We start from the raw sequence: 57671 nt of genomic DNA, 5'->3' as shown, positions 1-57671 counted from the left end.
CGAGGAAGTAGCGCGGCCCCACCAGCCACAGCGGCCGGCCGGTGTAACCGGCGGCGAGCCTGTCGGGGTCGCCGAGCTCGGTCAGCACGGCGTGCTCGGCGGCCTCGCGCGAGTCGCCGGACGCGAGGCGGGCGTCGATCTGGTCTTCGATCGAGGCGCGCAGTTCAGCGGCGAGGTCTTCGCGCTGCCGTTCGGGGACGGTGCGCATCGCGGCGTCCACGTAGCGGTCGGTCAGAGTGGCGTTCATGTCAGTCCTCCTGCGGAAGGGCGTCGATCGCGGCGGCGATCGCGCGGAAGTCGTTCGCGAGAGCGGCGGCGAGGCGTTGACCTGCCGGACTCGTGCGGTAGAACTTGCGGGGGCGGGCCTCGTCGGTGTTCCACTCGCTGGTGAGGTGGCCCTGCTTCTCGAGGCGACGCAACAGTGGGTACAGCGTGTTGGCGTCGGTGTCGAACCCGCGGCCCTGCAGGTCTTCGAGCAGCCCGTAGCCGTAGCCCGGCTGCCGCAGAAGCCGCAGGCACGCGAGCACGACGGTTCCGCGCCGCAGCTCTTGCAGGTGCGTCTCGAGTGCTTCGGTCTCGCTCATGCACCACACTTTACTGTGCCTCACACAGCATCGTCAAGCACACATTGATAGATGACGGATGCCGCGCCCCATCGCCCCGCGCCCGGGCATCGCGCCCCTCTCCGCCGCCGGTCGTTCCCTTTCGGCGACTCGCCACAAGCGCGGCGAGCGGGACGGACGAGGCGCGAGGCGGCAGGATGGAGCCGTGACCCTGCCCCCGCTCGACGACCTCCTCGCAACGGCCCGCGTGGTCGCGCTGCCGATGGCGGCGCGGTTCCGCGGCATCGACGTGCGCGAGGCGCTGCTGCTGGAAGGCCCCGAGGGGTGGAGCGAGTTCTCCCCGTTCGCCGAGTACGACGACGCCGAAGCGGCGACCTGGCTCGCCGCCGCGATCGACTGGGGGTGGACGGCGCAGCCCGCGCCCGTGCGCGAGTTCGTACCGGTCAACGCCACGGTGCCGGCCGTGGCCGCAGCATCCGTTCCCGAGCTGCTCACCCGCTTCGACGGATGCCGCACCGCGAAGGTGAAGGTCGCCGAGCCCGGCCAGCGGCTCGCAGACGACGTCGCGCGGGTGCGCGCCGTGCGCGAGGCGATGGGCCCCGAGGGCCGCGTGCGCATCGACGCGAACGGCGGGTGGAACCTCGACGAGGCCGAGCACGCGCTCCACGCGCTGGCGGAGTACGACCTCGAGTACGCCGAGCAGCCGTGCGCGACGGTCGACGAGCTGGCGCAGCTGCGCCGGCGCATCGCGTACATGGGCATCCCGATCGCCGCCGACGAGAGTGTGCGCAAGGCGGCCGATCCGCTCGCGGTGGCCCGCGCGGGCGCCGCCGACCTCGTCGTGGTCAAGGCTCAGCCCCTGGGCGGGGTGCGCCGGGCTCTGGGCATCGTCGCCGACGCGGGTCTTCCCGCGGTCGTCTCTAGCGCGCTCGACACCTCGATCGGGCTCGCGATGGGCGTCGCCCTCGCCGCCGCGCTCCCCGAGCTGCCGTACGACTGCGGGCTGGGCACGTCATCGCTGTTCCAGACCGATGCCGCAACCCCGCCGCTCACGCCGCAGGGCGGCGTGCTCCCGGTCGGCCGCGTCGCCCCCGACCCGGCGCGGCTCGACGAGCTGGCGGCATCCGCCGACCGACGCAAATGGTGGACGAACCGCCTCGCGCGGTGCCACGCGGTGCTGGCGGCATCCGGCTGACCCCCGCCGCGCTCAGGCCCCGGGCTCCTCGATGAGCAGCTGGGCCACGCGCGCGAGCTCGTCGCTCGTGCGGCGGGACATCGCCTCGTGGTCGAGCCCGGCCATCACCGCGCGCACCGACGAGCTCTCCCATACGGTGAGCATGAGCCGGGCGACCTGGTCGGCGGGCAGGCGGAAGCGCAACGACTTCGCGGAGCCGATGTCGGTGATGATCTCGGCGACGCTGCGCCGCATCTCGGCGTCCTGCGCGAGATAGGCCGCGGCCAGCACGGGGTCGCGCAGCGCGCGGATGCGGATCTCGCTCATGAGCAGGATCCCGAGCCGGTCGTCGGCCGAGACATCGAGCACGTCCTGCACGATCGCGAAGGCGTTCGCGGGCGCGATCGAGACGGTGCCCTCGAGCTCGGCGATCCGCGCACGCACCGCCTCGACGCGGTCGCGTGCGACCTGGGCGGCCAGCTCGAGGAACAGCTCGTCCTTGCTCTCGAAGTTCGAGTAGAAGGCGCCGCGCGTGAAGCCCGCCCGCTCGCAGATGGCTTCGACGGATGCCGCGTCCAGTCCGACCTCGGCGAAGACCAGGGCGGCCGCGTCGAGCAGCCTGCGCCGCGTGCTCTCACGGCGGCGACTCAGCGGAGTGCCGTCCGCGATGCGCGTGTTGGTCATCGGGCCTCCTCCTCGCCATTTTCACACGGACTCCACAGCTTGCGGCGCAGCCGATTCACTACGATACACTCATGTATCCGATACAGCGCTGTATCCATTCATCCTGATCAACCGAGCACGGAGGCGCTGTTGTCCACCCTTCTCTTCGCCCTCGGCCGCTGGGCCTACCGCCGCCCCTGGCGGGTGCTCGTGGCGTGGGTGCTCCTGCTCGGCCTCGCCGGCGGCGGCGCCGCCCTGTTCATGAAGGGCACCGACAACGCCTTCTCGATCCCCGGCACCGAGGCGCAGGAGGGCATCGCGCTGCTGGATCGCACCTTCCCCGAGGCGGGCGGCGCGAGCGCGCAGCTGGTGCTGGTCGCCCCCGACGGCGCCGAAGTGTCGGACGAACCCTACGCATCGGCGATCGCCGACACCGTGGCCCGCTTCGGCGATCTCGAGGGCGTGCTCGCCGTCACCGACCCGTTCGACGAGATCGTGTCGGGCATGGTCTCACAAGACGGTCAGGCCGCGATCATCCGCCTGCAGTTCGACGGCCAGTCGATCGACGTCCCCGACGAGACGAAGAACGCCCTGCAGGACGTCGCCGCCGACCTTCGGGCAGACCTCCCCGACAACGCGCAGGTCGCCCTCGGCGGCGAGATGTTCGCCACGTCGATCCCGGCCCTGTCGATCACCGAGGCCGTCGGCGTCCTCATCGCGCTGTTCGTGCTGATCGTCACGTTCCGCTCGCTGTCGGTCGCGTTCTTTCCCCTGATCAGCGCCCTGATCGGGGTCGGGCTCGCGATCGCGCTCATCTACGTGTCGACCGCCTTCGCCGCCGTGTCGTCGACGACTCCGATGCTCGCCATCATGCTGGGGCTCGCAGTCGGCATCGACTACGCCCTGTTCATCGTCGCCCGGCATCAGGACCAGGTGCGGGCGGGCGTCCCGCCCGAGGAGTCCGCCGCCCGCGCGACCGGCACCGCCGGCTCGGCGGTCGTGTTCGCCGGGGTCACCGTGCTCATCGCCCTCATCGGCCTGTCGTTCGCGAACATCCCGTTCCTGACCACGATGGGCATCGCCGCCGCGGTCGCCGTCGCCATCGCCGTGGTCGTCGCGATCACGCTCACCCCCGCGCTGCTCGGCTTCGCGAAGGGCCGCGTGGCCGGCTGGGGCCACCGTGCGCTGCGGGCGGGCGTCGGCCGCCGCGCACGCGGTGGCGGGAAGGCGAGCGCCGACGAGACGCCTGCGGCCGAGGAGCAGATTCCGGATGCCGCACCCCCCGTCGCGACAGCGATCCAGGGCCACGCCGCCGCGAAGCGCCCCAACCGGTGGGTGATGCTCGTGACGCGGCATCCGATCGTCACGACCATCGCCGTCGTGGTGACCCTCGGAGTGCTCGCGGTGCCGGCCGCGAGCCTGTCGCTGGCGCTGCCGAACGCGGGCGTGCAGCCGACCTCGAGCGAGGCGCGACAGGCGTACGACCTGACCGCCGAGCACTTCGGAGCCGGCTTCAACGGGCCGCTCATCATGACCGGCACGATCGTCACCTCGACGGATCCGCTCGGGCTCATGGACGATCTCGCCGCCGAGGTCGAGCAGGTGCCGGGCGTGAAGGAGGTCGCCCTGGCGACCCCGAACCGCACCGCCGACACCGGCCTCATCCAGATCGTACCCGAGACCGCTCCCGACGACCCGGCCACAGCTCAGCTCGTGCGAGACCTGCGCGAACTCGCCACAGGTCTGAAGGACCAGTACGGCGTCGACCTCAAGGTCACCGGCTTCACCGCCGTGGGCATCGACATCTCGGACCGGCTCGGCGCCGCGCTGCTGCCGTTCGGCATCTTCGTGGTGGGCCTGTCGCTCGTGCTGCTGATGATCGTGTTCCGCTCGATCTGGGTGCCCATCAAGGCCGCCCTCGGCTACCTGCTGTCGGTGCTGGCCGCGTTCGGCGTCGTCGCGGCGGTGTTCGAGTGGGGCTGGTTCGCCGACGCCCTGCACGTCACACGCACCGGCCCGATCATCTCGTTCATGCCGATCATCCTGATGGGAGTGCTGTTCGGCCTCGCGATGGACTACGAGGTGTTCCTGGTGTCGCGCATGCGCGAGGACTTCGTGCACGCCCGCCGCGACAACGGCGGCACGGCCGACAAGGCGCTCGCCGTCGGCGCCGTGCGGTCGGGGTTCACTGCATCGGCCCGCGTCGTGACCGCCGCCGCGGTCATCATGTTCGCGGTGTTCGCGGCGTTCGTGCCCGAGGGAGACTCCTCGATCAAGCCGATCGCGCTGGGCCTTGCCGTCGGCATCGCGGTCGACGCGTTCCTGGTGCGCATGACGCTCGTGCCGGCGGTGATGACCCTGCTGGGCGAGAAGGCCTGGTGGATGCCCCGCTGGCTCGACCGCGTCCTCCCCCACTTCGACATCGAGGGCGAGGCCGTCGAGCGCGAGCGGTCGCTGCGCGACTGGCCCGAGCCCGACACGACCGCCGCCGTGGTCGCCGAAGACCTCGGCGTGACGGTGGAGGACGTGGCGCTGTTTCGCGGCGCGACGCTGCGCGTCGAGCCCGGCGAGTCTCTCGTGGTGACCTCGGCCGACGCCCGCGCGCGCACGGCGCTCCTGCTCACCGTCGCCGGACGCCTCGCACCGACCGAGGGGCGCCTACGGGTCGCCGGACACCTGCTGCCCGGCCGTGCCCTGTGGGTGCGCGCCCATGTGGGCGTTGCCTCGCTGACCGACGCGAGCGACCCGGTGGCCGAACTGCGGCGCGCGGTCCGCGGCGGCACGCGGCTGGTCGTGATCGACGGCGCCGACGCCATCGCGGCAGGACCCGAGCGCGACCGCGCCGCCGCCGTGCTGCGCGACGCCGCCCCGATCACCGTGGTCGCCGCCGCGGCGGATCCTGCGATCGGGCAGGCACTGCTCATCGAGGCGCGGCGCTCCACCGCGCACATCCACGACCTCGACCGATCCTCTTCGACACTGAACCCCGGGGTGAACGCATGAACCTCCCGATCGAACGGGCCCGCACCAAGCGCCCGGTGACCTGGCTGACGCTCCTCGGAGTGCTGCTGCTGCCCGTGGTCATCGGAGGCGTCCTGGTCGCCGCCCTCCACAACCCGACCGAGCGGCTCGACAGCCTGACCGCTGCGATCGTGAACGACGACGACCCGGTCACGATCGACGGGCAGTACGTGCCCCTCGGCCGCCAGCTCACCGCGGGGCTGGTCGAAGGCTCCGACGAGGTCGAGTCCAACCTCACGTGGACGATCTCGAATCCCGATGACGCGGCCTCCGGCCTCGCCGACGGAACGTACGCCGCCGTCGTGACGATCCCGCCCGACTTCTCCGCCGCGGCGACCTCGACCCGGCCGGGCGAGACGCCCGAGCAGGCGACGATCGCGGTCGAGACCGCTCCGGACTCGCTCATCGTCGACGACGCCATCACCGCACAGGTCACGCAGGCGGCGGCATCCCTCATGGGTCAGCAGCTGTCGTCGCTCTACCTCGAGAACGTGTTCCTCGGCTTCACGACCCTCGGCGACCAGCTCGGAACCGCCGCCGACGGCGCCCACCAGCTCGCCAGCGGCGCTCGACTGTCGGCGACCGGGGCATCGACCCTCGCCGACGGCGCGCGTCAGCTGTCTTCGGGTGCCGGCGAGCTGTCGTCGGGAATGTCGACGTGGGCGTCCGGCGCGGATTCGGCCGCATCCGGTCTCGGCTCGTGGGCCTTAGGTGCCCGCGACCTCGCGGGCAACACGGGCACCCTGGCGACGAATCTCTCGCAGATCGCGGGCGGGCTCTCGCAGGCGCCCCAGATCCCGCAGAGCGGCATCGACGCCGCAAAGCAGCTCGCTGCGGCCGCGCCGCAGCTGAAGCAGATGGTGACGGATGCCTCGGCCGCCCTCGACCAGCTCGCGGCCGACTGCACGGCCGCGGGCGGATCGACGCAGTTCTGCGGGCGAATCGCCGCCGCCGCGGACACGTCTTCGCAGGTGACGCCGGCGGTGACCGATCTTCTCGACCAGGCGCCGACGATCGCCGGAGCGATCGAGGGACTCGGCCAGCTGCCGCAGCTCGTCGGCGGCATCCAGGCGATCTCGGGCGGAATGACCCAGGTCGCCGGCGGCATGAACGCGCTCGCCGACGGCGCCGACCAGGCCGCCTCGGGCGCCTCGCAGCTCGCCTCGGGCGCCTCGCAGCTCGCCGACGGGGCCGCACAGCTCGCCTCGGGCGCCTCCGCGGCCGCCGACGGCGCCGGGCAGCTGTCATCCGGTGTCTCGCAGCTCGCCGACGGCACGACGACGCTCGCCGACGGACTGACGACGGCGTCCGCCGCGCTGCCGTCGTACACCGATTCCGAGGCGTCCTCGCTCGCCGAGGTCGTGGCCGCCCCGGTGGCCGCGGCCGGTGTCGGAACGTCGCTGTTCGGGGCATCGGCGATCCCGCTCCTGTCCACGCTCGCGCTGTGGTTCGGCGGCCTCGCGACGTTCGTCGCATTGCAGGCGGTGTCGCGCCGCGCGCTGACCTCGCGGGCGCCGTCGGCGCTCCTCGCGCTGCGCGCGCTCGCCCCGGCGGCCGGTCTCGGCGCCCTGCAGGGCCTGCTCGTGGCCGGCGTCGTGCAATTCGCCGCGTCGTACGCGTGGGGCCAGTGGTCGGTGTTCGCCGCGATCTGCGTGGTGGCCGGCATCGCCTTCGCCGCCGTGAATCAGGCGCTCGTGGCGGTCTTCGGCGGCGCGGGGCGCTGGATCTCGGCCCTCGTCGGCGTGCTCGCCGTCGCGACCGGTGTCGTGTCGACCGTGCCCGGGGTGCTCTCGGGGATCGCGTCGCTCATGCCGACCGCCCCGGCCTACAACGCGATGCTCGGCGCGCTCTCGGCCGCCGGCGGGGTGGGCGCGGGCATCGTCGGGCTCGTCATCTGGTCGCTCCTGGCCTTCGGCGCGACCCTCATCGCGGTCGCGCGCCAGCGCACGACCTCGGCGCGGGCGCTGCTGGCGACCTCGCCGGCCTAGGGTTCGGCCAGTCGGTCACCTCGCGAGATGAGGAGATCGAGCCAAACGAGGACGGATGCCGCGGCATCCGTCCTCGTTTCGCGATTCACCCTCGATCGGGTGCAGCGCGGATGGCGACCGTGGCCGAGGTTCACGATGCCGCGGCGTCTCCACGGGACTCGGGGTCGGTGATCGCCTCGACCTCGCGCTCCCACGCGTCGCGGGCGAGGCGGTACCAGATGTAGAACGCGAAGCCGGCGAACACGGCCCACTCGATCGCGTAGAAGATGTTGAGCCAGTTCACGCTCGACCCCTCGGCGGGCGGCGGCGACACGATGTCATCGAGCGGTCCCTGGGCGACCTCGGACGCCAGGTACGGCCGGTACACGTCGAGCCCGTCGATGTCGTGCCAGTGCGCGAGAAGCGCGGGGGGCGACATGCGGGTCATCGTCTGCGGGTCGGCCCCGCGGGGCGGAACCGCAGGCCCTTCGTCCGAGATGAGTCGCCCGGTCACCGCGATCGGCGATGAACTGCCGGCGGATGCCTCGTGCTCGAGCTGTGCCGCCGCGGCGAGCGCGTCAGCCTCGGTCACCGCCCAGCCGATCGCGACGGCGATCGAGGTCGGGGCGGCGGTCTCGGCGATGCGCAGCTGGCCGGTCACCCAGTAGCCCTCCGCGCCGTCGTTGAAGCGCGAGGTCACGATGAGGAAGTCACCCGGCACCCACGTGCCGGTCGCCGTCACCCGCTGGCCGACGAGCGGCTCCGGGAGGTAGTCCCCCGGCTGCGCCACCTCGGCGATCGGCTGGACGACCTCGGTCGCGCCGGGCGGGGTCGGGTCGGTGTCGATCGCTCGCCCGAGCTGCCACTGCCCGAGCCACGCGAAGACAGCCGCCACGACCAGGCACAGCCCCAGCATCGCGAGCCAGCGCGGCCGGACCATCACCTCGCGAAGCGTCGGGGGGAACACCTCGGGCTCGGCGTCCGGCGACGCCTGCCCCGCCGGGTCGGTCATCCCGCGCTGTAGGGCGCGACGACGACCTCGACGCGCTGGAACTCCTTCAGGTCGGAGTATCCGGTGGTCGCCATGGACTTCTTCAGCGCCCCGATCAGGTTCGCGGTGCCGTCGGCGACGGGCGCCGGGCCGAACAGCACGGATTCGAGGCTCGCGACCTGGTCGACGTGGACGCGGTGACCGCGGGGCAGCTTCGCGTGGTGCGACTCCGGGCCCCAGTGGAAGCCTCGGCCCGGGGCATCCGTCGCCCGCGCCAGCGCGACACCGAGCATGACCGCGTCGGCGCCCATCGCCAGCGCCTTCACGATGTCGCCCGACGTGCCCACGCCGCCGTCGGCGATGACGTGCACGTAGCGCCCGCCCGACTCATCGAGGTAGTCGCGCCGGGCACCCGCGACGTCGGCGACCGCGGTCGCCATGGGGGCGTGGATGCCGAGCGTCGCGCGCGTGGTCGAGGCCGCGCCGCCGCCGAAACCGACCAGAACCCCCGCCGCGCCGGTGCGCATGAGGTGCAGGGCAGCGGTGTAGGTCGAGGCGCCCCCGACGATGACCGGCACGTCGAGGTCGTAGATGAACTTCTTGAGGTTCAGCGGCTGCTCGACGCTCGAGACGTGCTCGGCCGACACCGTCGTGCCGCGGATCACGAACAGGTCGACGCCGGCGGCGACCACCGTCTCGTACAGCTCCTGCGTGCGCTGAGGCGTGAGAGCACCGGCGACGGTGACCCCGGCCGCACGGATCTCGGCCAGCCGGTCGCGCACGAGCTCGGGCTTGATCGGCTCGGAGTACAGCTGCTGCATGCGACGCGTCGCCTCGCCCTCGCCGAGCGATGCGATCTCGGCCAGCAGCGGGTCGGGGTCGTCGTAGCGGGTCCACAGGCCCTCGAGGTCGAGCACGCCGAGCCCGCCGAGCTGCCCGAGCTTGACCGCGGTGGCGGGGCTGACGACCGAGTCCATCGGTGCGCCCACGACCGGGATGCCGAACTGGAACGCGTCGATCGACCAGGCGGTCGAGACGTCCTCGGGGTTGCGGGTGCGCCGCGAGGGCACGACCGCGATGTCGTCGAACGTGTACGCGCGGCGAGCGCGCTTGGCGCGGCCGAGCTCGATCTCCATGGTCACCCTGCCAGCCTACCCGCGCGTGTTCCCGGCGCATCCACCCGCCCGCGGGGCGAGCCCGATCACGCGGTCTCGCGCGCGACTGCGTCCGCCGCGCGCTGGTTCGCGATCGCCTGCGCATCGTCGGCACTCGGCGCGGCCGGTTCGCCGAGGCTGAGCATCAGCCGGTTCGCCCACGCGAAGAACGCCGTCGCCAGCGTGTCAGACGCCTTCCGGCTGTCGGCGGGCTGACAGGTCGCGGCGTCCGTCTGGGTGCGTCAGCGCGCCCGCGCCACCCGCTTCTCGTCCCACACCGGCTCGGCCGACTCGTGGACCGCGCCGTCGGCGCCGAACACGAGGAACCGGTCGAACGATCGCGCGAACCACCGGTCATGCGTCACCGCGAGCACCGTGCCGTCGAAGCGCGCGATGGCGACGACCGCGCGGCGTCCGGTGCGGGCGCCGCGCAGGCGCAGGTCGAGGTCCTGTGCGGGCGGGCGCTCCTCGGGCGGGCCTGCCTCTTCGAACCATCGCAGGCGCGTCTGGGCCGCGCGGTAGCGTGAGGCGAAGCCGTCGTTCGCGGCGGCCTTGATCTTGAGGTCGGCGACGAGCACCTTGTGCTTCGCGTGCTGCTCGTCCCAGCGGCGGCGGAGTTCGTCGAGGCGCGCCATGCGGTCCTCGCGCGCGCGGTGGTAGGTGGCGAAGCCGCCGCCGTGCACCCATGCCGTGCTGCCGGCGCCGCCGACTTCGAGCGTGACGATGCGATCGGCCGCGCGCGAGCAGCTCACGGTCGTGCGAGACCAGCAGCACCGTCTTCGGGGTCTCACGCAGCCGCGCCTCGAGCCACCGCTTGCCCGGCACGTCGAGGTAGTTGTCGGGCTCGTCCAGCAGCAGCACCTCGTCGGGTCCGCGCAGCAGCGCCTCAAGCGCGAGCCGCTTCTGCTCCCCGCCGGAAAGGGTCGTGAGCTCGCGGAACTGCGCGCGAGAACGGGAGGCCGAGGGCCGCGGTGGTGCAGGCATCCCACACCGTCTCGTGCTCGTACCCGCCGCCCTCGGCGTAGTCTGCGAGCGCACCGGCGTAGCGCAGCTGGGTGTCGACGTCGTCGCGATCGATGATCGCCGCCTCCGCGGCGGCGAGCTCGACGGCGGCGAGCCGCACGCGTTCGGGCGCGACCGAGATGATCAGGTCGTGGACGGTCTGGCCGGAGGTGCCGTGGCCGACGAACGTCCATGACGCCGAGCCCGCCGCCGATCGCGACCGCGCCCGCGTGCGGCTGCTCCTCGCCGCGGACGATGCGCAGCAAGGTCGTCTTTCCGGCGCCGTTCGCCCCGATGAGCGCGGTCGTCGACCCCTCGCCGACGCGGAACGTCACGTCGTCGAGCAGGGGTCTGCCGTCAGGGAGGGCGTACGAGACGCCGTTGATGTCGATGTGCCCCACGGCAGTTCCTGTTCCGCTCCGAGGGGCGCCGGTCGGCGCGGAGCCGACCCGACTACCGCAGGGTCACGCCGCCGCGTATCGCCCGGACCTGATCGCGCGGGCGCGGGCCTTCTCGGCCTCCACCTCGCGGTTCTTGGGCGGGACCGTCGCGACGAGGTCGTCGAGAAGATGCTGCGTGATATGCGCGATCTCGTACACCGCACGGTCGAAGGCCTCTTGGTTCGCCTTGGAGGGCTTGGTCGTCCCGGCGATCTTGCGCACATACTGCAGCGCGGCTGCGTGCACCTCTTCGGAGGATGCCGAGGGCTCGAAGTTGTGAAGGGTGTGGATGTTCCGGCACATGGCCCCGACGATACGCCGGGCAGGCGACACCTTCGACAGCCCAGCCGATCCCGCCGGCGCCCGCTGCGGCGCCCCGTGCCGCGCGGCACGGCCTCGAGCATGTGCGCAAGCTCGGTCGGCGGCCGAGCGGGCCAGAGCGCTCAGTCGCCCTTGCCGCGCAGCACGCGGGTGAACACGCCGTCGAGCGGGAACAGCACGAACGCCCACGAGCCGATCCAAGGCGACAGCACCACGACCACGGCGCCGATGATGAGAGCGCTGAGGGATCCGCGTCCGTAGGCGCGGGCATCCGCCTCAGTGAGATCGGGCAGCATCTCGTCGCGGCGGCGCACGGCCCACAGCCACTGCAGCCAGCTGAAGAGGATCGCGAGCAAGAACGTCACCGGCATCGCCAGGCGTCCCGCGTAGAACTGCTCGTACTCGGTCATGAGCCGCGTCGAGAACGGCACGAGCACGATGAACAGCAGCCGCGCGTTGTTGAGCCACACCATGGTCGAATCGACACGCGCGATGTGCTCGAACTGCTGCACGTGCACCGTCCACAGCAGACACAGCAGCACGAAGCTCAGCGCGAAGTTGACGAACAGCTCCCCCATGCCCGCCAGCGCCACCCACATCTCGGCGTCGCTCGAGACCTCGCCGATCGCGTGGGAGGTGAGATCGAGCACGAGCAGAGTCGCGGCGATCGCGAAGACGCCGTCGGTGAATGCCTCGAGCCGCGCCGTCCGCTGCGTCGCCGCCGGGTGTCGCCGCTGCCGGATCATGCGCTCACATTAGCGATGGATGCCGCCGACCGGCATTGACGCGACCCTGAAACCGAAGATCTCGATACACCGCCTTCGGCGGCACTCGATCTGAGTCGGGTCGCCTCAACGCCGCTGCGCGGCATGGACCCGAAACCGAAGATCTCGATACACCGCCTTCGGCGGCACTCGATCTGAGTCGGGTCGCCTCAACGCCGCTGCGCGGCATTGACCCGACCCGACTCACTTCTTGTAGTTGGGTGCCTCGACGACGATCTGCACGTCGTGCGGGTGCGACTCCTTGAGGCCGGCCGCGGTGATCCGCACGAACTTGCCCTTGGCCTTGAGCTCGTCGATCGTGCGCGCGCCGACATAGAACATCGACTGGCGCAAGCCCCCGACGAGCTGGTACGCGACCGCCGCGACCGGGCCGCGGTAGGCGACCTGACCCTCGATGCCCTCGGGGATGAGCTTGTCGTCGTTGGGGACGTCCGCCTGGAAGTAGCGGTCCTTCGAGTACGAGGTCTTCTTGCCGCGCGTCTGCAGAGCCCCCAGCGAACCCATGCCGCGGTACTGCTTGAACTGCTTGCCGCCCTGAAAGACGATCTCGCCCGGCGACTCGTCGGTGCCGGCGAACAGCGACCCGATCATGACGGTGTCGGCTCCGGCGACGAGGGCCTTGGCGATGTCGCCCGAGTACTGCAGCCCGCCGTCGGCGATGACCGGCACACCCGCCTCGCGCGCGGCGAGGTACGCCTCATAGACTGCGGTCACCTGCGGCACGCCCACGCCCGCGACGACGCGCGTCGTGCAGATCGAGCCCGGGCCAACGCCGACCTTGACGGCGTCCACGCCCGCGTCGATGAGCGCCTGGGCGCCCTCACGGGTCGCGACGTTGCCGCCGATGACGTCGATGTGGTCGAAGGATGCGTCGGCCTTGAGGCGGCGCACGATGTCGATGACCCCCGCCGACTGGCCGTTGGCGGTGTCGACCACGAGCACGTCCACGCCCGCGTCGCGCAGCGCCTCGGCGCGCTGCCACGCGTCGCCGAAGAAGCCGATCGCCGCGCCCACGCGCAGGCGCCCCTGGTCGTCCTTCGTCGCGAGGGGGTACTTCTCGCTCTTGTCGAAGTCCTTGATGGTGATCAGGCCCGCGAGCCGGCCGTCGTCGTCGATGAGCGGCAGCTTCTCGACGCGGTGCTTCGCGAAGGTCGCGATCACGTCGTTGGCGCCGATGCCGACCTTCGCGGTGATGAGCCCCTCGCTGGTCATGACGTCGCGCACGAGGGTCGTCTGGCGCTCGAAGCCCGACACGAACCGCATGTCGCGGTTGGTCACGATGCCCACGAGGCGCCCGCCTTCGTCGACGACCGGAAGCCCCGAGATGCGATAGGTCGCGCACAGATCGTCGACCTCTTCGATGGTGGCGTCGGGCGTCGTGGTGATCGGGTCGGTGATCATGCCCGACTCGCTGCGCTTGACGCGGTCGACCTGCGAGGCCTGCTCCTGGATCGAGAGGTTGCGGTGGAGGATGCCCAGCCCGCCCTCGCGCGCGATCGCGATCGCCATGCGAGCCTCGGTCACCGTGTCCATGGCGCTCGAGACCAGCGGAGTGGCGACCGTGATGCGCCGCGTGACCCGTGAGGACGTGTCGGCCTCGCTCGGGATGACGTCGGTGTGGCCCGGAAGCAGGAGGACGTCGTCGTAGGTGAGTCCGACGAATCCGAACGGGTCGTTGTGCTCCATGTGTTCTCCTGCGCACTGTGCTCTGGCCGATGGTGGGGCGGCGGCATCGGGCGCGTTGCTCGAAGGTGGTCGACGGCGGCCGGTGCGCGGGAGGCGCTCCTTACCTGATTCTAAGACGTGAGACGGAAAAATCATTCCCGATCGGACGGCGCCGGCAAGCGGCATCCGCTCCCCCGCGAACCGGTGCACGGCAGACCGCGACGTTCCGATCCGGACACGTTCGTGCGCGGACTGTTGGGCGAAACAGAGCCGACACATTACTCTCATACAGTCGTTCATCACGGCCGATGCGACCCGGACCTTCGGTGACGCCGTGCCGACCTCTGGAGGTTTCTTTGGCTCTTTCGACGCAGACCGCGTTGCGGAGGCCCCGCACACGCGTGATCGTGGCTCTCGCCGCGTTGGCGATGATGCTCATGGGGCTGTTGTTCTCCTCGGCGCCGGCTCTTGCGGCGGATGGCGATCCGTACCGCATCAGCGGCAACGTGCAGCTCGACGGCGAGCCGCTCGAAGGGGTCGTCCTCACGATCGACGGCCCCGGCGGCGAGCAGACGGTCGAGACAGATCAGAACGGGCAGTGGCACGTGAGCGTCCCCGAGCGCAACGCCGACTACACGGTCACGCTCGACGAGTCGACCCTGCCCGAAGGCATCGCGGTGGTCGACCCCGAAGACGACAGCCCGAACGTGAAAGAGGTCACCGTCGGGCCCGGCGGCCGCGTCACGGCGAACTTCTTCATCGGCGAGGGCGAGCGCAACGTCACGAGCTTCTTCGACCAGCTCGTCGCGCGCTTCATCCAAGGCATCAGCTTCGGCCTGATGCTCGCCCTGGCCGCGATCGGCCTCTCACTCGTCTACGGCACGACCGGCATCTCGAACTTCGCGCACGGCGAGATGGTGACCTTCGGCGCGATCGCGGGCCTGTTCCTTGTCGGGCCGGCGAGCCTCGCGCTGCCGTGGTGGCTCGGCTTCCCGCTGGCCGTCGTGCTGAGCGCGGCACTCGGCTTCGTCCTCGACCTCGTTCTGTGGCGTCCGCTGCGCCGGCGCCGAGTCGGTGTCGTTCAGCTCATGATCGTGAGCATCGGTCTCTCGCTCGCCCTGCGCTACGTCTATCAGCTGTTCATCGGCGGGGGCACGATCCAGCTTCCGGGTGCGGCGGATCCGAAGATCAACCTGTTCGGCGCCGTCCAGATGAGCCCCATCGACATGGCTTCGATCGTCATCGCGATCGTCGTGATCGTCGCGTTCGCACTGTGGCTGACCCGTTCGCGGCTGGGCAAGGCGACGCGCGCGATCTCGGACAACCCGTCGCTGGCCGCGGCATCCGGAATCGACGTCGACAATGTCGTGCGCGCGGTCTGGATCATCGCCGGTGCCCTCGCGGGCCTGGCGGGCATCCTGTACGCCTTCTACCGGCCCGGCATCAAGTGGGACATGGGCGCGCAGGTGCTGCTGCTGCTGTTCTCGGCCACCATCCTCGGCGGCCTCGGCACCGCCTACGGCGCGCTCGTCGGCTCGCTCATCGTGGGCGTGCTCGTCGAGGTCTCGACGCTGTGGATCCCATCGGACCTCAAATACGCGAGCGCATTGTTCATCCTCATCGTCATCCTGCTGTTCCGACCACAGGGCATCCTCGGTCGACGCGAGAGAATAGGTTAGGTCACCCCGATGGACTGGCTTCAGATCCTCTCAAACACCGCCTCGTCGATCATCAGCCCGGCGACGATCGCGTATGCGCTGGCCGCTCTCGGCCTCGCGATGCACTTCGGCTACGCCGGCCTCATCAACATGGGCATCGCTGGCTTCATGGCCGTCGGCGCGTACGGCTACGCGATCTCCATCCTCACGTTCGGACTCGAATGGTGGCTGGCCGCGATCATCGCCCTGGCCGCGTCCGCGGTCTTCGCGCTGATCCTGGGCATCCCGACCCTGCGGCTGCGCGGCGACTACCTCGCCATCGTGACGATCGCCGCCGCCGAGGTGGTGCGGCTGCTCTTCCTCACCACGACGTTCGACGAGGTGACCGGCTCGGCCGACGGCCTGAGCGGCTACCACGCGAGCTTCCGCGCGTCGAACCCGATCCCGCCGGGAACCTACGGCTTCGGCCCGTGGACGTACAGCGCGACCGACTGGTGGGTGCGCATCATCGGGCTTCTCACGCTGGCGGTCGCGGTGGCCCTGGTGTGGATGCTCGTGCGCAGCCCGTGGGGGCGTGTGCTCAAGGGCATCCGCGAGGACGAGGACGCCGTTCGCTCGCTCGGCAAGAACGTCTTCTCGTACAAGATGCAGGCGCTCGTGGTGGGCGGCATGATCGCCGCCGCGGGCGGCATCGTCTACGCGCTCCCCTCGGCCGTGAGCCCGGGCGTGTACGTGACGTCGCTGACGTTCTTCGTGTGGACCGCGCTTCTGCTCGGCGGTGCGGCGACCGTCTTCGGACCCCTGCTGGGCTCGGTCATCTTCTGGGTGCTGATGACCCTTCTGGGCAACATCCTTCCCGCGCTCGCGCAGGCCGGCCTCCTGTTCGGGCTGAGCCAGATCCAGGCGGCGACGCTGCGATACATCCTCGTGGGCGTCGCGCTCATGCTGCTGGTGATCTTCATGCCGCAGGGCATCCTCGGCAACAAGAAGGAGCTGACCTTTGTCAAGTGACACTCCGACCCCCACAGGGCCCACGCACGTCGGGCCCACCCCGACCGGCTCGCAGCCGACGATGACCTCACCCATCGCGCGACCCAAGACGACGGGCCTGCACATCGGCGAGGCCGAGCCCGGCTGCAAGAAGGTCGACCCGATCATCGTCGCCGACGGCGTCCGCCGCGCGTTCGGCGGCGTGACCGCCGTCGACGTCGAACACCTTGAGATCCCCCGCGGGGCGATCACGGCGCTCATCGGCCCCAACGGCGCCGGCAAGACAACGCTCTTCAACCTCCTCACGGGCTTCGACAAGCCCAACGAGGGCAGCTGGAGCTTCAACGGCCGCTCGCTCTCGGGGGTGCCCGCCTACAAGGTCGCGCGCATGGGTCTGGTGCGCACGTTCCAGCTGACCAAGGCTCTGGGCCTGCTCACCGTGCTCGAGAACATGAAGCTCGGCGCGACCGGGCAGCGCGGCGAGCGGTTCTGGGGAAGCCTCATCCCCGCGCTGTGGCGCAAGCAGGACGCCGAGCTCGAAGACCGTGCGATGGTGCTGCTGGCGAAGTTCAAGCTCGACGCCAAGGCCGACGACTTCGCCGCCAGCCTCTCCGGCGGTCAGCGCAAGCTCCTCGAGATGGCCCGGTCACTCATGACCGACCCGACCCTCGTGATGCTCGACGAGCCGATGGCCGGCGTCAACCCGGCGCTGACGCAGTCGCTCCTGGACCACATCCTCGACCTGAAGGAGCTCGGCATGACCGTGCTGTTCGTCGAGCACGACATGCACATGGTGCGCCACATCGCCGACTGGGTCGTGGTGATGGCCGAGGGTCGCGTGGTGGCCGAGGGCGACCCGCACTCGGTCATGAGGAACCCCGCGGTCATCGACGCGTACCTCGGCGCCCACCAGGAGCTCGACCTCGGCGTGGTCACCGGCCGCATCGACGTCATCGAAGCGGACCCGACGACGGATGCGGCGGCCTCCGCCGATGCCAGCGCCGACGCGCTCGTCGAAGCCGGCGTCGCCGAAGAAGACCAGCAGGAGGACTCCAAGTGAGCACCGACACCGCCACCGCCACCCCGGTCGTCGCGATCCGAGACGTCCACGCCGGATACCTTCCGGGCGTGAACATCCTCAACGGCTGCTCGCTCGAGGCCTACCAGGGCGAGCTGATCGGCATCATCGGACCCAACGGCGCCGGCAAGTCGACGCTGCTGAAGGCGGTCTTCGGCCAGGTCAACATCCGCAAGGGCACGATCACGCTCGCCGGAGAGGACATCACCGGGCTCAAGGCGAACAAGCTCGTCGCGCGCGGGGTGGGCATGATCCCGCAGACCAACAATGTGTTCCCGAGCCTCACGATCGAAGAGAACCTGCAGATGGGGCTGTACCAGCAGCCCGGCATGTACAAGGAGCGCCTCGAGTTCGTCACCGGTATCTTCTCCGAGCTCGGCAAGCGCCTCAAGCAACGCGCCGGCTCGCTCTCGGGCGGCGAGCGCCAGATGGTCGCGATGAGCCGAGCGCTCATGATGGACCCGAAGGTGCTCCTGCTCGACGAGCCGTCCGCAGGCCTGTCGCCGGTCCGTCAGGACGAGGCGTTCATCCGCGTCTCCGAGATCAACAAGGCGGGCGTGACCTGCATCATGGTCGAGCAGAACGCGCGCCGCTGCCTGCAGATCTGCGACCGCGGGTACGTCCTCGACCAGGGTCGCGACGCCTACACCGGCTCGGGCCGCGACCTGCTGAACGATCCCAAGGTCACCGAACTGTACCTCGGCACGCTCGGCACCTGACCCGCACGCGCCCTACAGGGAGGGGGACGGATGCCGCAGCATCCGTCCCCCTCCCCTTGCGTTCGCGCGTTCGGGTGACTCGGCTCGATCGGACGAAATCGGCAGGAATGCCGAGCCGACATCGTCAGAATGAGCCGACGGGCGGATGCCGCAGCCCAGCGCCAGCGCGCCACCGGGCGGGTGTCCGTGGCACACGCGAAGCGCCCCCGGGTCCGAGGACCCGGGGGCGCTTCGCGTCAGAGAGGATCAGCCCTCGTAGGCCGAGTACGTGTTGTCCTCACCGAACTGGTAGATGCCGATCGACGCCTCGGTCGGGTCGCCGACCTCGTTGAACGTGATCGGGCCCGAGACGCCGTCGTAGTCGGCGGTGCCACCGGCGAGGATGATGTCGGCGCACTCCGCGAACGTGGTGCACGTCTCACCGTCGCCTTCGCCACCCGAGACCTCGATGAGCTTCGCGGCGATGTCGGCCGAGTCGGTCGAGTTCGCCGCGAGCGAGGCGAGCGCGAGCAGGATCGTCGCGTCGAAGGACTCCGCGGCGTAGCTGTACTCGGTGAGCGGCTCGGAGCCCTCGCCCGCGAGGAAGTCGTCGAGGGCGCTGGTGAAGTCGCCGATCGAGTCGACCGAGAGGCCGGGCAGCGTGCCCTTGGCACCCGTGAGCGAGCCGACCGGGAACGCGTCGCCGAAGTTGGCGAGGTTGCCGTCGACGAAGTACAGCTTGTCGGCGGGGAACTGGCCGAACAGGCTCGGAAGGATCGTCTTGACCTCTTCGAACGTGATCAGGGCGATCGCGTCGGGGTCTGCCGCGAGCACCTCGGAGATCTGCGCGTCGAAGTTCGTGTCACCCGTGTTGTACGTGGGCGCCGCGACGACCTCGCCGCCGGCTCCCTCGAACGCCTCGGTGACGTACTTGGCCAGGCCCGTGCCGTAGGAGTCGTTCAGCACGATGAGCCCGAGCGTCTGGTTGCCGTCCTCGGCGATCAGGTTGCCGAGCACGTCACCCTGCAGGACGTCCGACGGGGCGGTGCGGAAGTAGAGCCCGTTGTCGTCGTAGGTCGTGAAGGTGTCCGACGTGTTGGCAGGCGAGAACTGGATCACGCCGGCACCGACGACCTGGTCGATGAACTGCAGCGACGTTCCGGAAGACGCTGCGCCGATGATCGCCGAGACATCCTCGCCGAGCAGGCGCGGGATCTCGGTCTCGTAGGCCTTGTTGTCGGTGTCGCCCGAGTCGCCGAAGACGACGTCGAGGTTCAGGCCCGTGGTCTCGGCGTAGTCGTTGATCTGCGACTTCGCGTAGGCCACGCCGGCCTCCTCGGGCGGGCCGAGGAACGCGAGGTTGCCCGTCTGGGGCAGGGCGGTGCCGATGGTGAGGTTCAGCTCACCGCGGGCCTGGTCGCCCCCGTCGGTGGACCCGCCACCGCCGGTGCCGGAGCATCCGGCGAGAAAAAGCGCGCCGATGCCGACAGCGGCGATGCCGCCGAGCACCTTGGGCGCGCGCGAACGTGTGAAGACGCTCATGTTGCTCCTTGCTGTGTATGTACCACGGGTAGGCATCGGGGCGCCTCCCCAGTCCACCCATCTAACCGCGCCCTGGTCTCGGCAATGTTGCGTCTCGTTAACGATCTGAAACTTAACTGTCTCGCTTCGATAACGAGGGCCTCGACCACCGATATCGCCCCGACCCCGAATACCCCTGACGGGTATACGCTGTACATTCAAGAATGTACCCCCATAGGGTATACACCCGGAGGATCGATGAGCATCACAACTGAGTACCAGGTCACCGGCATGAGCTGCGGTCACTGCGAGTCGTCCGTGCGCGCGGAGGTGTCGAAGCTCGCCGGCGTCGAGTCGATCGAGGTCAACGCGGGCGACGGGCGGCTGGTCGTGACATCCGCCTCCGCCCTGGCCGATGCGGACGTGCTCGCGGCCGTCGACGAGGCCGGCTACCGCGCCGCGCGTCTGTGATGACGACCACCCGACCCGGCGGCGCCCGCATCGACCTCGAGATCGGCGGCATGACCTGCGCCTCGTGCGCCGCGCGCATCGAGAAGCGGCTGAACCGGCTCGAGGGGGTGACGGCGACGGTCAACTACGCCACCGAGAAGGCCGTGGTCGACGCGCCCGCGGGGTTCGATGCCGCGACACTCATCGACGAGGTCGAGAAGGCGGGGTACACGGCATCGGTCCCCCGCCCCCCGGCGCCGGCGGCAGCGGCAGCGGCGGAAGCCGAGGGCGAAGACCCCGAGGTGCGGGGGCTGCGTCAGCGCCTCATCGGGGCGATCGTGCTGTCGGTGCCGGTGATCGTCCTGTCGATGGTGCCGGCGCTGCAGTTCACGTACTGGCAGTGGGCCTCGCTCGCTCTGGCGGCGCCGGTCGTCGTATGGGCGGCCTGGCCGTTGCACCGTGCGGCGTGGATCAACCTGCGCCACGCCGCGGCCACGATGGACACCCTGGTGTCGATGGGCGTGTCGGCGGCGTTCTTGTGGTCGCTGTACGCGCTGTTCCTTGGACACGCGGGGCTCCCGGGCATGACCCACGGCTTCCAATGGATCTCGACGCCGGGTGAGGCATCCGACGCCCTGTATCTCGAGGTCGCGGCAGGCGTGACGATGTTCGTGCTCGCGGGGCGCTATATCGAGCTGCGGTCCAAGCGCCGCGCAGGCGCGGCGCTTCGCGCCCTGCTGGATCTGGGGGCGAAGGATGCCGCGGTGCTGCGTCCCGGGACGGGCGGCGAGCGCGTCGAAGCGCGCGTGCCGATCGCCGACCTGCGCGTCGGAGACGAGTTCGTGGTGCGCCCCGGCGAGAAGATCGCGACCGACGGGATCGTGGTGTCCGGATCGTCGGCGGTCGACGCGTCGACGATGACGGGCGAGTCCGTGCCGGTCGAGGTCGAACCGGGCGACGCCGTCGCTGGTGCCACGGTGAACGCCGGGGGGCTGCTCGTCGTGCGCGCGACGCGCGTCGGCGCCGACACGCAGTTGGCGCAGATGGCGCGGCTCGTCGAAGAGGCGCAGTCCGGCAAAGCCGCCGCGCAGCGCCTCGCCGACCGCATCGCCGGGGTGTTCGTGCCCATCGTGCTCGTGATCGCGATCGCCACGCTGGTGGCATGGCTCGCCCTCGGCTTCCCGGTCGAGAGCGCCTTCACCGCTGCGGTCGCGGTGCTCATCATCGCGTGCCCGTGCGCGCTCGGTCTCGCAACCCCCATCGCACTGCTCGTCGGCACGGGTCGCGGAGCGCAGCTCGGCATCCTGATCAAGGGCCCCGAGGTGCTCGAGTCCACGCGTCGCGTCGACACGATCGTGCTCGACAAGACCGGCACCGTGACGACCGGCCGCATGACGCTTCTCGACGTGATCCCGGTGCCCGCCGGTGACCGCGCCGAACTGCTGCGCCTCGCGGGGGCGCTCGAGGCGGGATCGGAGCATCCGATCGCCCGTGCCATCGCGAGCGCGGCCGCCGAAGCCGCCCCGCTGCCCGAGGTCGAATCGTTCTCGAGCACGCCTGGCCTCGGCGTGGCGGGCCTGGTCGACGGGCGGGCGGTGGTCGCCGGGCGGGCGGCTCTGCTGCGCGAGTGGGGCATCCCCGTCGGCGGCGCGCTGCTCGCGCGGGCCGCCGACGCCGAGGCCACCGGCCGCACGGTCGTGTTCGCGGCGTGGGATGGCCAGGCCCGCGGCCTTCTCATCGTGTCGGACCGCGTCAAGCCGTCCAGCCCCGAGGCGGTCGCTCAGCTTCGCGCGCTCGGGCTCGAGCCGGTGCTGCTCACGGGCGACCACCGCGCCGCGGCCGAGCAGATCGGCGCCGAGGTCGGCATCGAGCGGATCGTCGCCGAGGTGCTGCCGGCCGGCAAGGTCGAGGCGATCCGGGCCCTGCAGGCCGAGGGCCGTGTCGTCGCGATGGTCGGCGACGGGGTCAACGACGCCGCCGCGCTGGCCCAGGCCGACCTGGGGCTGGCGATGGGCACGGGAACGGATGCCGCGATCGAGGCATCGGACATCACCCTCGTGCGCGGCGATCTGCGCAGCGCGGCCGACGCGATCAGCCTGTCGCGACGCACGCTGGGCGCCATCAAGGGCAATCTCTTCTGGGCGTTCGCGTACAACGTCGCCGCGATCCCCCTGGCCGCCCTCGGCCTGCTCAACCCCATGATCGCTGGCGCCGCGATGGCCTTCTCGAGCCTGTTCGTCGTGGGCAACAGCCTGCGGCTGCGGCGATTCCGCGGGTCGGTGACGACGATCCCGCAGAGCCAGGAAGGGCCAGGGCGATGAGCGACCGCCACGCCGATGCCGCCCGCCACCGGCTGGCGCGGCACGCCGGGCATGACGCGCACGCCGGGCATGACACGCACGCCGGGCATGACGCACATGACACGCACGCCGCGCACGACGCCGACGCGGGGCTTGACGCGCACGCCGGCAACGGCAACCCCACGGATAACGGCATGGGCACGATGCACGCCGCGCACGGCAACCCCGCGATCCACGACATGGGCACGATGCGCGACGCCCACGCCGGCCACCCCGGCCACGCCGCCTACCCCGGCCACGCCGGGCACGACGCCCACGGCGGCGACCACGCGACGCGGTTCCGGCGTCTGTTCTGGGTCATGCTGGGTCTCGCGGTGCCCGTGGTCGCGTTCTCGCCGATGTTCGCGATGCTCCTCGGGTACCCCCTCCCCGACTCCCCCGTCGTCGCGTGGGTCTCGCCCGTGCTCGCAACGGTGATGTTCGCGTGGGGCGGGTCGCCGTTCCTCACGGGCGCGGTGGGCGAACTGCGCGCCCGCAAGCCCGGGATGATGCTGCTCATCGCCCTGGCGATCACGGTCGCCTTCGTCGCCTCCTGGGGTGCGAGCCTGGGCCTGCTGGACCACGAGCTCGACTTCTGGTGGGAGCTGGCCCTCCTCATCGTCATCATGCTGCTCGGCCATTGGATCGAGATGCGCTCGCTCGCGCGCACCTCGTCCGCGCTCGATTCTCTTGCGGCCCTGCTCCCCGACACCGCCGAGCGGGTCGAGGGCGACCAGTTGGTCGCCGTGCCGCCGGCTGAGCTGCGCGTCGGCGATGTCGTGCTGGTCCGGCCGGGCGGCAGCATCCCCGCCGACGGCCGCGTGATCGACGGCTCGGCCGCGATCGACGAGTCGATGGTCACGGGCGAGTCGCGCCCCGTCTCGCGCGGAGTCGGCGACGCGGTCACCGCCGGCACCGTCGCGACCGACTCGGGGCTGCGGGTCGAGATCACCGCGACGGGCGCCGACACGACGCTCGCCGGCATCCAGCGCCTGGTCGCCGACGCGCAGAGCTCGACCTCGCGCGCGCAGCGCCTGGCCGACCGGGCTGCGGGGTGGCTGTTCTGGTTCGCGCTGGGCGCGGCGATCGTGACCGCGATCGTCTGGATCGCGATCGGGATGCCCGACGAGGCCGTCGTGCGCACGATCACCGTCCTGGTGATCGCGTGTCCGCACGCTCTCGGCCTCGCGATCCCGCTCGTCGTCGCGATCGCGACCGAGCGCGCGGCGCGCGGCGGGGTGCTCGTGAAGGACCGCCTCGCGCTCGAGGCGATGCGCACGGTCGACGCTGTGCTGTTCGACAAGACCGGCACGCTGACCAAGGGCGAGCCCGTCGTCACGGCCGTCGCCGGCGCAGGATCCTTCGACGCCGACACCGTCCTCGCCCTCGCCGCGGCCGCCGAGGCCGACAGCGAGCATCCCCTCGCCCGCGCGATCGTGCGCGCCGCCGATGAGCGGGGGCTCGCGACCCCGGATGCGACGGGCTTCACGTCCTCCCCGGCCATCGGCGTGACCGCCACCATCGCCGGCGCGACAGTGCGGGTGGGCGGAGGGCGCATGCTCGCCGAGCACGGCGCGGCCGAGCTTCCCGACGCCGCCGCGTGGCACGGCGAGGGCGCCATCGTGCTCCACGTCCTACGCGAGCACGAGGTCGTCGGCTCGGTGCGCCTCGCCGACCAGATCCGCCCCGAGTCCCGAGCGGCCGTGGAGGCGCTGGACGCGGCGGGCGTCGAGGTCGTGATGATCACCGGCGATGCCGAGGAGGTCGCGCGCACGGTCGCCGCCGAACTCGGCATCCGTCGCTTCTTCGCCGACGTGCGCCCGGAGGACAAATCGGCCAAGGTCGCCGAGCTTCGCGCCGAGGGTCGCAAGGTCGCGATGGTCGGCGACGGCGTCAACGACGCCCCCGCGCTCGCCGCGGCCGACGTCGGCATCGCCATCGGCGCGGGGACCGACGTCGCGATCGCCTCGGCGGGGGTCATCCTCGCCAGCGACGATCCGCGGTCGGTCGTCTCGGTCATCGAGCTCTCGCGCGCCAGCTATCGCAAGATGACGCAGAACCTGTGGTGGGCGGCGGGCTACAACCTCATCTCGGTCCCGCTCGCCGCGGGGGTGCTCGCGCCCATCGGATTTGTGCTTCCGATGTCGGTCGGTGCGATCCTGATGTCACTGTCGACGATCGTCGTCGCCCTCAACGCCCAGCTGCTTCGGCGGCTGGACCTCACGCCCGCGGCGAGCGTCGCCGCCGTGCTCGCCCGCCGATCCGAAGGAGCAAACCGATGAGCGACATCACCCTCAGTCCGATCGACAACGTGACCGCACCGGAGGTCCACGTCGAGCACGCCGACCACAGCCATCACGGGTACATCACCGACAAGGAGAAGTACCTCAACCGGCTCAAGCGCATCGAGGGCCAGGCCCGCGGCATCCACAAGATGATCGACGAAGAGAAGTACTGCATCGATATCCTCACGCAGATCTCCGCGCTCACGAGCGCGCTCGACGCGGTCGCGCTGGGTCTGCTCGACGACCACCTGCGGCACTGCGTCGTGGACGCGGCGGCCCGCGGCGGCGAAGAGGCCGAGATCAAGCTGCGCGAGGCCAGCCAGGCGATCGCGCGCTTCGCGCGCTGATCCTCGCCTGAGACGGAGTCGTCCCCTCCCGATCGCCGACCCACGATCGGGCGTGTCGCGAATTGCGCCCTTCCCGGGCTCTGCGTGCCGGAGTGGGGACACCCAGTCGCGAAAGCGGCCATGCCCGGAGGCGAGTGCAGGTCTGGGCGACGGGTCAGGTGATCGATGCCACGTCGGATGCCGCGGCCGCGCGCGCCCGCCGGGCGCCCCGCAGCGAGTTCACGGTGAGCACGATCAGTGCCAGCCACACCAGGCCGAACCCGATCCAGCGCTCCAGCGGCATCGGCTCGCCGAGAATCCAGGCGCCCGTGATGAACTGCAGCACGGGCGCGACGAACTGCATGAGCCCGATCACCGTCAGCGACGTGCGTCGAGCGCCGGCGGCGAAGAAGAGCAGCGGCGTCGCCGTCACCACACCGGCGCACAGCAGCAGCACAGTGTGTCCCACGCTCACCTGGCCCATCGTGAGGCCCGTCGTCATGCCGACGATCACGAGCTGCACGATGGCGATCGGCGTGAGCCACAGCGACTCCAGGGTGAGCCCGCTGACGGCGTCGACCGAAGGGCCGATCTGCTTCTTGACGAGCCCGTAGAAGCCGAAGCTGAACGCAAGCGCCAGCGCGATCCACGGGAACGAGCCGTACCCGATGACGATGACCACGACGGCGGATGCCGCGATCCCGAGCGCCACCCACTGCGTCACGGTGACCCGCTCGCGCAGCACGAGCACACCCAGCAGCACCGTGACGAGCGGGTTGATGAAGTACCCGAGGCTCGTCTCGATCACGTGTTCCGTGAGGGTTCCGACGAGGAACACCTGCCAGTTCACGTAGATCAGGGCGCCGGCGAGCACCGTCCACCACACCAGGCGGCCGTTGCGCAGGATCGCCCGCAGGTTCTTCCACGTGCGGGTCACGGCGAGCAGGATCGCGCAGAAGGCGAGCGACAGGACGATGCGCCATGCCACGATCTCCCACGGCCCGGTGGGCACGAGCACGAGGAAGTACAGCGGCAGAAAGCCCCACAGCAGGTACGCCGTGAAGGCGTACACGCCACCGAGGGTGCGTTCCCGGGCGGCGTGCGCGCGGGCTGCGGCATCCGATTCGACTCCGGATGTCTCGGCACCGCGCACGTCAGAACTCACCGAACCAGCCTAGGCGGCGTTGCGCGCGGCCAGACCCGCCGCGGGCGGACGGAGCATCTGTTCCCTGCCGTTGTCCGCACGATCCCTGCCACCGGCCGGCACCGCCGTCCGCGTCATCGCCGGGAACGACGAGAGGGCCGGATGCCGAGGCATCCGACCCTCTCGGTACGCGTGTGCGTGACGCTGTATCAGCGAACGACGACCGCGAGGACGTCGCGAGCCGACAGCACCAGGAACTCGTCGCCGCCGAACTTGACCTCGGTCCCGCCGTACTTGCTGTAGATGACGCGGTCGCCGACGGCCACGTCGAGCGGGATGCGGTTGCCGTTGTCGTCGATGCGGCCGGGGCCGACGGCCACGACCTCGCCCTCCTGCGGCTTCTCTTTGGCAGTGTCAGGGATGACCAGACCGCTGGACGTGGTCTGCTCGGCCTCGACCTGCTTGATGACGATGCGGTCCTCGAGCGGCTTGATGGAAACCGACACGGTCTACCTCTTCTTTCTTGAGACTGAAGACTCGTTAGCACTCTGACGTTGAGAGTGCTGATGTCAGTCTAGGCAACTGGCTGGCACTCTCGCAACGTGAGTGCCAGGTCGCGCAATGCGGGTTAATCTCAGCCAGCGAGACCCGTGACGCGGACGTAACCTCGGTGTAACATGAGCGGCGTAACCGCCTCCTGACCGTCGTCGTCGAATGGTCGCTGAGGCGGGCTTGGGGAAGCACACATGTCAGACTTGGTGCAATTCGACATGTCTGGCTCGTGGGAACACGTCATCGCCATCGACGTGGGCACGAGCCGGATCGCCGCGGCCACTGCTCGGCTCGGCCCTGACGGCACGGTGGTGGCCGCCTCCTTTCCGCTCGGCCGTCGTGGCGACACCGTCGCCACCGTCGTGTTCATCACCGAGGACGGCGACCTGCTGTGCGGGGACGCGGCCGAAAGGCGCGGCATCACCCAGCCGGACCGGCTCGCACGCGAGTTCAAGCGCAGCATCGGCGATCCGGTGCCCCTGCACATCGGCGGGTACGCGATCACGCCCGAGAAGCTCTACGCCGAGACGGTCGCGAGCGTCGTCGCGCAGGTCTCCGAGCGCGAGCAGCAGCCTCCGGCACGCGTCATCCTGACGCATCCGACGACCTGGGGCGACCACCGCCTCGGTCTGGTGAGCGCCGCGCTGCTGGAGGCGGGCGTCGACGAGTTCGGGTTCATCACCGAACCCGAGGCGGCAGCCCGCCACTACGAGGCGACGCGAAGTCTCGCACCCGGCGAGACCCTCGCCGTCTACGACCTCGGCGGCGGCACCTTCGACTGCGCGGTGCTGCGCAAGGAGGCAGACGGCTCGTTCACCCTCGCCGGACGCGCCGCGGGCATCGAGAACCTGGGCGGGGCGGACTTCGACGGCGCGGTGCTGCGCCATGTGCTGGCATCCGTCGACGCGGACCTCGGCTCGGTGGATGCCGCCGACTCCGCGTCACGACTCGCGCTGGCCCAGCTGCAGCGGGAGTGCATCGACGCGAAGGAAGCGCTCTCGTTCGACTCGGACGCCACGATCCCCGTCGTGACCGGCTCGGACCGGACGTCGGTGCGGCTGACCCGAAGCGAATTCGAATCGATGATCGACGACTGGATCGACCGCACGCTCGACGTGCTCGAGAAGGCGTTCGACGACGCCCGCGTCGACCCCGAGGACCTCGCGTCGATCCTGCTCATCGGCGGCTCGTCGCGCATTCCGCGCGTCGCCCAGCGCGTCTCGGAGAGATTCGACCGGCCGATCGCTATCGACGCCGACCCCAAATCGTCGATCGCGCTCGGCGCCGCGCGCAGCGGCCTGCTGCAGGTGCAGGAGGAGCGGATCGGGTTCCTCGTGCCACTGGCCCCGGGCGCGGCGGCCGCGTTCGAGTCGACCGGCGGCGAACTGGTGCTCGCCAGCGGCGCCCCGGCCCCGGCGCCCCTGCCCATCGCGCCCCCGAAGCGCAACCGCTGGTACCCGGTCGCCCTCGCGGGAGGATCGCTCGCCGTCGCAGGCGCGCTCGTGCTGGGCGGCGCCGTCGTCGCCGGCGCCCCCCAGCAGACCGGCGGCATGTTCGCCGAGGCCCTCGACGCGGCCACGCCCGCACCGTCGGCGGAAGGCTCCGCGCCCGTCGACGCGCCTGCGGCCGATGCTCCCGCCCAGCCGCAGGATCAGGCGGCTCCGCCGATCGAGCGCAGTTCCCCGTCCGCGCCGGCCAATCCCCGCCGCGAAGTCGCAGAGACGCGCACCGAGGCCGCCGCCGAACGGCCCGCGGCCCGACCGACCACGAACCCGCAGGGCCCCGGGGGCACCTCGCCGAGCCAGCAGCACGCGAGCGAAGACGACGACAGCGGTCACTCGCAGCCGAGTCATCCGCCGACAAAGCCGAGTCAGCAGCCGAGTCATCCGCCGACCGAACCGAGCCAGCAGCCGAGCGAGCCCGCCGAGGAGCCGAGCCAGGAGCCGAGCGAAGAACCCAGCCAGGAGCCGAGCCAGGAGCCGAGCCAGGAGCCGAGCCAGGAGCCGAGCGAAGAACCCAGCGAGGAACCCAGCCAGGAGCCGAGCCAGGAGCCGAGCGAAGAACCCAGCGAAGAACCCAGCCAGGAACCCAGCGAAGAACCCAGCCAGGAGCCGAGCGAAGAACCCAGCCAAGAACCCAGCGAAGCGCCGGCAGATCCGCAGCCCGATCCCACCGATCCCGGCCTGCCCGTGTGACGCACGCCGCCGCCCACACCTGATCCCATGCCCATGTCGCCTCGATCCGCCATTCCGCGCCTCGCCGTTCAGCACTCGCGCGCGACGCTCGACGCGGTCATCGCGTCCGACGCGCCGACTCGCGCGTTCATCGTGGGCAACGCCGGCTCCGGCAAGTCCGCGCTGATCGGCGAACTGCACGCCCTGCTGTCCGCGCGCGGCGCGGAGGTGGAGGTGCTCGCCGACCAGCCAGACCCCGCCGCCGTCCCGCCCTCGACGGTCCTGCTCGTCGACGACCTGCAGCTGCTTGCCGCCGACCGGCTCGCCGCTGTGGCCGCGCGGGCGAGCGACCCGCACGCAGGGCTCGTCGTCGCCGCCCGCCCCTGGCCGCGCAGCGACGCGGCACGGGCGGTGTCGTGCGACCTCGAGCGCAGTCATCCGCCGATCGTGCTCGGACACGTCTCGCGATCCGACCTGCGCGCGCACCTTGAGGAACGGGGCCAGGCGATGTCGCCCGCGTGCGTCGAGCACGTGCTCGAGTTCACCGAGGGCGTCGCATGGCTGGTGGAGGCATCGGTCGACCTTCACGACGACCGCGAGTGCGCCGACGACCCCCAGCACACGGCGCTGCGGCACGTGCTGGAGGAGCGCATCGCGCACCGCGTCGACGTCGTGAGCGCGCAGCTGCGCCTCGGCCTGCAACAGCTCAGCCTCGGACAGTTCGGCCCGAGCGGTCAGACGGGGGCCGACCTCCCCCTGACCGACGACTTCGTCGCCGAGGCGTACTCCGAGGGGCTGCTGCTTCGCAACGGCCGGCCCGTGCCGCTGGTGAGCGCCGCCGTGCGCGCGACGATCCCGGTGCAGCGGCTCGCCGACACGTCGGAGGAGTCCGCGAAGGCGATCGCGCTGTCGCTTGCGGCCGACCCCGACCACCGCGAGTGGATCGACGGGATCATCGACCCGCGCATCGGCGACACGCTGATCGCGCACGCCGATCGCGTGCTCGACACCGACCCGCAGCGGGCCGCGAGCCTCTACCGCGCCGCGGTCGAAGTCGGCGCCGACCCCGCTGAGGTGGCGGCCCGGCAGGCGCGCGCGGCATGGGCCGTCGGCGATCTGGATGCCGCCGCCACGCTGCTCGACGCGGCTTTGCGGGCTCCGCGTGCCGACGACGGCGACCTCGTCGCCGACACCGCCGCCGCTGCGTGGGCGGCGCGGGGGATGATGTCGTCCGGATCGGGGGTGTACCGCGCTCTGCCTCCTCTCAGCGCAGAGTCCAAGACCAAGGCGATGCTCACCGACGTCGGGGTGGGCAGCCGCGAGACTCTCGCCTCCGATCCGGATGCCTCGATCGGCCTGTCCACGCTGACGGTGTCCATGCAGCTGCTCGATCGCGGGCTGCGCGCGACGCTCACGGCGAACTGGTCGCCCAGCGGCGTCACCGATCTCGTGCGGGCGTCGGAGCTGTATTCGGCGTCGCCTGCGACGATGCCCATCCCGGAGCTTCCCGCCGTGCTCGCGGCGATCGCGGCGGTCGGCTCGGGCGACCTCGAGACGGCGTACGACACCGTCGATGCCGCGATCGGCAGCGATCAGGGCGGGCAGTGGGCGCGCCCCCGCCTGCTGCTGTGGAAGGCGTGGATCGAGGTGCAGCGCGAGCGCCCGGTCGATGCCCGCGCGGCGCTCGAGGCGGCTCTGGAGGCGACGGCGACCCTGTCGCCGAGGGACGAGTTCCTGCTGCAGTCGATCCGGGTCGCGATCGCCCGCCGGTACGACGACCTCGCGGGCCTGACCGCCGTGTGGCAGCGGGCGCGGGGGGCGCTGCGCCACGTCGAGATGGATCTCTACCTGTTCCTGCCGCTCACCGAGGTCGTCTCGGCCGCGGCGCGCGTGGGCGACACCCCGCTGGTCGAGCCGCACTTCGCGCACGCGCTGCGGATCGCGACGGCGCTGGGCCCCGTCCCCCTGTGGACGACCCACCTGCACTGGGCAGGCATCCAGCAGGGCATCCTGCTCAACCAGCCCGAGTCCCTCGCTCCGCACGCCCGCGCGCTGGTGGCCGCCGCCGCGCACAGCCGCGTCGCCGAGACGATGGCGCAGGCGGGCCGGGTGTGGACCTCGGTGCTGGCCGGCTCGGTCGATCCCGACGCCGTGGAGTCGGCCGCACGCGCGCTCGCCACCGCCGGCCTCGCGTGGGACGGCGCGAGGCTCGCCGGCCACGGCGCCGGACGCACCGACGACCGGCGCGTGTCGGCACGCCTGCTCTCGTGCGCGCGCGAACTGCACCCGCGCGAGAGCAGGAGCGAGTCCGTGCACGCCGATTCGCCGGCGGATGCCTCGGCCGCCGCATCCGCAGGTCTCGGCCCTGCGCTCAGCGAGCGCGAGCGCGACGTCGCCCGCCTGGTGCTGCAGGGCAAGACCTATGCCGAGATCGGCGCGGCCATCTTCATCTCGCCGCGCACCGCCGAGCACCACATCGCGCACATCCGCCGGCGCCTGGGCGCGACATCGCGCTCGGACCTCATCGCGAAGCTGCGTGTCGCCATCGGACCGGTCTTCGATGCGACACCTGTCGTCGCCGCCGGCGGTGCACGGTGAACCCCCGTACACCGCCAGGGGATATCGGGATGAACCCCGATGACCCGACCCAGGTCACCTGCCTAGGCTCGACCTGCGCCTTCACCGTAATGGGAGTCGACACATGACTGCACCGCTGGCCACGATCGCCGAAGCGCTGATCGAGTTCATCCTCAGCCTTCTGCGCGATCCCGATGCCGCCCAAGAGCTCAACGACGATCCTGAGCAGGTCCTCGCCCGCAAGGGGCTGACCACGGCGTGCGCCGATGACGTCCGCGCCGTGGCCCCTGTGGTCATCGATCGGCCCGACGTCTCACCGCGCTCGGTCTCGCCGCAGCCGCGGGATACGAACCCGAACCCGAACCCGAACCCGACGTCGATCGATCCGCGCGACCCCACTCCGCAGCAGGTGGCGCGCGAGATCATGAGCATCGTCAACAACTTCTCGTTCGACAACCGCACCACCATCGTGGACCAGTCGGTCAACCAGAGCATCTGGGCCGAGGGCGATGTCACGCAGGTGTTCGATCAAGAGGCGATCGTGGCCACCGGCGACCAGGCGATCGCCGCAGGCGACGACGCCGTCTCGGACCAGTCCGACACGAACGTCGCGGTCGGCGACGTCGCGATCGGCAACACCGACACGACCACGACGATCGACGGGTCCTTCAACGAGGGCGCGCCGCCCGAACAGGGCGATGCGCAGGAGGCGACGGCCGAGGCGACGGCCGCCGATCCCACCGCCGCCGACGCGGTCGAAGCCGTCCAGGACGCCATCGACGCACTGCCGGCGACGATAGAGGAGTCGGTCGAGGAGCCGGTCGAGGAGGAGCAGGGCGTGCCGCCGGAGCCTGTCGCATCCGACCCCGAGGACTCGTTCGACGACACGGCGCCGGTCGAGCTCGAAGCACCGCCGGAACCGGAGTTCGACGAGCAGTAGACACTCGACAGCAAGGGCGCCCCCACTCGTGGCAGACAACCAGACTCCCCCCACCTCGCGCGCTCCGAAGTCCCGCGCGCCGCGGGCCCCGGGGCCCAGACTCCCCGCGCCCTCCGACGCGTTGGCGGCGATGCCTCCGCCGCGCCCCGGAACGATGGTCCCGCGTCCGGCGCCCGCGGCGCCCGCTCCGTCCGCCCCCGCGGCCACCGCCGCGGACCGAGAGCACGCCCGCCCGCAGCGCCCGGCGCTGGCCAGCCCGAACAGCGCTCCCGTGCTCGTGAAGCTGCCGCCGCCGGCATCCGTGCGCATCAGCCAGCTGCTGTGGGCGCTGAGCTTCGCGGCGGGGGCGCTGGCGATCGTCTATTTCTTCATCATCCGCGAAAAGCAGCTGCCGCTGATCACCGAGGCCGTTCGCGCGGTGAGCGCCGGCCGCCCCGATGCCACGTACGAGTCCGCGGCCGACATCATCTACTGGTCGGCGTTCGGCCTCATGGTGGCGGTGCTGGGCGTGCAGATCACGCTGCTGGTGTCGTTCATGAGCAGGCGTCCGCAGATCCGCTGGTGGCAGCTGGGCACGGTGATCGCGCAGTGGATCTTCTACGCGATCGCGCTAGAGCTCACCGCGGGCGGAGAGGACGGAGTGTTCCTGCGGCAGACCCTCACCGTGCAGGGGATGTTCGCCGTGCTCGCCCTGCTGATGAGCACCTTCCCCGCGGCCTTGGCCTGGACCGCCCGCAAGCACGACGTGCGGCGTGGGCCGGTCGTCACCGGCGACTTCTGACGCGATCGCCTCGAGGCTGCGGATGACGACCCGGCAGATGTCGGCGGTGGCGCGATCGGTCAGCGGCGACTGACCGCGCGCCCGCCACCGCCCCAGCTCGCTCTCGACCAACGCGCGCACCTCTTCGCGCGACGTGGACTCCGCAAGGCCGAGGCGGCTGCGCGCCGAGACGCCGTCGCCGCCGATGCGGCGCGCGACATCGTCGGCGTCGGCGGGCGGGAGCGGATGCCTCGACGTGCGGATCTGCGACAGCAGCGCCAGCTCGCGCAGCGGGTGGGACGAGGACTGCAGGCGCTCGATGCCGGCGAGGATCTCGCGCGCCCCGTCATGCGGCCGATCGGCGACGAGCTCCTCGAGGGCGTGGATCACGCCGCGCACTTTGAGCGCGACCGCCCGCGAGCGGAAGTGCAGCCGCACGAACCCGGTCAGATCGGTCAGGCCGCTTTGCTGCACCAGGCGCTCGGCGAGTTCGGTCGAGTCGCGCACGCCGCCGCGGATGAGCGCCGTGGCCAGGCGCACCCCGAAGATGCCGAACCTGCCCAGCAGCTCCCGCCGGGTCTGCTCGGACTGCGTGGTGGTGTCGGTGGGGCGCGCGAACCGGTCGGCCGAGACGAGCAGCCGCTCGCGGTCGCGCCGGTCGAGCGCCGCCAGCTCCCGCAGCGCCGCGAACTCACCCTCGCGCAGCGTCCGCCCGCCTTCGGCGAGCAGCCCCGCGACCGGCAGCACCGCCAGGGCGAGCGAGGCAAGCTCGCCGTCGCTCTCGTACCGCCGGGCGACGTTGCCCGCCGACAGCAGCGAGTCGATGCGACCCGACCCGATCTCGTCGGCGCGTGAGAGCACCGCAACGGCGTTGACGGTCTCGGATGCCCCCGCCGCCGTGTCGCGGAAGCTCTCGAGGAACCGCACGTCGGAGGCGTGCAGGTGGCGCAGCAGGTAGACGATCGCGTCGGCGGACGACGGCGAGCGCTCCGGCAGCAGGAACATGGTCGACCGTGCCGAGACATCCTGTGACAGCGACGCGATGCCCGGGGTGTCGATGAGGATCATCGAGGTGAGCGCTCCGGAGGGCCAGCCGACATCGATCCAGTCGATCTCCTCGGGGGCGAAGCCGGCGAGGTCGAGCACCAGATGCCCGTCGTCGCGGCGCACGGGGAGCCGGTGGGGCGCCCCCTCGTGCGGGTGCAGGGTGATCGACGGGGTGGCGGCATACCGGTACCAGGTCACCACCCGCGTGCACTCCCCCGCGTCGGTCGGGGCGATCTGCTCGCCGAGGATCGCGTTCAGGAGCGTCGACTTGCCCGCCTTCACCATGCCCGCCAGCGCCAGGCGCAGGGGCTCGTGGATGCGCCGGTCGAGGTCGGCGAGGATCGACATCGCATCGTCGTCGTCGGCATAGGTCCGCTGGGCAAGCCGAACCAGCTCGCCGGCGTCCTCGAGGACTCCGGCGGTCATCGCCGGATCGCCTCCCGAACCCGCGCAGGCGGAAGGGCGGGAACGCGCGCGCGCACCTGCTCGAGCACCCGCAGCTGCTCGAGCAGCTGCTTCTTGCGGTTCTCCCGGTCGGTCGAGAACGTGCCCGCCGCCTGCTTGGCCGCCAGCACCGCTTCCGACAGCGACCGGTGCAGCTCGTCGGCGATGCTCGTGAAGTGGTCGCGCGCGGTGCGCTGGACGATGCGCAGACGGTCCTTCAGCTGCTTGCCGACCTGGAAGGTGACCTCGTCGATGTGGCGGCGCACGAGGTTCTTCGCCTCGAACTGCCGTCGCGTCAGCCGCGCGCTCATGTCCTCGCGGTATGCGCGCCGTCCGACGAGGATTCCCGCCAGCAGCGAGAACGGATTGATCAGCGACAGCCCGATCAGGCCGGTCGCCAGCCCGACCATGAGCACGCCGCCGTACGAGCCGCGCACACCGATGTAGATCCGCTCGCCGGCGCTCATGGTGCCGGCATCCAGCTCGGAGATCTCCTCGATCGGGTCGAGCACGCCCTCGGTGTCGCCGACGGCGATCACAGGCAGTTCGGTCTGGCCTTCGCTGAACAGCTCCGCGACCTCTTCGGCGAGCCACCGCGAGCGCTCGTCGGTCCACACGAACGTCTCGGAGACGGCCGCGGCGATCCGCTGGTCGAGCCACTCGGTGATCTGGTCCCAGATGGGCCCGGGGTCGCCCTCTTCGATCGCCGCCTCAGCCTCGCGCTGCACCTTGCGCAGGCGATCGCGGATGTCGTGCTCCATGTCGGAGATGAGGTCGGCGACCCCGTCGTTCAGGGTGACCTGCCAGCGCGAGGCGCGGCCGCGGAACTCCTCGGCGCGCGCCTTCGCGTCTTCGAGCGCGGCGATCAGGCGCGGAGTGTCCTCGGGGTGCAGGAGCGCGTCGAGCTCGGAGCGCACCGCGATGGTGAGCTGCTCGGCGACCGAGGTCAGGTCGTGCACGGCCCCGCGCACGTTGATCAGCTCGCCGCGCTCGAGCACGTCCCGCCGCAGGTGGGCCACCAGCGCGGGAAACCCGGACTCCTCGTTGAGGTCGCGGTCCTGCTGTTCCGCCGCGATCAGGCGCAGATCGCTCGACACCGAGAACACGGGCACCTCGCCGATGTCGCCCAGGTGCCCCCTGTCGATCGTCTCGATCGTGCGCCACTGCGGGTACAGGTCGGTCTTGGCGATGATCGCCGCGACGTTCGGCGAGAGCCGCAGCGCATGCTTGAGAAACTGCACCTCGGGTTCGGTGTACTCCTGCGAGGCATCCGACACGAGAAGCACCGCGTGCGCCGACGAGAGGGCGGCCAGCGTCGCGAGCGAGTTCGTGGACTCGAGCCCGCCGACTCCGGGAGAATCGATCAGCTTCAGGCCGCCGCGGAGGATCTCGCGGGGCAGCAGCACCTCGGCGCCGACCAGCTTCTGCTCGTTGCCGGGGTTGCCGCGCTCCGACACGAAGTGCGCGATCTCGTCGATCGGGACCGGCTGGCGGGTGACGCTCGGCGTGCCTGGACCTTCGCCCTCCTCGCCGTGGCGCATGATGAGCCAGGCCTGCGGCTGGTCGCCGTAGCCGACCGAGGTCGGCACGCTCGTGGCGATGTCGTCGTCGACCGGGCAGACCGGGGCGTTGACGAGCGCGTTGATGAGCTTGCTCTTGCCCTTCTTGAACTCACCGACCACCACCACCCGGATGTTCGGGTCGCGCAGCCGCTCCTGCGTCTGCTCGAGGCGCGAGGCGAGGTCGGCGCGACCGTTCGACAGCGCGACGCCCTTCATCGCGTCGACGACCGGCACGAGCTCGCCCGGCTTGCGCGGCGCCACCTCGGGCGCACCCGACGACTCCGGCTGATTCGCCATACCCGCCCCCACTTCGCGGTACCGACTCACCCCGTCACAGACTACGACCAAACACCCGATCGCACACCACGTGCCCGGCCGTTCCGAGAACGGTCGGGCACGTGCTTCGCGAGAAGGGTGCGATGACGAGGATCAGAAGTCGATCTCGCTCTCACCGCCGGTGGTGGCGCCGTTCGGGCTGAACAGGTTGCCGCTGTTCTCCCATTCCTCGCTGTTGTCGAACGTGTTGTCGATCTCGCTCGTGAACGAGTCGTCGACGTCGACGTCCAGGTCGGTCTCGTCGTTGAACGAGTCCTCGAAGTCCGTCTCCGTCTCGTTGAACGAGTCGTCGAACTCCGTGTCGATGTCGGTGTCGGTGTCGTTGAACGAGTCGTCGAACTCCGTGTCGATGTCGGTCTCGATGTCCCAGTTCGTGGACTCGTCGTTGAACGAGTCGTTGATCTCGCTCTCGAGCGAGGTGTTGCCGATGGAGATGTCGCCGATGGAGATGTCGATGTCGGTGTCGACGAGCGTGCCGTCGTCACCGGCCGCGACCGATCCGTCGCCGCTGGCGACGACCGCCGAAGCCTCGAACTCCTGGTCGACGTCGCCGAAGCCCGTCGAGATGTTCTGGCTGATGGACTGGTCGAGGATCGTCGAGCGATTGTCGACGGTGAGCTCCAGGTTGAAGTCGTCCGCAGCGCCGGCGACCGCGCCGCCGATGAGACCGCCGAGGTTGATGTCACCGAAGCCGGTGTTGTACTGGCGCATGCCCACCGAGACGGAGTTGTCGTTGAGCGTCTGGGACTCGTCGTGGTAGTTGAACGAGTCCTCGATGTGGGTCGAGTTGTCGTCGTTGTCGTTGAACGAGTCGTCGTTGTCGACGTCGACGTCCACGTCGGTCTCGTTGTACGAGTCCTCGTTGTCGATGTCGGTCTCCTCGTTGTACGAGTCCTCGTTGTCGACGTCCACGTCGGTGTCGTTGAACGAGTCGTCGTTGTCGACGTCCACGTCGGTCTCGTTGAACGAGTCGTCGTTGTCGACATCGGTCTCCTCGTTGAAGGAGTCTTCGACCAGGACGGCGGTGTTGGTCGAGTTGTTCTCGGAGTTGTCGTTGAGCGAGTCCTCGAGATCCACGTCCACGTCGGTCTCGTTGAACGAGTCGTCGTTGTCGATGTCGGTCTCCTCGTTGTAGGAGTCCTCGTTGTCGACGTCTACGTCGGTCTCGTTGAACGAGTCGTCGAGATCCACGTCCACGTCGGTGTCGTTGTACGAGTCGTCGTTGCCGATGTCCTCGGCATCCACATCGACGTCGGTGTCGACATCGGTGTCGTTGAACGAGTCGTCGACATCGACCTCGTTGTCCACTTCGTTGCCGACGTTGCTGTCTTCTACGTCATCGAACTCGGCATCTTCGAAATCAGCCATTGTCCTTGCTCCTTCAGGGCGAGACGCCGGGTCCGGCGTGTTGGTTCGAGTGTGGTGGTGCGCGCCCTGCGCGGCATCGGTGGCGAGCCCGCATCCTGTTCAGGGCCTGCCCGGGGTGCGATAGGGGTTCGACGGGGGGTTTCCCGGGGGATCCACGCCGTAGGCTCGGCTCGTGGATCTCGCAGAACTGCACGCGCTGCTCACCCCCGAGAGCCTGCGGCTGCTCGACTCCCTGGCTCCTGTCGACTCGACGGCGGATGTCGCGGCAGCCGTGACGCGGCTGCGCCGAGAGGGCCACTCCCCCGACCTCGTGTCGGCCGTAGTGGGTCAGGCACGGCTGCGCCAGCGCGCGCAGGTCAAGTTCGGCCAGTTCGCCGCGCGCATGCTGTTCACCCGCGCCGGTCTCGAGCAGGCCACGCGCCTCTCGGTCGCCGCCGCGCACGCGGGGCGCTTCCGTGATGCCGGTGTGGAGTCGGTCGCCGACCTCGGCTGCGGCATCGGAGGCGACGCGCTGGGAATGGCGGGCCTGGGGCTGCGCGTCGAGGCAGTCGACGCCGACGAGGTCACCGCGGCGATCGCCGCGTTCAACCTGGCGCCGTTCGGCGATCAGGTGTCGGTGCGGCAGGGGACGGCCGAGGCATCCGATCTGTCGTCCACAGACGCGGTGTGGCTCGACCCGGCCCGCCGCACGGCCGGCCACGGCGAGACCTCGCGCACGCGCCCCGAGGACTGGTCACCGTCGCTGGAGTGGGCCTTCGACCTGGCTGGACGCGTTCCGACGGGCATCAAGCTCGGGCCGGGGCTGGACCGCGGCCTCATCCCCGACGGACTCGAAGCCCAGTGGGTGAGCGCCGACGGCTCCACGATCGAGCTCGTGCTGTGGTCGGGGCGCCTCGCGCGCGAGGGCGTGCGGCGGGCGGCGCTGGTGCTCCGCGGCTCCGGCCCCGACGGCGCGCGTGCGCACGAGCTGACGGCTGCGGCCGATGCCCCGGACGAGCCCGTGCGCGAGCTCGGCGCGTTCCTGCACGAGCCCGACGGGGCGGTGATCCGCGCGCGGCTGATCGGCGATGTCGCCCGGTCGCTTCAGGCGGGCATGCTCGACGAGCACATCGCCTACCTCACATCGGACGCGGCGCTCACAAGCCCGTTCGTGTCGTCGTTCCGCGTGCTCGATGAGCTGCCCACCGGAACGAAGGAGCTCTCCCGGGCGCTGCGCGACCGGGGCGTGGGCACCCTCGAGATCAAGAAGCGGGGGGTGGATGTCGACCCCGCCGCCTACCGCGCGGCGCTGAAGCTGCGCGGACCCGAGTCGGCGACGCTGTTCCTCACGCGAGTGGGCTCGCGGCGCCGGGCGATCCTCGCCGAGCGGGTCTGAGCCGCGCGGCCCGGCAGTCAGCCCAGCAGCCCCGCCTGCCCGGCCGCGTACCACAGCCACCCCGCGCTGTAGAGCACCGACAGCGCGCCCAGGGTGATCGCCCAGACCGACATCTGCGTGCTCTCGAGCGGGCGCCGCACGGCGATGACGCCGGTGACGACGCCGACCACGCCGATCGGAAACCCCCACCCGACCACGAACGACAGCACTAGGCCGATGATCGCGCACGCCAGAGCCCACCCGGCGAGGCCGCGCTGGGGCGGGGCGGGCGTGGGCGCCCACGGGTCGTGCGAGTCCTGCGGGTCGTGCGAGTCCTGCGAGTCCTGCGGGTCGTGCGACTCGGGGCGATGATCGACAGGCGCGGTCGGCAGACGCGAGAACCCGCCGCGGTGCTCGCCGGGAAGGCGGGATGCCTCGCCCACGGGCCCCAGACCCGGCGAGGCCGCGCTCACCGTGACGTCCGGCGCCGTGGAGGGCGGCGCATCCGGCATCTCGGCGTCTCGCGGCTCGGTCACGGGGCCTCCTCTGCCACCTGGATCTCTGTCACCGGCAGCGTCGAGTCCGCGCCGAAGGCGAGGGTCGAGGGGCGCCGGCCCGACACGATGAGCTCAGACGCGAGCGCCGCGATCATCGCGCCGTTGTCGGTGCACAGCGACAGCGGCGGAATGCGCACGGTCACACCCGCCGCCTCGGCGCGTGCGAGGGCGGTCTCGCGCAGGCGCCGGTTGGCGACGACCCCTCCGCCCAGGAGCAGTCGCGGCACGTCGTGCTCTCGGCAGGCGGCGAGCGCCTTGGTCACGAGCACATCGACGACGGCCTCGCGAAACGACGCGGCGACGTCGGGGACCGACACCGGGTCGCCCGCCGCCTCGCGCTGCTCGACATAGCGGGCGACCGCGGTCTTGAGCCCCGAGAACGAGAAGTCGTAGCGGTGGTCGGCGAGGTCGCTTGCGCGCGAGAGCCCGCGCGGGAACGCGATCGCCGCGGGGTCGCCGGGCGCACCCGTCGCCCCGTCGGCGGCACGATCGATCTCGGGCCCGCCCGGGTAGGGCAGGCCGAGCAGGCGCGCCACCTTGTCGAACGCCTCGCCGGCGGCGTCGTCCATCGTCTCGCCGAGCATCTCGACGTCGGTCGTCAGGTCGCGCACCAGCAGCAGCGACGTGTGCCCGCCCGACACCAGCAGCGCCACGGTGGGGTACTCGAGGGGCGGGGCATCCGCGTCGAGGATATCGGCCGCGATGTGCCCGACGAGGTGGTTCACCGCGTAGAGGGGCTTGCCCAGCGACACGGCGAGCGCCTTGGCCGCCCCGACGCCGACCATGAGGGCGCCGGCGAGCCCCGGACCGCTCGTGACGGCGACCGCGTCGAGGTCGTCGAGCCGCACCCGCGCCTCGGCGAGCGCCGCCTCGATCGAGGGCTGTAGCGCCTCGAGGTGGGCCCGCGCGGCGACCTCGGGCACGACGCCGCCGTAGCGCGCGTGCTCGTCCATCGAGCTCGCGATGGTGTTCGAGAGCAGGGTGCGACCGCGCACGATGCCGATGCCGGTCTCGTCGCAGCTGGTCTCGATGCCGAGCACGAGGGGTGCGCTCACGTGCAGGCTCCTGCCTCGTCGGGCGACGGCTCGCGCGCGCTCGCCCACGCGCGCAGGCCGAGCCGCATGATGATCGCGTCGACGTCGTCGGGCTGGTAGTAGCGCGGGCGCCGTGCGATCTCGACGAAGCCCTCCGACGCGTACAGCGCCTGGGCGACCGGGTTGTCGGCACGCACCTCGAGGAACACCTCGCTCGCTCCGCGCGCGGACGCCTCGACCAGGAGCGCCTCGAGGATCGCGCGGCCGCGCCCGCGGCCGCGGAAGGCCGAACAGATCGCGATCGTCTGGATGTCGGCATCCGCCGCCCCGCGCACCGCGCGCAGCCCCGCGTACCCGACGAGCACCCCCGCCTCGATGTCGACGACGTACCAGCCGTGCGGGGACTCGAGCTCGGCGCGCATGGACGCCTCGGACCACGCGTCGCGCGGGAACGACGCCCTCTCGAGCGCCATGATCGCGTCGAGGTCGGAGGCGGTGGCGGGGCGCAGCGTCACTGGCTCACCCGCTTCGGCCCGGCCGAGACGGTCACGTCGGGCGCGCGCAGGTAGAGCGCGTCGTCGGGACCGATCACGCGGCCGGCGGCATCGGCGCGGGCCGCGGCCAGCGCGATCATCGCCGCAGGGATCGCGGCGGCGTCGCGGCGAACGGCGCCGGCGGCGGCGAGCACCGCGTCGATCTCGTCGCGCGGCGCGAGCGCCGGGCCCGAGGCCCGCACCGGCAGCCCGTCGTCGTCGAGACCCTCGTACACCGTGTAGGCGAACTCGCGCCGACGCGCGTCGGTGACGACCGCGAAGCGGCCCGGGTCGTCGTCGCGCACCGCCGCGTCGAGCAGCAGCGCGAGCGCGACCGCGTCGTGGCTCACGACCGGAACGAACCGGATGCCGCGACCCAGCGCGAACGCACGCGCCGCGGCGATGCCCACGCGCAGGCCGGTGAACGGACCCGGGCCCATTCCCGCGGCGACCGACCCGATGTCAGCGGGGGTGGCGGATGCCTCAGCCAGCGCGTGCTCGATCAGCGAGCCGATCACCTCGGCGTGCCCGCGCGGGTCGGGGCTCTCGACCTGAGAGCGCACGACGCCGTCCGGCTCGATCACGGAGACGGCCGTGCCGAGGGAGGTGTCGATGCCGAGGATCACGTGTTCCAGGGTAGTAGGCGGGCGGCGCCCCTCACCCCTCCGCACGGGCCGCGGCTACGGACGCCGCGACACCGTCACCAGGCGCGGGGCGTTGGCATCGAGCTCCTGCGCGTAGGGGCCCGCCGTGCCGCACGCGTTGTCGAGACCGGTGCCGCCCCACTCGCGGTCGAGCTCGATCTCCCACCAGCGGTCGCGTTCGAGCACGTCGACGATCCCGCGACCCCACTCCACGATCGTGACCGAGCGGTCCAGGTCGAGGTCGAGGTCGTCCAGTTCGGCCGCCGAGCCCAGACGGTAGGCGTCGACGTGCACGAGCGGCGCACCGCCGACGAGCGACGGGTGCGTTCGGGCGATCACGAACGTGGGGCTCTGCACGGGCCCGCGCACCCCCATGCCCGCGCCGATGCCGCGCGTGAGGGTGGTCTTTCCGGCGCCGAGCGCGCCCGTCAGCACGACGAGGTCGCCGCCGCGCAGCATCCGCCCGATCTGTTCGCCGAAGGCGTGCATCGCCTCGGGCGAGTCGATCTCGCGCTGCCCGATCAGCTCGTCGATTCCGCTCACCATGACCCTCCCGCGTGAAACTCCTGCCAAATCGCGCGCCGGCCCCGAGCAATCCCCGCGAAAGCGCCTCTGCCGCCCGGATCACACGAGTTGCGCACACCGCACGCCCCCGGCCCGCTCATGAGCCCACCCCGAGCCGCGGCACGCGCGGGCCGATGCGCGTGACGATCTCGTAGTTGATGGTGCCGGCCGCCGCAGCCCACTCGTCGGCCGACGGAACGCCGAGGGTCGGGTCGCCGAACAGCACGACCTCGTCGCCGACCGAGACCGCAGTGTCGCCGACGTCGACGACGAACTGGTCCATCGCGATGCGGCCCGCGACGGTGAATCGGCGCCCGGCGATCGACACCGGCCCGGTGCCCGATGCGTGTCGCGGCACGCCGTCGGCGTAGCCGACCGGCACGAGCGCGAGCGTCGTCTCGCGCTGGGCGCGGTGGTCGTAGCCGTACGAAACCCCCTGCCCCGCCGGCACGCGCCGCACCGCGGCGACCGCGGCCCGCAGCGTCATCGCGGGGCGCAGGCCCAGGTCGGCCGAGGTGCGGTCCGAAAACGGCGACAGCCCGTACATGCCGATGCCGATGCGCACGCAGCCGAGCCGCGCCTCGGGCAGATCGATGGCGGCGTGCGTGGCGGCGATGTGGCGCAGGGGCGGCGCGAGACCCGCGGATGCCGCGGCCCCCGACGCGTCGAGGAACTGCCGCACCGCGGCCCGGTCGGCGTCGGGCGACGCGTTGGACAGGTGACTGAACAGCGCCACGACGCGGATGCGGCCGATGCGCTCGAGGCGTGCCGCCTCGGCGAACACGCGCCCGCAGTCCTCGGGCGGGATGCCGTTGCGCCCGAGTCCGGTCTCGAGCTTGAGGTGAACGCTCACGGGATGCCCGGCCGATGCCGCGGCCGCCTTCTGCAGCTGCTCGAAGCTCGAGATCCCGAGCTCGATCCGCGCGGACGCCGCCTGCGCGAACGACTCGTCAGGGGCGTGCAGCCACGCCACGATCGGCGCGTCGATGCCCGCGCGCCGCAGCGCCAGCCCCTCGGCGATGTCGGCGACGCCGAGCCGGGCGGCGCCGCCGGCGAGCGCTGCGGCCGCCGTGCGCGCCGCACCGTGGCCGTAGCCGTCGGCCTTCACGACCGCGATGACCTCGGAATCTGTCAGCCGGCGCAGGTGGCGCACGTTGTCGGCGATCGCGTCCGTGTCGATGCGCGCCTCGCGGAACGTGCCCGTCGGCAGGCGCGTCACGGCGCGGCCTCCGCCACGACGTAGGCGGTCGCAAGGCCCGCGTCGTGCGAGAGCGAGAGGTGAACGGCGGTGATGCCGCGCTCTGTGACGACCGCCGCGGTCGTTCCCGAGAGCGAGAACAGGGGCCGCCCGGATGCCTCGCGCGTGACCTCGATGTCGGTCCAGTGCACCCCGTCCGAGCCGCCGAGCGCCTTGATCAGCGCCTCCTTCGCGGCGAAGCGCGCCGCGAGCGAATGCAGCGGAAGCGTCTGCTCCGCGGCGGCGAAGAGCCGCTGCCGCAACCGCGGAGTGCGCTCGAGGGCACGCTCGAAGCGCGGGATGTCGACGAGGTCGACGCCGATCCCGACGATCATCGGCCCTCCGTTCACGCCGCGGTCGCGGCATCCGTCACCCTATCGCGCCCGTGGGGAGGCGTCCTTTTCTCGTGCCGAGGAACAAGCTGCGTGCGGTGGGAGCACGCGGGGGCGCGGGCGGATGCCTCTACTCGACGGTGACCGACTTGGCGAGGTTGCGCGGCTGGTCGACGTCGAGCCCCTTCGACGTGGCCAGGCCCATCGCGAAGATGTGCAGCGGCACGACGCCGAGCACGGGGCCGAACAGCGGGCCGGCGAGGGGAATGTGCAGCACCTCGTCCGAGATGGGCAGCACCGCGGCATCGCCCTCTTCGGCCACGGCGATGACGCGGGCGCCGCGCGCGTGGATCTCGCGGATGTTCGACACCACCTTGGAGTGCAGCAGCGCCGACTCGCGCGGCGACGGCACGATCACGAACACGGGCTGACCGGGCTCGATGAGCGCGATCGGGCCGTGCTTGAGCTCGCCTGCGGCAAAGCCCTCGGCGTGGATGTACGAGATCTCTTTGAGTTTGAGGGCGCCCTCGAGCGCGATCGGGTACCCGACGTGACGGCCGAGGAACAGCACCGAGCGGGTGTCGGCCATCCAGTGCGCGAACTGCTCGATGCGCGACTGGTCGGTGTCGAGGATGTGCTGGATCTTCGCCGGCAGCGCCTCGAGCTCGAGCACCTGCTGCGCGATCTCGGTCGCCGACAGGGTGCCGCGAACGCTCGCGATGTGCAGGGCCAGCAGGTAGAGCGCTGTGATCTGCGCGACGAACGCCTTCGTCGAGGCGACGGCGACCTCGGGCCCGGCGTGGGTGTAGACGATCGCGTCGGATTCGCGCGGGATGGTCGCGCCCTGCGTGTTGCAGATCGACAGCGTCTTCGCGCCGCGCTCGCGCGCGTACTTGACGGCCATCAGGGTGTCCATGGTCTCGCCGGACTGGCTGATCGAGACGACGAGCGTGTCGGGGCCGATCACGGGGTCGCGGTAGTGGAACTCGTGCGCGAGGTCGACGTCGACCGGCACGCGCGCCCACTGCTCGAGCGCGTACTTGCCCACCATGCCCGCGTACGCGGCGGTGCCGGCGGCGATCACGACGATGCGCGAGATGTCGCGGAACAGTTCGTCGAGGCCGTCGAGTTCGGGGATGGCGACGGCGCCGTCGCGGATGCGGCCGCGCAGCGTGTTCGCGACGGCCTCGGGCTCTTCGGAGACCTCCTTCGCCATGAACGACGGCCAGCCGCCCTTCTCGGCGGCAGTGGCATCCCATGTCACCTCGAACGGCTCGACCTCGACCGCGTTGCCGGCGAAGTCGGTCACCTCGACCCCCGAAGGGGTGATCGCGACGATCTCGTCCTGCCCGATCGCCAGGGCGCTGCGGGTGTGCTCGACGAAGGCGGCGACATCCGACGCGAGGAAGTTCTCGCCCTCGCCGATGCCGATCACGAGCGGCGAGTTGCGCCGTGCGCCGACGACGAGTCCGGGGTGGTCCTGGTGCACGGCCAGGAGCGTGAACGCTCCTTCGAGCCGGTTGACGGTGGTGCGGAACGCCTCGACGAGGTCGCCGCCGTTCGCCCGGTACTCGCGGCCGAGGAGGACCGCTGCGACCTCGGTGTCGGTCTCGCTGCGGAACGCGTAGCCCTTCGAGATCAGGTCGCCCTTGAGAGAGGCGTAGTTCTCGACGATGCCGTTGTGGATCACGGCGAGCCTGTCGTCGTCGGCGAGGTGCGGGTGGGCGTTCGCGTCGGTGGGGCCGCCGTGCGTGGCCCACCGCGTGTGGCCGATGCCGGTGGTGCCGTCGGGCAGCGCGTGCGCCTTCAGATCGTCGCGCAGGGCGTTCAGCTTGCCGGCCTTCTTGCGCATGCCCAGGTGCCCGCCGTCGTCGATCACGGCGATTCCCGCCGAGTCGTAGCCGCGGTACTCAAGACGGGCAAGACCGGCGATCAGGATCGCCTCGCTCTGCCGCGGGCCCACGTATCCGACGATTCCACACATGCGGTCAATCGTAAGCGGTGCGGGTTTGGGAGGGCTCCGAACGAACCCTTCGCCCCAGATCAGGCCGAGAATCGGATGCCACGGACCGCCCGATGCCGTGCGGAACGCGGTTTCTCGTCGAGACCGCATCCTCTCCGCGTCGAAGACGTGGTCGCTCGGCGAGCAACCGCGTGCTCGACGCACGAGACCGTCCGCGGCGCCGGTTCGTCACAGCTTGCGCAGCAGCACCCGCTCGACGGTGTGGTCGGCGGCCTTCTGCAGCACGAGGTTCGCGCGGTGCCGCGTGGGCAGCACGTTCTCTTCGAGGTTCGGCAGGTTGATCGAGTTCCAGTAACCGAGGGCCATTTCGACCGCCTCGTCGTCGCCGAGGTCGGCGAACACGTTGAAGAACGACGACGGGTTCGCGAACGCACCGGCCTTGAGCGCCATGAACCGGTCGACGTACCACTGCGCGATGTGGTCGGCGTCGGCGTCGACATAGATCGAGAAGTCGAACAGCTCGCTGACGGCGACGTCGTTGGGCGAGGGCGGCGACTGCAGCACATTGAGGCCCTCGACGATGACGACGTCGGGCCGGCGCACGGTGATGTGCGCGTCGGGCACGATGTCGTACTTCATGTGCGAGTAGAAGGGGGCGCGCGCCTCAGGCGCACCGGACTTCACGTCGGTGAGGAATCGCAGGAGCGCGCGTCGGTCGTACGACTCGGGGAAGCCCTTGCGGTCCATGAGCCCGCGGCGCTCGAGCTCGGCGTTGGGGTAGAGGAACCCGTCGGTCGTCACCAGCTCGACGCGCGGGGTTCCCGGCCAGCGGCTCATGAGCTCGCGAAGGAGGCGCGCGATCGTGGACTTGCCGACCGCGACCGAGCCGGCCACGCCGACGACGAACGGGGTGGTGGTGTCGCTCTCGTGCAGGAACGCCGCCGTGTCGGCGCCGAGCCGCTTCGTCGCCTGCGCGTACAGCGACAGCAGCTGCGACAGCGGCAGGTAGACCTCGCGCACCTCGGTCAGGTCGAGCCGGTCGCCGAGCCCGCGCAGCTGCACGACCTCGGTCTCGGTGAGCGGCTGGGTCATGTCGGCGGCGAGCCTCGACCACTCGTCACGGCCGATCTCGCGGTACCTCGCCGCGGTGGCGGTGTCGATCGCTTCGTCTGTGGACATCGTGCCCATCGTAACGGCCCACGCGAGAGCGATCGATGCCGCGGGCCCGCCTCGCCACTACGCTGAGACCGTGCGCCTGGGAGTTCTCGACATCGGCTCGAACACCGTCCACCTCCTGGTCGCGAACGTGCGGCCCGGCGGCCGCCCGCTGGCGACCACGAGCAGGCGATCCGTCCTGCGCCTGATGCGCTACCTCCAACCCGACGGCTCGATCTCAGCCGAGGGCGTCGAGGCGCTCCTGGCCGCCGTCGCCGAGGCACGGCGGGTGGCGGCATCCGAGAACGTCGACGAACTGCTGGCGACGGCGACCTCGGCGGTGCGCGAGGCGACCAACGGCGCCGAGGTGATCGCGCTCATCGAACAGACCCTCGACCAAGAGCTGCAGGTGCTGGGCGGCGAGACCGAGGCGCGGTTCACGTTCCTGGCGGTGCGGCGCTGGTTCGGGTGGGCGGCCGGGCAGATCCTGCTGTTCGACATCGGCGGCGGCTCGCTCGAGATCGCGGCGGGGGCCGACGAACTGCCCGATGCCGCCGCATCGGTCCCCCTCGGCGCCGGCCGCATGACCGTGGGGTTCCTGCCCGACGACCCTCCCGGCGAAGAGGCCGTGGAGCGTCTGCGCGCCCACGCACGCGAGACGCTCCTGCCGGTCGCGTCGGCCTTCGGGGCGCTGCCCACCCCGGACCACGTCGTCGGCTCGTCGAAGGCGATCCGCTCGCTCGCGAAGCTCGTCGGGTACCCGGTGCCGGGCTGGTCGAACAATGAGCGGCTGCTGCTGCCCCGCGCCTCGCTCGGCTCGTGGATCCCGCGGCTCGCGCGCCTCCCCGCGAGCGCCCGGCAGGAACTGCCCGGCATCACCCCGGATCGCACGTTCCAGATCGTGGCGGCCGCGGTCGTGATGCACGAGGCGATGCGCGCGCTCGACGTGGACGAGCTCGAGGTGTGCCCGTGGGCGTTGCGCGAGGGCGTGCTGCTGCGCTACATCGAGGCGCTGGAGTGGAGCGCGCCCGGGGCCTGACCCGGCGGCGCCCAATCGTCGGGATCGTGGCGGGCGCTGCGATCCCGATCGGCTATGCGAGCGTCGCGATCGCCACGCTGCGCAGCGGCGTGCGCCGCACCATCCCCGCGAGGTCTACAGCGCCAGCCGCTCCCGCACGACCTCGGCGAGCGCATCGGCGTGGCGCCGGGCGTCGTCCTGCGAGGCGGCCTCGACCATGACGCGCACGAGCGGCTCGGTGCCCGAGGGACGCAGCAGCACCCGACCGGAGTCGCCAAGCTGCTCGGAGGCGCGGGTCACGGCATCCTGAACGTGCTCGTCGTCGACGCGCGAGCGGTCGACCCCCTTCACGTTCACGAGCACCTGCGGGTACACCGTCATGACCGACGCGAGCTCGGCGAGCGTCTTGCCCTGGTGGGCCATCTCGGCGAGCAGGTGCAGGCCGGTGAGCAGACCGTCGCCGGTCGTGGCGAACTGGCTCATGATCACGTGGCCGGACTGCTCGCCGCCGAGCGAGTAGCCGCCCTCGTTCATCGCCTCGAGCACATAGCGGTCGCCGACGGCGGTCTGGAGCACGCGGATGCCGTTGGCGGCCATGGCACGGTGCAGGCCGAGGTTGCTCATCACGGTCGCCACGAGAGTGTCGCGCGTGAGGTGGCCGCGCGCCTTCATCGCGACCGCGATGATCGCCATGATCTGGTCGCCGTCGACGACGGTGCCGGACGCGTCGACTGCGAGGCACCGGTCGGCGTCGCCGTCGTGCGCGATGCCGACGTCGGCGCCGTGAGCCCGCACAGCGGCCGCGAGCCCGTCGAGGTGGGTCGAGCCGACGCCGTCGTTGATGTTCATGCCGTCGGGGTCGGCGCCGATGACGGTGACGCGCGCGCCGGCGTCGCGGAAGACGTCGGGCGAGACGCCGGCGGCGGCGCCGTGCGCGCAGTCGAGCACGACGTGCAGGCCCTCCAGGCGGTGCGGCAGCGAGCCGAGCAGGTGCAGCAGGTAGCGGTCCTCGGCGTCGGAGTAGCGACGGATGCGGCCCACATCGGCGCCCGTCGGCTGCAGCTTCGGCCCCGCCATCGCCGCCTCGATGCGCCGCTCGACGACGTCAGGGAGCTTCACTCCGCCACGGGCGAAGATCTTGATCCCGTTGTCGGGAGCCGGATTGTGCGACGCCGAGATCATGACGCCGAAGTCGGCGTCGCGGTCGGCGACGAGGAACGCGGCGGCGGGAGTGGGCAGCACGCCGGCGTCGAGCACGTCGACGCCCGACGAGGCCAGGCCCGCCTCGACTGCGGCCGAGAGGAATTCGCCCGACACGCGCGGGTCGCGCGCGACGACGGCGGTGATCCGCTTGCCCGCAGCACGGCGGGCGTCGGCGGTACGACCCTGGCCCAGGACGACGGCGGTCGCCTGGGCCAGGGTGAGAGCGAGGTCGGCAGTGAGGGGGCCGTTGGCCAGCCCCCTCACCCCGTCCGTGCCGAAGAGCGGCATACGGAGGATGAGCCGATCAGCGCTTCGAGTACTGCGGGGCCTTACGGGCCTTCTTGAGACCAGCCTTCTTGCGCTCCTTCACACGAGCGTCGCGCGAGAGGAAGCCGGCCTTCTTGAGAGTCGGGCGGTTGTTCTCGACGTCGATCTCGTTGAGCGCACGAGCGATGCCCAGGCGCAGGGCGCCCGCCTGACCCGAGGGGCCGCCACCCGAGATGCGGGCGATGACGTCGTAGGCGCCTGCGAGGCTCAGCACCGTGAAGGGGTCGGTGATCAGCTGCTGGTGCAGCTTGTTCGGGAAGTAGTCCTCGAACGTGCGGCCGTTGATCGTGATGGTGCCGGTGCCGGGCACGAGGCGCACGCGCGCGATGGCCTGCTTGCGGCGGCCGACAGCCGCGCCGGGAACCGAGAGCACGGGGCGCTCGGCGGCGACGACCTGCTGGTCGGCGGGGGTCTCGGTGGAGTAGTTGGTGGTCTCTTCGATGTTCGCCACGAGTGTGTCCTTAGTCTGAGCGGCGCTTACTGGGCGACCTGGTCGAAAATGTACGTCTTCGGCTGCTGAGCGGCGTGCGGGTGCTCGCTGCCGGCGTAGACCTTCAGCTTCGACAGCTGCTCGCGGCCCAGCGTGTTCTTCGGGAGCATGCCGCGGACGGCTTTCTCGACGGCGCGGACGGGGTTCTTCTCGAGGAGCTCCGCGTAGGTGACCGACGTGAGGCCGCCCGGGTAGCCCGAGTGGCGGTAAGCCTTCTTCTGCGCGAGCTTCTGGCCGGTCAGCGCGACCTTGTCGGCGTTGACGATGATGACGAAGTCACCCTGGTCGACGTGGTTCGCGAAGGTGGGCTTGTGCTTGCCGCGCAGGAGCGCGGCGGCGTGCGAGGCGAGACGGCCGAGGACGACGTCGGTCGCGTCGATGACCAGCCACTCGCGCTGGGTCTGACCAGCCTTGGGGGTGTACGTGCGCGTCACAATAGTGCTGCTTTCTTGATCGAACGGAGAGGTTCGTGAATCCCACTCCGGGGTGCTTGATGGTCTCGCACCCGGTGATCGAGTGCCGCCGAAGGCGGTGTATCGAGATCGCCAAGACGCCAGTGGAGGGCTCACGTTCGTGGTGTCGGGTCAGCTGAGCCGCACACCAAAGGTCAAGTCTACGGCATGCGGATGCCTCGGCCAAACCGCCCGCCGCGGCGGCGGGTCTCGCACGAGCAGCAGCACGGCCCCGCCGTGCTGAATGCGATCCCGCTGGCTCGACGAGGTCACGGGATGCGACGCATCGCCAGCGAGACCTCATCCCGTGCGTAACTGACGGAATACGGTGGGTGCTCGCTGGCGACCACGAAGAAGTCGTCCCGGTCGATGCTCGCCCGATCGGAGTGGACCTGGCCGTTGCCGTCCACGAAGACCGACACCCCGCCACCGCGCTCACTGACGAAGTCGAACCGCAGCAGCCACCGGTACAGACCGTCGCCCGGGGGCACGGTGGTCAGATCCAGAATCACCGAGTCGCCCTTGGTGAGCGAAAGCACCTCATCCTGAAAGAAGTCCGCGCCGCTGCTGTCGCTCACGCTCCCGCGCCCCAGGTCGATCGTGAATGGATAGCGGCGCGGTTCGTCACCGCCGGTGCCCGCTCCGCTGAAGTCGATCCACGTCCCCGACGGCGACTCTTCGCGGCTCACATCCACGACCCGGATCGCCGTGATGTTGACGCGCTCGTCCCATAGCCCCCGAACGACCAGGGAGTCGACTCGCGTGATGGCCGGAACCGCGTCATCGGGCGGCTCGACAGCCAGGATGTGCGCGTGATCGGCCTCAGTGGGCTCGCCGGCGAGCGCGAAGGCCTGCTCCCCGCTCCTGCCCACCGAGATGGCCGCGATCGAGAAGGGCTCCGCCGGATCGGCCGTCGACTCGCTGTGCGCGGCGCCCGCGATCCCCTTCCCCCACTGCTGCAGCACCGGCCCGAACAGCTGGTACATCCCCCACAGCCCAGCCGGAACGAGCACCGCGGTGACGATGAACACCAGCACCTTGCGCGACTTCTTCTCGGGTGCGCCTGCGGCCTGGGGTTGTGGGGGACGCTCGGGTCCACGCATCTCAGCCATCGCCGCATCCTTTCACCACCGTCGAATCCAGCACCGCGAGGGCGAGCTCCGCACGATCTGCCGGGTCGATCGCGACCGCCTGGGTCTGCACCATCCGCACGACGCAGGATCCGCGCACGACGAATGTGGACTCGTCGGTCGCTGCCACTTCGCTGCCGTCGATCGTGCTGCGCACCGGCTCGACATCGGCCGTCCTCAGCCAGAACTCCAGCCACGCCGCTGCGCTCGACGAGTCGAGCAGACGACTCACGCTGGCATCGGCCAGATGCGCGCCGAATGGGCTCGCGGTGACCACGACAGCCGCCTGCTCAGGGTCGGAGTCATCGACGACCGTGATCGACACCGGGCCCAGAGCGCCGACGGTGAGGGCGACCTCAGGCAAGATCGTGAGCGATTCGGCCACCGGCGGGTCTTGGCTGCCCCGAACGAGCCGCACGCGCGAGAGCACCGGCATTCCGGTCGAGGCGTCCATCGTCAGGTAGTCGGTCGGCGACAGCGCCGCCGCGATCGAGAAACCGCCGGGCATGAGCCAGGACGCAGCATCCGTTCCGTCCGCATGGTTGAGCGCCACCCGGCGCACCCCGCCGGATACCGACGCGACGTCGAAGTACGGGCGATCCACTGCCGCTATCGTTGCGTCGGCCCGCACGTCGATCAACCGCGAATCGTACGTGCGAAGGATCGTCCCCGTCCTCGACATCACGGTCGTCACCGGATCTGCGAGCCCGCTGAACGCGACCGCGCCCTGGTCATCGATCACGTGGAGCACGTACTCGACGTCGGTGACGATGAAGAACGGGCCGCTTATGTCGACCGAGACCGCGGGAAACGAGTCATCCAAGGCGACGGATGCCTGCTCCTGGAGCGACTCATCCAGCAGGACGAGCGACTCGCCCGCGTCATCGCAGCTGACGAGCACCGCGATCACCGCCGACTCGGTTCGCACGGCCGTGTCACCGATGTCGCAGCCGGGAGGCGCCGCCCAGGGCGTGCCGACGATGACCCCGCCCCGGTCCACGACCGCCACCCGCCCAGGCTCCAGCACCTCGACGAGTCTCTGATCGTCCAGCACACCCGTCAGGCCCCCGGCCACACTCTGCTGCCACACCGTCTCGCCGCTCTGCTCGTCGATCGCGGTCACAATGCTCTGATCGTTGACGTATTGACGGATGACAAGCGCGCCGTCCACAGGGAACGACCCCGAGATCGTCGGCGCCAGCGGCCGGCTCCAGCGGACCTCGCCGTCGTTCGCATCCAGCGCCGTGAGCTCACCGCCGGCTGCGGACTCGAGCCAGATCGTCGAGGCCGTGGCGGCCTCGACCTGAACCGTGTGATCCAGGCGCACCTGCCACAGGGCTTCGGTGCGGGTGACCGAGACGGCGGGGGTGCAGCCGGAGGCCGCCGCAGCGCCGGACAAGACGAGCGCGAGCGCCAACATCTGAGCGCGACTGCGCATCTGCGCTCCATTCCCCTGGTCGCAAACCCGGGCGTGCCCCACACGTGCCCGTTGGTGCGAATATACCGAGTCAGCGCCGCTGACGGAGATGGCGGCACGCAACCTGCTGAAGGCGACGGTGCTCCCGTCGGCGCGGCATCGGCCACTATCGTGAGTCCTGCGTGCGGAGTCTGGCTCGCGCGGCGGCGAAGGGGGAGCAGAACTTGGCCTATGGGAACCGGCCCCTCGGAGTGACGATCCTCTCGATCATCACCTGGCTGTCGGGGTTCTTCCAGATCGTCGGCGGGATCATCGTGATCATCGGCGGCGCGTTCATCACACCGCTGGCGATCCTCGGGTGGATCAGCATGGCCATCGGCCTGATCACCCTGTTCGTGGGCGTCGGCCTCTGGCAGGGCAACCCCACCGCGCGCACCATCGCCGCGATCGTGTTCACCATCACGATCGCGCTCGAGGTGCTCGGCATGCTCTGGGGCGAGAGCCTGTGGTCGGCGCTGAGCGGCAGCTTCCTGTCGATCATCGGCCTGATCCTGCTCTACACGCGCGCCGCGCGGGCGTGGTTCGGCAGCTGAGTCAGCGCACCACCGCGGTCACCGTCGCAAGTTCGGCGAGCACGTTCTCGCTCACCGAGCCCAGCAGCAGCCGCGCAAGCCCGCCCCGGCCGTGCGTGCCGACCACGGCCAGGCGCGCCGAGACGGCCGCGTCGTTCACCACGAGCCCCGGGTCGCCCTCGGCGACGTACGCCTCGATGCGCAGCTGCGGATGCGCCTCGCGCACCGGCGCCAGCAGATCGGCGACCATGCTCTCGGTGACGCCCTGCAGGTCGGTCAGATACAGCTCCGGGTAGTACGCGACCTCGCCCATGCCGTACGAGCCCACGGGCATGGGCGTCCACGCCGACACCGCCGTCAGGGTCTCACCCGTGCGGGATGCCTCGTCCGCGGCGAACTCGAGCGCCCGGCGCGACAGGTCCGACCCGTCCAGACCCACGACCACCCCCGACCGGCCGCCGACGTCGTAGTCGGGCACCACCACCACGGGGCAGTGGGAGCCGGCGACGATGCGCCGCCCGTGCGGACCCCGGCGCCCCCCGTGCCCCTCGCCGCGATAATCGCTGCCGATCACCAGGAGCGAGGCATCCGTCGAGGACTCGATCAGCTGCGCCGTCGGATTGCCGTGCACGACGCGCACCTCGACCTCGCCGCCCTGTGAGCGCAGCCGCTCGGCGTGCGTCTCGGCCAGCGACTCTGCGGCGGTGACCGCGGTGCCCAGCACCTCGGCCTCGCCCACCGCGCCGACCGCGCCGCCCACCACCGACAGCAGCACCAGGCGATCGCCCGTGGACCCCGCCCGTGCAGCCGCCCAGTCGACGACCCGCTCCGACACCGCTCGATCCGTCACGCCCACCACGATCGTGCCAGCCACCTCGTCCCCTCTCGACGCCCCCAGGCTATAGCGCCGGGTCGCGGCACGGATGTCACGGTGTCAGCGGATGCCCCAGTTTCCAGCCTGTCGGCGGGACAGGGGAACACCGTGCTATTGCCTCGTCCTATATGGCGCAAGCAGCGGACAAATCGTTCGGCACGGCGTCTGGGAAGCCAGCCAAGAGTGTGTTCGTACGTCCAGCCTTCACCAGCGAAGCCGCCTGCTGGGTGACTGCATTGCCCCTCAGCGCATCTTCAGCGCAGGACCGGGTCACTGCTGTTCAGCAGGTCGAGATCTGCGCGGCGGGGGTTGCTCTCCCAGTCGCCGGGGCCGAGGCAGGCGAAGGCTCCCGCACGCACGGCGGTGTCGAGCCGCACCTTCACGGGTGCGCCGGCGAGGTACTCCGCGAGGTAGCCGGCGACAAAAGCGTCCCCAGCTCCAACGGTGTCGAGGGGTCGGACGCTGACCGCGGGAACGGTCATGGGCGTGCCATCGAGGCGTGCGACGCAACCGTCCTCGCCCATCTTGATCAGTACTTGCGAGGCCCCCAGCTCAGCGATCCGGAGCGCGAGATCATCCGGTGAGCCTGCACCGACCAGAAGGCTTGCTTCGTCGGCTCCCGCGAACACGATCGTCGCCTGCGTCGCGATTTCGCGGTAGATGCGTGCTGCATCCTCGTCAGGCCCCCAGAGGCTCGCCCGATGGTTGACATCGAATGAGATAGGTACGCCCTCTGAGAGCGCGATCTCGATGGCGAGCCGTACCGTCGCCGCCGCAGACCTCGACAGAGCCGGCGTGATGCCTGTGACGTGCAGGACGTCGGCGCCGGCGATGAGCTGCGCGTCAAGATCCGAGGGTTGCAGGCGGCTTCCCGCGCTGCCCGAACGGTAGTACGAGACCCGGGTGAAGTCTGCGACGGGTCGTTCTTTGAGCATCATCCCGGTGCGTGCACCGTGGTCGATGATCGCCCGAACGTCGACGCTCTCTGCTCGGAGTTCTCGGGTGACCCGCTCGCCTAATCCGTCGGAGCCCACGCGCCCGATCCAGGTCGCGCGACCGCCGAGACGGCTCACGCCGATCGCCACGTTGCTTTCGGCCCCGCCGATTGCAAGGCGGAAACCGCTCTGATGTGCGAGGGACCCGAGATCCGTCGCACGAAAGAGCCCCATGGTCTCGCCCAAGGTGATCAGGCCGCTCATCGAGACGCCACTGCTTTCGTCGCTTCAGCGCTAAGTCGCTCGATCGCGGCGAAGTCGCCCTCGCGGATCAGGTCTCTTCCGACCATCCAGCTTCCGCTGACCGCAGGGACGGCAGCATGGGACAGGTACTCGGTGGCATTCGCCAGGGTTACGCCACCGCTGGGGACGAACTGCATGTTCCCGAACGGTGCGGAGAGCGCGGCGATCGTCGGCAGGCCGCCCAGTCGGTTGGCAGGGAAGAACTTGACGACATCGAGCCCGGTTTTCGCGGCCTGCTGGATCTCCGATGCGGTTGCCACACCCGGCAGCACCGCGAGACCGAGCTCTCTGGCTCGTTCCACCAACTCCTGGTCGAATCCGGGGCTGACGATGAACTCCGCTCCCGCGTCGGCAACCCGCTCCAAATCGGCGAGGTTGAGCACGGTCCCGGCGCCAACGGAGAAACCCTCGGTCCCGGCGACCGCCGCGATCGCGGCGACTCCTGAGGGGGTGCGTAGCGTGATCTCCGCACACTGAATCCCTCCTGCGGCGAGCGCCGCGACGAGGTCAGGGGCGCTCGCGCCATTGTCGAAGACGACTACGGGAACGATCGGATTTCGGGAGAGGAGCGCTCGGATGTCGTTCACGACTCCTACTTCACAGCGCCGGCGGTAAGGCCTCGCACGAAGAACTTCCCGAGCACCAGGTACAGCACCACGGTGGGCGCGGCCACCAGGATCGCTCCTGCCATCAGCTCCGAGTAGTCGACGGTGGTGGTGCCGATCATGTTGTTCAGCGCCACAGTGGCCGGCCAGGAGGCAGGGGAGGAAAGGATGAACCCGAAGAGGAAGTCGTTCCAGACGTTCGTGACCTGGAAGATCATGGCGACCACGATGCCCGGGCCGGACAGCGGCAGCACGATACGCACGAAGGTCCTCCAGATGCCGGCGCCGTCGAGGGCCGAAGCCTCGATGAGTGCGGTTGGGATGCCTTCGTAGTAGTTGCGGAAGATGAGTGTCGTGATCGGCAACCCATAGATGATATGCACCACGATGAGCCCGAGGATCGTCCCTTGCAGGCTCAGGGTATTCAGGAACTGGAAAAGCGGGATGATGACCGCCTGGAACGGGATGAACATCCCGACAAGCAGCAACGTGAACAGCAGAGTGGATCCCCGGAACGGGTACTTCGCCAGGATGTACCCGTTGATGGCGCCGATCATCGTGGAGATGACGGCGGCGGGAATGGTGATCTGAAGCGAGTTGAGCCAAGGCCCGTGAAGCTTCTGCCACGCACCGACGAATGCGCTCAGGCTGGGTGCGTCTGGGAAGGCGAGGAAGAACTCGGGTGCCCCGTTAGCGCCCGAGAGTGCGGTCGCGATGATGACATAGACCGGTACGAGGGCGCAGACCGCGAGCAAGACGCAGGCCGCGAGGATAGGCCAGCCGCCGATGCCACGTGCCCGTTTGATTCCTGAGGTCTTCTTCGGTCTGATGGTCAGGGAAGTCGTTGCGATGGCCATCGTCAGGCCCTCCGTTCGCGTCGGTAGCCGCGCAGCAGGTAGGGAACGATCACGGCAAGGGTCAGGAGCAGCAGGAGGACGGCCATGGCGGAGGCCTTGTCGTACCGGCTCGTGAGGTAG

At 70.6% G+C, this 57671-nt stretch carries 50 protein-coding genes and 1 pseudogene (2 of these 51 cut by a window edge); 17 read left to right on the top strand and 34 right to left on the bottom strand.

Annotation, left to right across the window (positions count from 1 at the left end):
- Positions 1–247, bottom strand: partial view of a permease prefix domain 1-containing protein gene (locus AB1K54_RS01720; RefSeq protein ID WP_371200963.1) — the 5' end (the start) only. The gene continues 740 nt to the left of window position 1, outside the view; only the first 247 of its 987 coding nucleotides appear in the window; its start codon is at positions 245–247; its stop codon lies off the left edge, out of view.
- 1 nt (position 248) lies between these two features.
- Positions 249–584, bottom strand: a complete 336-nt coding sequence (locus tag AB1K54_RS01715) for a PadR family transcriptional regulator (RefSeq protein ID WP_371200962.1) — start codon at positions 582–584, stop codon at positions 249–251.
- A 184-nt stretch (positions 585–768) separates the two neighbouring features.
- On the opposite strand from AB1K54_RS01715, the gene AB1K54_RS01710 reads away from it, so the two are divergent.
- A complete protein-coding gene (locus AB1K54_RS01710; protein WP_371200961.1) occupies positions 769–1758 on the top strand; it encodes an o-succinylbenzoate synthase in 990 nt (329 codons plus the stop codon).
- 12 nt (positions 1759–1770) lie between these two features.
- On the opposite strand, the gene AB1K54_RS01705 is transcribed toward AB1K54_RS01710, so the two are convergent.
- Complete coding sequence (locus tag AB1K54_RS01705; protein ID WP_371200960.1) at positions 1771–2421, bottom strand: TetR/AcrR family transcriptional regulator; 651 nt, start codon at positions 2419–2421, stop codon at positions 1771–1773.
- A gap of 129 nt (positions 2422–2550) precedes the next feature.
- On the opposite strand from AB1K54_RS01705, the gene AB1K54_RS01700 reads away from it, so the two are divergent.
- The gene (locus AB1K54_RS01700; RefSeq protein WP_371200959.1) at positions 2551–5403 is read left to right on the top strand and encodes an MMPL family transporter; all 2853 of its coding nucleotides are present in this window, start codon (positions 2551–2553) and stop codon (positions 5401–5403) included.
- The gene (locus tag AB1K54_RS01695; RefSeq protein WP_371200958.1) at positions 5400–7409 is read left to right on the top strand and encodes a YhgE/Pip family protein; all 2010 of its coding nucleotides are present in this window, start codon (positions 5400–5402) and stop codon (positions 7407–7409) included. The genes AB1K54_RS01700 and AB1K54_RS01695 overlap by 4 nt, the downstream gene beginning before the upstream one ends.
- A 130-nt stretch (positions 7410–7539) precedes the next feature.
- On the opposite strand, the gene AB1K54_RS01690 is transcribed toward AB1K54_RS01695, so the two are convergent.
- From AB1K54_RS01690 to guaB, 6 genes and pseudogenes are all read right to left on the bottom strand, one after another.
- A complete protein-coding gene (locus tag AB1K54_RS01690; RefSeq protein ID WP_371201155.1) occupies positions 7540–8328 on the bottom strand; it encodes an SURF1 family protein in 789 nt (262 codons plus the stop codon).
- A 68-nt stretch (positions 8329–8396) separates the two neighbouring features.
- Positions 8397–9515 carry a GuaB3 family IMP dehydrogenase-related protein gene (locus tag AB1K54_RS01685; RefSeq protein ID WP_371201154.1) on the bottom strand — a complete coding sequence of 373 codons (1119 nt, stop codon included), beginning with the start codon at positions 9513–9515 and terminating at the stop codon, positions 8397–8399.
- 260 nt (positions 9516–9775) lie between these two features.
- Positions 9776–10936: pseudogene (locus AB1K54_RS01680) on the bottom strand (ATP-binding cassette domain-containing protein).
- A 63-nt stretch (positions 10937–10999) separates the two neighbouring features.
- The gene (locus AB1K54_RS01675) at positions 11000–11278 is read right to left on the bottom strand and encodes a DUF2277 domain-containing protein (RefSeq protein WP_371200957.1); all 279 of its coding nucleotides are present in this window, start codon (positions 11276–11278) and stop codon (positions 11000–11002) included.
- Between the two features lie 140 nt (positions 11279–11418).
- A complete protein-coding gene (locus tag AB1K54_RS01670; protein WP_371200956.1) occupies positions 11419–12042 on the bottom strand; it encodes a TMEM175 family protein in 624 nt (207 codons plus the stop codon).
- A gap of 222 nt (positions 12043–12264) precedes the next feature.
- Positions 12265–13767, bottom strand: a complete 1503-nt coding sequence (gene guaB, locus AB1K54_RS01665; protein ID WP_371200955.1) for an IMP dehydrogenase — start codon at positions 13765–13767, stop codon at positions 12265–12267.
- Between the two features lie 380 nt (positions 13768–14147).
- Here guaB and AB1K54_RS01660 point away from each other — a divergent pair, with 380 nt between their 5' ends.
- The 4 genes from AB1K54_RS01660 to AB1K54_RS01645 all read left to right on the top strand — a co-directional run bounded on the left by AB1K54_RS01660 (position 14148) and on the right by AB1K54_RS01645 (position 18191).
- Positions 14148–15425 carry a branched-chain amino acid ABC transporter permease gene (locus AB1K54_RS01660; RefSeq protein ID WP_371200954.1) on the top strand — a complete coding sequence of 426 codons (1278 nt, stop codon included), beginning with the start codon at positions 14148–14150 and terminating at the stop codon, positions 15423–15425.
- Between the two features lie 9 nt (positions 15426–15434).
- The gene (locus tag AB1K54_RS01655) at positions 15435–16415 is read left to right on the top strand and encodes a branched-chain amino acid ABC transporter permease (RefSeq protein ID WP_371200953.1); all 981 of its coding nucleotides are present in this window, start codon (positions 15435–15437) and stop codon (positions 16413–16415) included.
- A gap of 61 nt (positions 16416–16476) precedes the next feature.
- Positions 16477–17454 carry an ABC transporter ATP-binding protein gene (locus AB1K54_RS01650; protein WP_371200952.1) on the top strand — a complete coding sequence of 326 codons (978 nt, stop codon included), beginning with the start codon at positions 16477–16479 and terminating at the stop codon, positions 17452–17454.
- The gene (locus AB1K54_RS01645) at positions 17451–18191 is read left to right on the top strand and encodes an ABC transporter ATP-binding protein (RefSeq protein ID WP_371200951.1); all 741 of its coding nucleotides are present in this window, start codon (positions 17451–17453) and stop codon (positions 18189–18191) included. Before AB1K54_RS01650 ends, AB1K54_RS01645 begins: the two co-directional genes overlap by 4 nt.
- A 246-nt stretch (positions 18192–18437) precedes the next feature.
- Here AB1K54_RS01645 and AB1K54_RS01640 read toward each other — a convergent pair whose 3' ends face one another.
- Positions 18438–19712: an ABC transporter substrate-binding protein gene (locus AB1K54_RS01640; RefSeq protein WP_371200950.1), complete on the bottom strand. Its 1275-nt coding sequence runs from the start codon at positions 19710–19712 to the stop codon at positions 18438–18440.
- 237 nt (positions 19713–19949) lie between these two features.
- Here AB1K54_RS01640 and AB1K54_RS01635 point away from each other — a divergent pair, with 237 nt between their 5' ends.
- The 4 genes from AB1K54_RS01635 to AB1K54_RS01620 are packed head-to-tail and all read left to right on the top strand — an operon-like array spanning position 19950 to position 25112.
- Positions 19950–20162 (top strand): heavy-metal-associated domain-containing protein, encoded by a 213-nt coding sequence (locus tag AB1K54_RS01635; protein WP_371200949.1) that lies wholly within the window; start codon positions 19950–19952, stop codon positions 20160–20162.
- The gene (locus tag AB1K54_RS01630) at positions 20162–22462 is read left to right on the top strand and encodes a heavy metal translocating P-type ATPase (protein WP_371200948.1); all 2301 of its coding nucleotides are present in this window, start codon (positions 20162–20164) and stop codon (positions 22460–22462) included. The genes AB1K54_RS01635 and AB1K54_RS01630 overlap by 1 nt, the downstream gene beginning before the upstream one ends.
- The gene (locus AB1K54_RS01625) at positions 22459–24762 is read left to right on the top strand and encodes a heavy metal translocating P-type ATPase (RefSeq protein WP_371200947.1); all 2304 of its coding nucleotides are present in this window, start codon (positions 22459–22461) and stop codon (positions 24760–24762) included. Before AB1K54_RS01630 ends, AB1K54_RS01625 begins: the two co-directional genes overlap by 4 nt.
- Positions 24759–25112, top strand: coding sequence for a metal-sensitive transcriptional regulator (locus tag AB1K54_RS01620; RefSeq protein WP_371200946.1), 354 nt, complete (start codon positions 24759–24761; stop codon positions 25110–25112). The genes AB1K54_RS01625 and AB1K54_RS01620 overlap by 4 nt, the downstream gene beginning before the upstream one ends.
- A 154-nt stretch (positions 25113–25266) precedes the next feature.
- Here the strand turns inward: AB1K54_RS01620 and rarD are convergent, their stop codons facing one another.
- The gene (gene rarD / locus AB1K54_RS01615) at positions 25267–26256 is read right to left on the bottom strand and encodes an EamA family transporter RarD (protein WP_371200945.1); all 990 of its coding nucleotides are present in this window, start codon (positions 26254–26256) and stop codon (positions 25267–25269) included.
- A gap of 188 nt (positions 26257–26444) precedes the next feature.
- Positions 26445–26741, bottom strand: coding sequence for a co-chaperone GroES (gene groES / locus AB1K54_RS01610; protein ID WP_045275440.1), 297 nt, complete (start codon positions 26739–26741; stop codon positions 26445–26447).
- A gap of 240 nt (positions 26742–26981) precedes the next feature.
- Between groES and AB1K54_RS01605 the strand changes: the two genes are divergently transcribed.
- From AB1K54_RS01605 to AB1K54_RS01595, 3 genes are all read left to right on the top strand, one after another.
- Positions 26982–28982, top strand: a complete 2001-nt coding sequence (locus tag AB1K54_RS01605) for an Hsp70 family protein (protein ID WP_371200944.1) — start codon at positions 26982–26984, stop codon at positions 28980–28982.
- Positions 28983–29015: 33 nt separating this feature from the next.
- Positions 29016–31559: a LuxR C-terminal-related transcriptional regulator gene (locus tag AB1K54_RS01600; RefSeq protein ID WP_371200943.1), complete on the top strand. Its 2544-nt coding sequence runs from the start codon at positions 29016–29018 to the stop codon at positions 31557–31559.
- 103 nt (positions 31560–31662) lie between these two features.
- Positions 31663–32478, top strand: coding sequence for an IniB N-terminal domain-containing protein (locus AB1K54_RS01595; RefSeq protein WP_371200942.1), 816 nt, complete (start codon positions 31663–31665; stop codon positions 32476–32478).
- Between the two features lie 610 nt (positions 32479–33088).
- On the opposite strand, the gene AB1K54_RS01590 is transcribed toward AB1K54_RS01595, so the two are convergent.
- The 3 genes from AB1K54_RS01590 to AB1K54_RS01580 form a co-directional block, all read right to left on the bottom strand.
- On the bottom strand, positions 33089–34711 hold the full coding sequence (locus tag AB1K54_RS01590; protein WP_371200941.1) for a dynamin family protein: 1623 nt from the start codon (positions 34709–34711) through the stop codon (positions 33089–33091).
- Entirely contained in the window at positions 34708–36618 is a 1911-nt protein-coding gene (locus AB1K54_RS01585) for a dynamin family protein (RefSeq protein WP_371200940.1), read from the bottom strand. The genes AB1K54_RS01590 and AB1K54_RS01585 overlap by 4 nt, the downstream gene beginning before the upstream one ends.
- Before the next feature lie 102 nt (positions 36619–36720).
- Positions 36721–37995, bottom strand: a complete 1275-nt coding sequence (locus AB1K54_RS01580) for a hypothetical protein (protein ID WP_371200939.1) — start codon at positions 37993–37995, stop codon at positions 36721–36723.
- 172 nt (positions 37996–38167) lie between these two features.
- Between AB1K54_RS01580 and AB1K54_RS01575 the strand changes: the two genes are divergently transcribed.
- Positions 38168–39370 (top strand): SAM-dependent methyltransferase, encoded by a 1203-nt coding sequence (locus AB1K54_RS01575; RefSeq protein ID WP_371200938.1) that lies wholly within the window; start codon positions 38168–38170, stop codon positions 39368–39370.
- Between the two features lie 17 nt (positions 39371–39387).
- Here the strand turns inward: AB1K54_RS01575 and AB1K54_RS01570 are convergent, their stop codons facing one another.
- The 9 genes from AB1K54_RS01570 to coaA form a co-directional block, all read right to left on the bottom strand.
- Positions 39388–39885 carry a hypothetical protein gene (locus AB1K54_RS01570; protein WP_371200937.1) on the bottom strand — a complete coding sequence of 166 codons (498 nt, stop codon included), beginning with the start codon at positions 39883–39885 and terminating at the stop codon, positions 39388–39390.
- The gene (gene tsaD, locus AB1K54_RS01565; RefSeq protein WP_371201153.1) at positions 39882–40967 is read right to left on the bottom strand and encodes a tRNA (adenosine(37)-N6)-threonylcarbamoyltransferase complex transferase subunit TsaD; all 1086 of its coding nucleotides are present in this window, start codon (positions 40965–40967) and stop codon (positions 39882–39884) included. Before tsaD ends, AB1K54_RS01570 begins: the two co-directional genes overlap by 4 nt.
- A complete protein-coding gene (rimI, locus tag AB1K54_RS01560; protein WP_371200936.1) occupies positions 40958–41455 on the bottom strand; it encodes a ribosomal protein S18-alanine N-acetyltransferase in 498 nt (165 codons plus the stop codon). Before rimI ends, tsaD begins: the two co-directional genes overlap by 10 nt.
- A complete protein-coding gene (gene tsaB / locus AB1K54_RS01555) occupies positions 41452–42099 on the bottom strand; it encodes a tRNA (adenosine(37)-N6)-threonylcarbamoyltransferase complex dimerization subunit type 1 TsaB (RefSeq protein ID WP_371200935.1) in 648 nt (215 codons plus the stop codon). Before tsaB ends, rimI begins: the two co-directional genes overlap by 4 nt.
- Before the next feature lie 54 nt (positions 42100–42153).
- Positions 42154–42663, bottom strand: a complete 510-nt coding sequence (gene tsaE / locus AB1K54_RS01550) for a tRNA (adenosine(37)-N6)-threonylcarbamoyltransferase complex ATPase subunit type 1 TsaE (protein ID WP_371200934.1) — start codon at positions 42661–42663, stop codon at positions 42154–42156.
- Positions 42664–42778: 115 nt separating this feature from the next.
- Positions 42779–43900, bottom strand: coding sequence for an alanine racemase (gene alr, locus AB1K54_RS01545; RefSeq protein ID WP_371200933.1), 1122 nt, complete (start codon positions 43898–43900; stop codon positions 42779–42781).
- Positions 43897–44253, bottom strand: a complete 357-nt coding sequence (locus AB1K54_RS01540) for a holo-ACP synthase (RefSeq protein ID WP_371200932.1) — start codon at positions 44251–44253, stop codon at positions 43897–43899. Before AB1K54_RS01540 ends, alr begins: the two co-directional genes overlap by 4 nt.
- A 127-nt stretch (positions 44254–44380) precedes the next feature.
- Positions 44381–46234: a glutamine--fructose-6-phosphate transaminase (isomerizing) gene (glmS, locus tag AB1K54_RS01535; protein WP_371200931.1), complete on the bottom strand. Its 1854-nt coding sequence runs from the start codon at positions 46232–46234 to the stop codon at positions 44381–44383.
- Between the two features lie 207 nt (positions 46235–46441).
- Positions 46442–47392 (bottom strand): type I pantothenate kinase, encoded by a 951-nt coding sequence (coaA, locus tag AB1K54_RS01530; RefSeq protein ID WP_371200930.1) that lies wholly within the window; start codon positions 47390–47392, stop codon positions 46442–46444.
- Between the two features lie 70 nt (positions 47393–47462).
- On the opposite strand from coaA, the gene AB1K54_RS01525 reads away from it, so the two are divergent.
- The gene (locus AB1K54_RS01525) at positions 47463–48407 is read left to right on the top strand and encodes a Ppx/GppA phosphatase family protein (RefSeq protein WP_371200929.1); all 945 of its coding nucleotides are present in this window, start codon (positions 47463–47465) and stop codon (positions 48405–48407) included.
- Between the two features lie 114 nt (positions 48408–48521).
- Here AB1K54_RS01525 and glmM read toward each other — a convergent pair whose 3' ends face one another.
- From glmM to AB1K54_RS01500, 5 genes are all read right to left on the bottom strand, one after another.
- Entirely contained in the window at positions 48522–49877 is a 1356-nt protein-coding gene (gene glmM, locus AB1K54_RS01520; protein ID WP_371200928.1) for a phosphoglucosamine mutase, read from the bottom strand.
- A gap of 16 nt (positions 49878–49893) precedes the next feature.
- A complete protein-coding gene (gene rpsI, locus AB1K54_RS01515) occupies positions 49894–50367 on the bottom strand; it encodes a 30S ribosomal protein S9 (protein ID WP_371200927.1) in 474 nt (157 codons plus the stop codon).
- A gap of 26 nt (positions 50368–50393) precedes the next feature.
- Positions 50394–50840 carry a 50S ribosomal protein L13 gene (gene rplM, locus AB1K54_RS01510; protein ID WP_371200926.1) on the bottom strand — a complete coding sequence of 149 codons (447 nt, stop codon included), beginning with the start codon at positions 50838–50840 and terminating at the stop codon, positions 50394–50396.
- 287 nt (positions 50841–51127) lie between these two features.
- Positions 51128–51970, bottom strand: a complete 843-nt coding sequence (locus AB1K54_RS01505; protein WP_371200925.1) for a hypothetical protein — start codon at positions 51968–51970, stop codon at positions 51128–51130.
- Positions 51963–53426 carry a PQQ-binding-like beta-propeller repeat protein gene (locus tag AB1K54_RS01500; protein WP_371200924.1) on the bottom strand — a complete coding sequence of 488 codons (1464 nt, stop codon included), beginning with the start codon at positions 53424–53426 and terminating at the stop codon, positions 51963–51965. Before AB1K54_RS01500 ends, AB1K54_RS01505 begins: the two co-directional genes overlap by 8 nt.
- A 161-nt stretch (positions 53427–53587) precedes the next feature.
- Here AB1K54_RS01500 and AB1K54_RS01495 point away from each other — a divergent pair, with 161 nt between their 5' ends.
- Positions 53588–53998 (top strand): hypothetical protein, encoded by a 411-nt coding sequence (locus AB1K54_RS01495; RefSeq protein WP_371200923.1) that lies wholly within the window; start codon positions 53588–53590, stop codon positions 53996–53998.
- Position 53999: 1 nt separating this feature from the next.
- On the opposite strand, the gene AB1K54_RS01490 is transcribed toward AB1K54_RS01495, so the two are convergent.
- From AB1K54_RS01490 to AB1K54_RS01470, 5 genes are all read right to left on the bottom strand, one after another.
- Entirely contained in the window at positions 54000–54851 is an 852-nt protein-coding gene (locus AB1K54_RS01490; RefSeq protein ID WP_371200922.1) for a universal stress protein, read from the bottom strand.
- Positions 54852–55105: 254 nt separating this feature from the next.
- Positions 55106–56050: a sugar kinase gene (locus AB1K54_RS01485; protein WP_371200921.1), complete on the bottom strand. Its 945-nt coding sequence runs from the start codon at positions 56048–56050 to the stop codon at positions 55106–55108.
- Positions 56047–56676: a bifunctional 4-hydroxy-2-oxoglutarate aldolase/2-dehydro-3-deoxy-phosphogluconate aldolase gene (locus AB1K54_RS01480; RefSeq protein ID WP_371200920.1), complete on the bottom strand. Its 630-nt coding sequence runs from the start codon at positions 56674–56676 to the stop codon at positions 56047–56049. Before AB1K54_RS01480 ends, AB1K54_RS01485 begins: the two co-directional genes overlap by 4 nt.
- Before the next feature lie 5 nt (positions 56677–56681).
- Positions 56682–57551, bottom strand: a complete 870-nt coding sequence (locus AB1K54_RS01475; protein ID WP_371200919.1) for a carbohydrate ABC transporter permease — start codon at positions 57549–57551, stop codon at positions 56682–56684.
- Between the two features lie 2 nt (positions 57552–57553).
- On the bottom strand, positions 57554–57671 hold the 3' portion of the coding sequence (locus AB1K54_RS01470; RefSeq protein WP_371200918.1) for a carbohydrate ABC transporter permease. Its footprint extends 845 nt past the window's final position; 118 of the gene's 963 nt are visible here — the last part of the coding sequence; its start codon lies beyond the right edge, outside the window — the gene reads right to left on this strand; it ends in the stop codon at positions 57554–57556.

This window comes from Microbacterium sp. BWT-B31 (assembly GCF_041379855.1).
GTDB lineage: Bacteria > Actinomycetota > Actinomycetes > Actinomycetales > Microbacteriaceae > Microbacterium.
This window is presented reverse-complemented; position numbering and strand designations above follow the sequence as displayed.

Bases quoted from the DNA above. Each gene is read 5' to 3' on its own strand.
- AB1K54_RS01670 (WP_371200956.1), bottom strand. From the start codon at position 12,042: ATGATCCGGCAGCGGCGACACCCGGCGGCGACGCAGCGGACGGCGCGG.
- AB1K54_RS01695 (WP_371200958.1), top strand. From the start codon at position 5,400: ATGAACCTCCCGATCGAACGGGCCCGCACCAAGCGCCCGGTGACCTGG.
- tsaE (WP_371200934.1), bottom strand. From the start codon at position 42,663: ATGGTGAGCGGAATCGACGAGCTGATCGGGCAGCGCGAGATCGACTCG.
- AB1K54_RS01600 (WP_371200943.1), top strand. From the start codon at position 29,016: ATGTCGCCTCGATCCGCCATTCCGCGCCTCGCCGTTCAGCACTCGCGC.
- glmM (WP_371200928.1), bottom strand. From the start codon at position 49,877: ATGCCGCTCTTCGGCACGGACGGGGTGAGGGGGCTGGCCAACGGCCCC.
- AB1K54_RS01475 (WP_371200919.1), bottom strand. From the start codon at position 57,551: ATGGCCATCGCAACGACTTCCCTGACCATCAGACCGAAGAAGACCTCA.
- AB1K54_RS01595 (WP_371200942.1), top strand. From the start codon at position 31,663: ATGACTGCACCGCTGGCCACGATCGCCGAAGCGCTGATCGAGTTCATC.
- AB1K54_RS01625 (WP_371200947.1), top strand. From the start codon at position 22,459: ATGAGCGACCGCCACGCCGATGCCGCCCGCCACCGGCTGGCGCGGCAC.
- AB1K54_RS01715 (WP_371200962.1), bottom strand. From the start codon at position 584: ATGAGCGAGACCGAAGCACTCGAGACGCACCTGCAAGAGCTGCGGCGC.
- glmS (WP_371200931.1), bottom strand. From the start codon at position 46,234: ATGTGTGGAATCGTCGGATACGTGGGCCCGCGGCAGAGCGAGGCGATC.
- AB1K54_RS01650 (WP_371200952.1), top strand. From the start codon at position 16,477: ATGACCTCACCCATCGCGCGACCCAAGACGACGGGCCTGCACATCGGC.
- AB1K54_RS01540 (WP_371200932.1), bottom strand. From the start codon at position 44,253: ATGATCGTCGGGATCGGCGTCGACCTCGTCGACATCCCGCGCTTCGAG.
- AB1K54_RS01640 (WP_371200950.1), bottom strand. From the start codon at position 19,712: ATGAGCGTCTTCACACGTTCGCGCGCGCCCAAGGTGCTCGGCGGCATC.
- coaA (WP_371200930.1), bottom strand. From the start codon at position 47,392: ATGTCCACAGACGAAGCGATCGACACCGCCACCGCGGCGAGGTACCGC.
- AB1K54_RS01685 (WP_371201154.1), bottom strand. From the start codon at position 9,515: ATGGAGATCGAGCTCGGCCGCGCCAAGCGCGCTCGCCGCGCGTACACG.
- AB1K54_RS01620 (WP_371200946.1), top strand. From the start codon at position 24,759: ATGAGCGACATCACCCTCAGTCCGATCGACAACGTGACCGCACCGGAG.
- AB1K54_RS01605 (WP_371200944.1), top strand. From the start codon at position 26,982: ATGTCAGACTTGGTGCAATTCGACATGTCTGGCTCGTGGGAACACGTC.
- AB1K54_RS01630 (WP_371200948.1), top strand. From the start codon at position 20,162: ATGACGACCACCCGACCCGGCGGCGCCCGCATCGACCTCGAGATCGGC.
- AB1K54_RS01580 (WP_371200939.1), bottom strand. From the start codon at position 37,995: ATGGCTGATTTCGAAGATGCCGAGTTCGATGACGTAGAAGACAGCAAC.
- AB1K54_RS01705 (WP_371200960.1), bottom strand. From the start codon at position 2,421: ATGACCAACACGCGCATCGCGGACGGCACTCCGCTGAGTCGCCGCCGT.
- AB1K54_RS01505 (WP_371200925.1), bottom strand. From the start codon at position 51,970: ATGGCTGAGATGCGTGGACCCGAGCGTCCCCCACAACCCCAGGCCGCA.
- AB1K54_RS01655 (WP_371200953.1), top strand. From the start codon at position 15,435: ATGGACTGGCTTCAGATCCTCTCAAACACCGCCTCGTCGATCATCAGC.
- guaB (WP_371200955.1), bottom strand. From the start codon at position 13,767: ATGGAGCACAACGACCCGTTCGGATTCGTCGGACTCACCTACGACGAC.
- AB1K54_RS01690 (WP_371201155.1), bottom strand. From the start codon at position 8,328: ATGGTCCGGCCGCGCTGGCTCGCGATGCTGGGGCTGTGCCTGGTCGTG.
- AB1K54_RS01675 (WP_371200957.1), bottom strand. From the start codon at position 11,278: ATGTGCCGGAACATCCACACCCTTCACAACTTCGAGCCCTCGGCATCC.
- AB1K54_RS01500 (WP_371200924.1), bottom strand. From the start codon at position 53,426: ATGCGCAGTCGCGCTCAGATGTTGGCGCTCGCGCTCGTCTTGTCCGGC.
- AB1K54_RS01485 (WP_371200921.1), bottom strand. From the start codon at position 56,050: ATGAGCGGCCTGATCACCTTGGGCGAGACCATGGGGCTCTTTCGTGCG.
- AB1K54_RS01590 (WP_371200941.1), bottom strand. From the start codon at position 34,711: ATGACCGCCGGAGTCCTCGAGGACGCCGGCGAGCTGGTTCGGCTTGCC.
- AB1K54_RS01635 (WP_371200949.1), top strand. From the start codon at position 19,950: ATGAGCATCACAACTGAGTACCAGGTCACCGGCATGAGCTGCGGTCAC.